At 54.9% G+C, this 42,075-nt stretch carries 41 protein-coding genes (1 of these 41 cut by a window edge); 12 read left to right on the top strand and 29 right to left on the bottom strand.

Going from position 1 to position 42,075, the window contains the following annotated elements; genetic code table 11:
• Window positions 1-310: 310 nt before the first annotated feature.
• The 4 genes from JE47_RS0100895 to JE47_RS0100880 all read left to right on the top strand — a co-directional run bounded on the left by JE47_RS0100895 (window position 311) and on the right by JE47_RS0100880 (window position 5,178).
• The gene (locus JE47_RS0100895) at window positions 311-1,390 is read left to right on the top strand and encodes a rod shape-determining protein (RefSeq protein WP_031457957.1); all 1,080 of its coding nucleotides are present in this window, start codon (window positions 311-313) and stop codon (window positions 1,388-1,390) included.
• A 3-nt stretch (window positions 1,391-1,393) separates the two neighbouring features.
• Complete coding sequence (gene mreC / locus JE47_RS0100890; RefSeq protein ID WP_031457956.1) at window positions 1,394-2,302, top strand: rod shape-determining protein MreC; 909 nt, start codon at window positions 1,394-1,396, stop codon at window positions 2,300-2,302.
• Window positions 2,275-2,811, top strand: coding sequence for a rod shape-determining protein MreD (locus tag JE47_RS0100885; protein ID WP_031457955.1), 537 nt, complete (start codon window positions 2,275-2,277; stop codon window positions 2,809-2,811). Before mreC ends, JE47_RS0100885 begins: the two co-directional genes overlap by 28 nt.
• Window positions 2,812-2,880: 69 nt before the next feature.
• Window positions 2,881-5,178, top strand: a complete 2,298-nt coding sequence (locus tag JE47_RS0100880) for a penicillin-binding transpeptidase domain-containing protein (RefSeq protein WP_031457954.1) — start codon at window positions 2,881-2,883, stop codon at window positions 5,176-5,178.
• A 146-nt stretch (window positions 5,179-5,324) separates the two neighbouring features.
• Here the strand turns inward: JE47_RS0100880 and JE47_RS0100875 are convergent, their stop codons facing one another.
• The 11 genes from JE47_RS0100875 to JE47_RS0100820 all read right to left on the bottom strand — a co-directional run bounded on the left by JE47_RS0100875 (window position 5,325) and on the right by JE47_RS0100820 (window position 17,615).
• Complete coding sequence (locus JE47_RS0100875; protein ID WP_236631092.1) at window positions 5,325-5,843, bottom strand: hypothetical protein; 519 nt, start codon at window positions 5,841-5,843, stop codon at window positions 5,325-5,327.
• A 285-nt stretch (window positions 5,844-6,128) separates the two neighbouring features.
• Window positions 6,129-7,181, bottom strand: a complete 1,053-nt coding sequence (locus tag JE47_RS0100870; RefSeq protein WP_031457952.1) for a sensor histidine kinase — start codon at window positions 7,179-7,181, stop codon at window positions 6,129-6,131.
• Between the two features lie 162 nt (window positions 7,182-7,343).
• Window positions 7,344-8,048, bottom strand: a complete 705-nt coding sequence (locus tag JE47_RS0100865) for a response regulator transcription factor (RefSeq protein WP_031457951.1) — start codon at window positions 8,046-8,048, stop codon at window positions 7,344-7,346.
• A 95-nt stretch (window positions 8,049-8,143) separates the two neighbouring features.
• Window positions 8,144-8,788, bottom strand: a complete 645-nt coding sequence (locus JE47_RS0100860; protein ID WP_031457950.1) for a CpsD/CapB family tyrosine-protein kinase — start codon at window positions 8,786-8,788, stop codon at window positions 8,144-8,146.
• A gap of 46 nt (window positions 8,789-8,834) precedes the next feature.
• Entirely contained in the window at window positions 8,835-9,488 is a 654-nt protein-coding gene (locus JE47_RS0100855; protein ID WP_031457949.1) for a YveK family protein, read from the bottom strand.
• Window positions 9,467-10,099 (bottom strand): hypothetical protein, encoded by a 633-nt coding sequence (locus JE47_RS0100850; RefSeq protein WP_031457948.1) that lies wholly within the window; start codon window positions 10,097-10,099, stop codon window positions 9,467-9,469. Before JE47_RS0100850 ends, JE47_RS0100855 begins: the two co-directional genes overlap by 22 nt.
• A 93-nt stretch (window positions 10,100-10,192) precedes the next feature.
• Entirely contained in the window at window positions 10,193-11,338 is a 1,146-nt protein-coding gene (locus JE47_RS0100845) for a glycosyltransferase (RefSeq protein WP_031457947.1), read from the bottom strand.
• A 75-nt stretch (window positions 11,339-11,413) separates the two neighbouring features.
• The gene (locus JE47_RS0100840; protein WP_031457946.1) at window positions 11,414-12,778 is read right to left on the bottom strand and encodes an MFS transporter; all 1,365 of its coding nucleotides are present in this window, start codon (window positions 12,776-12,778) and stop codon (window positions 11,414-11,416) included.
• A gap of 45 nt (window positions 12,779-12,823) precedes the next feature.
• Complete coding sequence (locus JE47_RS0100835; RefSeq protein WP_031457945.1) at window positions 12,824-14,074, bottom strand: M24 family metallopeptidase; 1,251 nt, start codon at window positions 14,072-14,074, stop codon at window positions 12,824-12,826.
• Window positions 14,075-14,116: 42 nt separating this feature from the next.
• Window positions 14,117-16,585 carry a PAS domain-containing hybrid sensor histidine kinase/response regulator gene (locus JE47_RS0100830; RefSeq protein WP_031457944.1) on the bottom strand — a complete coding sequence of 823 codons (2,469 nt, stop codon included), beginning with the start codon at window positions 16,583-16,585 and terminating at the stop codon, window positions 14,117-14,119.
• A gap of 253 nt (window positions 16,586-16,838) precedes the next feature.
• Complete coding sequence (locus tag JE47_RS0100820) at window positions 16,839-17,615, bottom strand: enoyl-CoA hydratase-related protein (RefSeq protein WP_031457943.1); 777 nt, start codon at window positions 17,613-17,615, stop codon at window positions 16,839-16,841.
• Window positions 17,616-17,819: 204 nt separating this feature from the next.
• Here JE47_RS0100820 and JE47_RS0100815 point away from each other — a divergent pair, with 204 nt between their 5' ends.
• Entirely contained in the window at window positions 17,820-18,524 is a 705-nt protein-coding gene (locus JE47_RS0100815) for a metal-dependent transcriptional regulator (RefSeq protein ID WP_031457942.1), read from the top strand.
• A 212-nt stretch (window positions 18,525-18,736) separates the two neighbouring features.
• Here JE47_RS0100815 and JE47_RS0100810 read toward each other — a convergent pair whose 3' ends face one another.
• On the bottom strand, window positions 18,737-19,504 hold the full coding sequence (locus tag JE47_RS0100810; protein ID WP_031457941.1) for an IclR family transcriptional regulator: 768 nt from the start codon (window positions 19,502-19,504) through the stop codon (window positions 18,737-18,739).
• Between the two features lie 99 nt (window positions 19,505-19,603).
• Between JE47_RS0100810 and JE47_RS0100805 the strand changes: the two genes are divergently transcribed.
• Entirely contained in the window at window positions 19,604-20,143 is a 540-nt protein-coding gene (locus tag JE47_RS0100805; RefSeq protein WP_031457940.1) for an acyltransferase, read from the top strand.
• A 94-nt stretch (window positions 20,144-20,237) separates the two neighbouring features.
• Window positions 20,238-20,876: a DUF1405 domain-containing protein gene (locus JE47_RS0100800; RefSeq protein ID WP_031457939.1), complete on the top strand. Its 639-nt coding sequence runs from the start codon at window positions 20,238-20,240 to the stop codon at window positions 20,874-20,876.
• 94 nt (window positions 20,877-20,970) lie between these two features.
• Here the strand turns inward: JE47_RS0100800 and JE47_RS0100795 are convergent, their stop codons facing one another.
• The 6 genes from JE47_RS0100795 to scpB all read right to left on the bottom strand — a co-directional run bounded on the left by JE47_RS0100795 (window position 20,971) and on the right by scpB (window position 27,324).
• Window positions 20,971-22,455: an o-succinylbenzoate--CoA ligase gene (locus JE47_RS0100795; RefSeq protein WP_031457938.1), complete on the bottom strand. Its 1,485-nt coding sequence runs from the start codon at window positions 22,453-22,455 to the stop codon at window positions 20,971-20,973.
• Complete coding sequence (locus tag JE47_RS0100790) at window positions 22,455-23,363, bottom strand: 1,4-dihydroxy-2-naphthoate polyprenyltransferase (RefSeq protein WP_031457937.1); 909 nt, start codon at window positions 23,361-23,363, stop codon at window positions 22,455-22,457. The genes JE47_RS0100795 and JE47_RS0100790 overlap by 1 nt, the downstream gene beginning before the upstream one ends.
• A gap of 21 nt (window positions 23,364-23,384) precedes the next feature.
• Window positions 23,385-24,212 carry a 1,4-dihydroxy-2-naphthoyl-CoA synthase gene (gene menB, locus JE47_RS0100785; RefSeq protein ID WP_031457936.1) on the bottom strand — a complete coding sequence of 276 codons (828 nt, stop codon included), beginning with the start codon at window positions 24,210-24,212 and terminating at the stop codon, window positions 23,385-23,387.
• A gap of 142 nt (window positions 24,213-24,354) precedes the next feature.
• Complete coding sequence (locus JE47_RS21745; RefSeq protein ID WP_160173268.1) at window positions 24,355-24,522, bottom strand: hypothetical protein; 168 nt, start codon at window positions 24,520-24,522, stop codon at window positions 24,355-24,357.
• A gap of 304 nt (window positions 24,523-24,826) precedes the next feature.
• On the bottom strand, window positions 24,827-26,260 hold the full coding sequence (gene dnaA / locus JE47_RS0100775; RefSeq protein WP_031457934.1) for a chromosomal replication initiator protein DnaA: 1,434 nt from the start codon (window positions 26,258-26,260) through the stop codon (window positions 24,827-24,829).
• 458 nt (window positions 26,261-26,718) lie between these two features.
• Window positions 26,719-27,324: an SMC-Scp complex subunit ScpB gene (gene scpB / locus JE47_RS0100770; RefSeq protein WP_035418770.1), complete on the bottom strand. Its 606-nt coding sequence runs from the start codon at window positions 27,322-27,324 to the stop codon at window positions 26,719-26,721.
• Between the two features lie 349 nt (window positions 27,325-27,673).
• Between scpB and JE47_RS0100765 the strand changes: the two genes are divergently transcribed.
• Window positions 27,674-28,948, top strand: a complete 1,275-nt coding sequence (locus JE47_RS0100765) for an ABC transporter permease (protein ID WP_031457932.1) — start codon at window positions 27,674-27,676, stop codon at window positions 28,946-28,948.
• A 78-nt stretch (window positions 28,949-29,026) separates the two neighbouring features.
• Here JE47_RS0100765 and JE47_RS0100760 read toward each other — a convergent pair whose 3' ends face one another.
• The gene (locus JE47_RS0100760) at window positions 29,027-29,281 is read right to left on the bottom strand and encodes a hypothetical protein (protein ID WP_028460346.1); all 255 of its coding nucleotides are present in this window, start codon (window positions 29,279-29,281) and stop codon (window positions 29,027-29,029) included.
• A 153-nt stretch (window positions 29,282-29,434) separates the two neighbouring features.
• Here JE47_RS0100760 and JE47_RS0100755 point away from each other — a divergent pair, with 153 nt between their 5' ends.
• Genes JE47_RS0100755 through JE47_RS0100745 form a run of 3 tightly spaced genes read left to right on the top strand, consistent with a single transcriptional unit; the run spans window position 29,435 to window position 31,387 of the window.
• Window positions 29,435-30,016, top strand: coding sequence for an RNA polymerase sigma factor (locus JE47_RS0100755; protein WP_035418768.1), 582 nt, complete (start codon window positions 29,435-29,437; stop codon window positions 30,014-30,016).
• Window positions 29,989-30,432, top strand: a complete 444-nt coding sequence (locus tag JE47_RS0100750) for a hypothetical protein (RefSeq protein WP_031457930.1) — start codon at window positions 29,989-29,991, stop codon at window positions 30,430-30,432. Before JE47_RS0100755 ends, JE47_RS0100750 begins: the two co-directional genes overlap by 28 nt.
• Window position 30,433: 1 nt before the next feature.
• Window positions 30,434-31,387, top strand: a complete 954-nt coding sequence (locus JE47_RS0100745; RefSeq protein ID WP_031457929.1) for a bactofilin family protein — start codon at window positions 30,434-30,436, stop codon at window positions 31,385-31,387.
• 382 nt (window positions 31,388-31,769) lie between these two features.
• Here the strand turns inward: JE47_RS0100745 and JE47_RS0100740 are convergent, their stop codons facing one another.
• The 10 genes from JE47_RS0100740 to puhE form a co-directional block, all read right to left on the bottom strand.
• Window positions 31,770-32,513, bottom strand: coding sequence for a Yip1 family protein (locus JE47_RS0100740; protein ID WP_031457928.1), 744 nt, complete (start codon window positions 32,511-32,513; stop codon window positions 31,770-31,772).
• Between the two features lies 1 nt (window position 32,514).
• A complete protein-coding gene (locus tag JE47_RS0100735) occupies window positions 32,515-33,213 on the bottom strand; it encodes a YIP1 family protein (protein ID WP_031457927.1) in 699 nt (232 codons plus the stop codon).
• 170 nt (window positions 33,214-33,383) lie between these two features.
• Complete coding sequence (locus JE47_RS0100730) at window positions 33,384-34,022, bottom strand: phosphoribosyltransferase family protein (protein WP_031457926.1); 639 nt, start codon at window positions 34,020-34,022, stop codon at window positions 33,384-33,386.
• A complete protein-coding gene (gene pyrF / locus JE47_RS0100725; protein WP_031457925.1) occupies window positions 34,019-34,759 on the bottom strand; it encodes an orotidine-5'-phosphate decarboxylase in 741 nt (246 codons plus the stop codon). Before pyrF ends, JE47_RS0100730 begins: the two co-directional genes overlap by 4 nt.
• A 100-nt stretch (window positions 34,760-34,859) precedes the next feature.
• Complete coding sequence (locus JE47_RS0100720) at window positions 34,860-35,297, bottom strand: hypothetical protein (RefSeq protein ID WP_031457924.1); 438 nt, start codon at window positions 35,295-35,297, stop codon at window positions 34,860-34,862.
• Entirely contained in the window at window positions 35,297-36,385 is a 1,089-nt protein-coding gene (locus JE47_RS0100715) for a quinone-dependent dihydroorotate dehydrogenase (protein WP_035418766.1), read from the bottom strand. The genes JE47_RS0100720 and JE47_RS0100715 overlap by 1 nt, the downstream gene beginning before the upstream one ends.
• Window positions 36,372-36,722, bottom strand: a complete 351-nt coding sequence (locus JE47_RS0100710) for a hypothetical protein (RefSeq protein WP_031457922.1) — start codon at window positions 36,720-36,722, stop codon at window positions 36,372-36,374. The genes JE47_RS0100715 and JE47_RS0100710 overlap by 14 nt, the downstream gene beginning before the upstream one ends.
• 8 nt (window positions 36,723-36,730) lie before the next feature.
• A complete protein-coding gene (locus JE47_RS0100705; RefSeq protein ID WP_031457921.1) occupies window positions 36,731-37,801 on the bottom strand; it encodes a phosphotransacetylase family protein in 1,071 nt (356 codons plus the stop codon).
• 11 nt (window positions 37,802-37,812) lie between these two features.
• On the bottom strand, window positions 37,813-39,903 hold the full coding sequence (gene acs, locus JE47_RS0100700; RefSeq protein ID WP_031457920.1) for an acetate--CoA ligase alpha subunit: 2,091 nt from the start codon (window positions 39,901-39,903) through the stop codon (window positions 37,813-37,815).
• A 350-nt stretch (window positions 39,904-40,253) separates the two neighbouring features.
• A complete protein-coding gene (gene puhE, locus JE47_RS0100695; protein ID WP_031457919.1) occupies window positions 40,254-41,018 on the bottom strand; it encodes a putative photosynthetic complex assembly protein PuhE in 765 nt (254 codons plus the stop codon).
• 644 nt (window positions 41,019-41,662) lie between these two features.
• Between puhE and JE47_RS0100690 the strand changes: the two genes are divergently transcribed.
• Window positions 41,663-42,075 carry the 5' portion of a sigma-54-dependent Fis family transcriptional regulator gene (locus JE47_RS0100690; protein WP_031457918.1) on the top strand. 1,465 nt of this gene lie beyond the right edge of the window, so the window shows 413 of its 1,878 coding nt (coding positions 1-413); its start codon is at window positions 41,663-41,665; the stop codon falls past the right edge of the window.

Below are 42,075 nucleotides of genomic sequence, written 5' to 3'. Positions count from 1 at the left end.
CAAGCCGTTGACCGTACCTGCGGGCCGGAGGCCCGCGCACCCAGGTGATGCTGTGGGTTGGGAGACATTGTCAGCGATGTTCTTCGGTGTCGCTCCGTCGTTACACCGTTCAGTTCAGTTATCGAATGTACCTAATGCTGACGACGCTGAAACGTTCTGGCATCCAACACGTCGCGAGAGCATTGCTCAGCGGTATGCTATAATATAGCGATCCAATCCGGCGGCTTATCGGATTGGATCGAATAAAGAAGCGTTTTCGGCCTGAAGCGTATCAGGCCTCCTCTAGATAACAGTGACATGGAGTGTTGCCGTGGGTTTCAACCCCTTTAATACAATTTTTGGCGCCTTTAGTCGTGATCTGGGTATTGATCTCGGTACGGCTAATACCCTGGTTCACGTGCGTGGTAAAGGGATCGTCATCAGTGAACCATCGGTCGTCGCGATTGATACACGCACAAAAAAGGTGCATGCAGTTGGGGCAGAAGCCAAGGCGATGGTGGGCAAGACACCGGCCAACATTGTTGCAGTGCGACCACTGAAAGATGGGGTTATCGCCGATTTTGATGTGGTCGAGCAAATGCTGGCCTATTTTATTAAAAAGGCGCATGCCTATGCTGCACTGCCGCTGGTCGATCCGCGACCGCGGGTTGTGGTCGGTGTACCTTCGGGGGTCACAGAGGTAGAAAAGCGCGCAGCACGTGAAGCTGCTTTGAACGCGAAAGCGCGTGAGGCCTACGTGGTCGAGGAGCCAATGGCGGCGGCTATCGGCGCCGGTCTGCCGGTGGAGGAGCCGATTGGTTCGATGATCGTTGACATCGGTGGTGGTACGACAGAGATTGCCGTCATTGCCCTGGGTGGAATTGTCATAAATCATTCGATCCGAATCGCCGGTGATGAAATTGACGAAGCGATTATTCAGTTTGCGCGTCGGGAATACAACTTGCTGATCGGTGAGCGGATGGCCGAGAAAGCGAAGATTGCCGCCGGTTCGGCTTACCCCCTCGATGAAGAGATCAAAGTTGTTTTGCGGGGCCGTGATCTCCTCACCGGTTTGCCGAAGGCAATAGAGGTCAGCTCGGTTGAGCTACGCGAGGGTATTGCTGGGCCGGTGAATGCGATTGTTGCTGAAGTGCGGGCGGCGCTTGAAGAGACACCACCCGAGCTAGTTGCGGACATTATGGAACACGGCATTATGCTGGCCGGTGGTGGTTCGTTGCTGCACGGCCTTGACAAGCGGATCGCCGCTGAGACTCGTATGCCGGTGCATATCGCCCAAGACCCGCTGTCGTGTGTGGCGCGTGGCGCCGGTAAAATGGTTGAACACTTTGATAACGGTGTCTACCAGGATATTTTGATGCGTGCCCAGTCTTCTCGTCGGGTGCGGAGATAGCTCATGCGCGATTTTCTCGATGAACGACCGTTACAATTACGTCGTGAGCCGGCCAGTGATCGAGGATACTGGCGCGTGATTGCACTGGCAGGGGTGTTATTGCTCGTTGGTGTGCTGATGTTGGTACTTGATCGACAAGGCATTATTACGCCAGCGCACCTCCGCCTTCGCGAGGTCGTGCAACCACTGGCTTCTTGGTTGACGGAACGACGAGCCAATCTGGTGTCGTGGTGGTCAACTCCGCGTGATGTGACGACAATGCAGGCCAGAATCGCCGAACTGGAAGCCGAGAACGCTCGTCTGGCTACTGAAGTGCTTCGGCTTGAACAGGCCAGAGTTGAGAATAGCTTCTTACGCCAGCAGCTTGCGATTACTCGTTCGTATCCGTGGAACATTCTCGGCGCTGAGGTGATGGTGCTCGCACCTGATGCAGCCCGTCGCGTATTGACCATTGCCCGCGGGGCCGAGGATGGAGTGCGCGTGGGGATGGCAGTAATAGGGCAGCAGCCAGGTGGGCCACCAGCGTTGATTGGCGTAATCGAGGCAGTGGGACCGCGCACTGCTGATGTGCTAATGATCACCGATATTAGCAGTCAGCTCAGTGTGCGTTTGTTACAAGCTGATTCGGCACCACTTGGTTTGATGCAGGGGCAGTGGCAGCTTGGTTCACGTTTGCGTGTCGAGCTGATTGATCGCAGCCTGGCGATGCACGAGGGTGACCATGTTGTAACGGCTGGAATTAGCGGAGCGCTCAATCTACCTCTTGATCTGGCTGCTATGCCGCAAGCGGTACCGATTGGCGTGATCGAAGCGGTACGACAGGAAGGGCAACGCCAGATCGGTGAGATCCGGCCGTTCGTTGATCCGGATCAGGTACATTACGTGTGGGTAATAATCAGCCAAGACGGATAGAAGAACGACTGGCACGAGAATCGGGGCTGATTCTCATTTTGTTGCTCCTTGCGCTGATCCAGGTGACGTTATTAACGGCTCCTACCGGCTTTTGCATTCCGCTCCTGCTGGTTCTGGCAATTGGGCGATCACTGGTCGGGGCAGGAACAGCGGAACCGGTTCGAGGGTTAATGCGTGGTTTGTGGTGGGCCTTTTACGGTGGAATCGCGTTGGATTTGCTGGGATCGATGCCGTTCGGCAGTCATACGATTGCTCATCTAGTAGCTGTGTTCGTTGTTGGCCTGGTTGCTCGCCGATTTGTCGTTGAACGCCCGCTGGTGTCGTTGCTGTCAGTCGCATGTGGTACCCTGATTTACGAGGCTGTGCTCTGGCTTTTGGTGTTGCCGCCAGATAGTGACTGGCAGGTGTATGTGCGGGTGGTGATGTTGCCCTCGCTCCTGCTGGCCCTGATACCAACATTACCGACCGTCGCTCTCCTCCACCGCTTGTTGCGAATGGTGAAAGATTGAGGTAATCATTCTTCTGCTCAGTGTTGCTATTGGAATACCGACCGGGTACAGGAAGGCTAAAGAACAGCCATGAATCGACTCATCGCATTGCGAGCAATTCTGTTGCTGGTGGTGGTTGTGTTGGTGGCACGGCTGGCACAATTACAACTGATTACAACGGACGCGCAGCGGTTTGGTCCCAACATTGACGTCACGACAAGGCGGTATTTGACGAACCAGCCGCGCCGGGGTGAAATCCTGGATGCTCGTGGTCGTATCCTGGCCGAAAGTGTTCCGATCTATAACCTGGCCGCTGTGCCCGGGCAGCTTCCCTCAGCTACGACTGCACCCGAACAGCGCGCGTTAACCCTGGCTCGCCTGGCGCAGATTGCCGATCTGCCAGCGACACTTATTATCGATCCGGCCAGTGCTGTTGAAACGATGCCTGATCTACGGGCCGATGTGATGGCGTTGACCGGCGCGCCTTTGCCTGCCACAACTGATAGCGTGACGATCACGATTGCCCCAGCAGATAGCATTGGTGCGCTCACGCTGAGCCGAAAGTATCGGGAGGTGGTAACACTGGTCAATCCGATTGAACAGCTTCTAGCGCAGGCAAATGTACGGAGTTACCAACCGGTCATTATCAAAGAAGATATTGCGCCAGAACTTGTTTTGGCGTTGCGCGAGAATACTAATTATCTCCCCGGTGCGCGAGTGGTAGAGGGGTTTCGTCGCCGTTATCCGCTGAGTAGCGAGATACCTTCACTTTCCCACCTGTTGGGGTATGTCGGACGGATCAATGCCTGCGAGCTGACGGCGGTGAACCCGGCCAGTTCATGGTTACGAGCGTTAACTGATGTCACGGCGAATGCGCCCGTGTGTGGCTTGATGACGAAGGAGATTGAACCAACCAGCATCGGCTTGCCACCGTATTTGCCGAGTGATCTAATCGGTAAAGACGGTCTAGAGGCAGCTTACGAGAAGGTGCTGCGTGGTCAGATGGGGATCGACTCGCTGCTGGTTGATGCGCTGCAACGTCCGGTGAGTGGTGTAACCACGCTGCGACCGGTTGCGAATGGTCACAATCTGATCCTGACCATTGACGCACAATTCCAGGCCGAGGTTGAGCGCATCCTACAGCGCTGGATTCGTGTCGGTGAAGAGCGACGATTAGCTGCGAAAGAAGCGCACAAGCGGGCCTATGCGCCGATTGTGGCCGGGGTTGCCGTGGCGCTTGACCCGCGTGATGGCCGTATCCTGGCGATGGTGAGCATCCCCGACTACGACAATAATATCTGGGTTGATCCAAAGCGGATCGCTGAATTACAGGCATTGCTCGCGCCACCGAGCGTCGAAGCGCAACGCGAGTTGCAGCGGCTGGCGCCTTTTACCAATCGTGCGATCTCTGGACAGTATCCACCAGGTTCGACAATCAAACAATTTGTTGGTGCAGTGGCGTTACAACAGGGCGTGATCACGGCTGATACAAAACTGCGTGACCCTGGTTTGTTGCGTCTGATCGAACGCAGCGGTGCAGAATTCATTTTGCCCAACTCGGTACGCAACCGTGACAATGGCCTGATCGATGTTCGCGATGCGCTGCGATTGTCGTCAAACGTCTTCTTTGCCAGTGTTGCCGGTGGCAACGACCAGGCGGTCAATCTTGATCAACGTGCGCTCCGTATTCCTGGGTTGGGGATCGATCAGCTCGTGGAGGGGTTATCGTGGTTCAATTTTGGTCGTGCGACAGGGGTTGATCTGGTTGGGGAAGCCAGCGGTCGGGTACCAACGCGCGCATGGAAGGCTCAAGTTTTGCGTGAAGCCTGGACTACCGGCGATACCTACAATACGGCCATTGGTCAGGGCTATCTGGAAGTGACTCCGCTACAACTAGCAGTTGCTGCCGGAGCAATTGCAACCGATGGCACCCTGTATCGTCCACACGTGGTTGATCGGATCGTCGATGAGAACGGTCAGGTCGTTCAGCAGATACCCGCCGAGCCAATTGGGCGCATTCCGGTTGAACAACGTCATCTGGCAACAATCCGCGAAGGGTTGTTTGCCTCGATTACCAATGGCTTGGGTGTCGCAGCCCGTGAAGTCTGTTCGGGGTTGCGGATTGCCGGTAAAACCGGTACTGCAGAGTTTGGCCCGATCTTGACAACTGCTGATGGTCGGCTGGTGCGGCAAAGCCATGCCTGGTTTGTCGGGTTTGCTCCATACGAGCGCCCGGAGATTGTGGTTGCAGTGCTGGTCGAGGGAGTGGGTGATCTCAACGATGGTTCGTCAACCATTGCTGTCCCGGCCGTGACTCAGATCATGCAAGCGTATTTTGGGGTTACTCCACCGACCAATCCGCCGTCAATTTGCCCGGTACTGCCGTAGATTGGCTAATGTTCCATATATCGCTGACTAGAGGAGAGGGCGCTGGTGCAGATTCCCGCGAACTTGTGCTGAGATGGAGATGACGTGAAGCCCTGTCGCTCAATTAGATGAGCATGAAACGGTGTCAGGATTGTGAAGCAACCTGATTATCTAGTACCGAACTCCAGATCGGTCAGTACAACCAGTGCATCGAAATCATCAAGGAGATCAGGAGCATAGGTAGCCACGACCGTGCGTGCAGTAGATCGTTCTGTCTGATTCGCTTGACGTAGCAAACGGGTAATATCAGCGATATCTTGGGCTCGACCTGCCTGTAATTTCATCAAGATCAGAAATTGTCGCGGTAATACCGGAAAGCCGGCGAGATCATACTCCAGATGTGATAGAGCTTCGTTGAGCCAGGGTTCTTTCAATGCCAGGACATCGATGCTATAACCCGTATCATCTGGCGCATGTGCGGTAAATCCGCCAATGAGCAACGGATGACCAATCCGGTAGCCAGCGGCGGTGAAGGCAAGCCGTGCAGCCTGTTCTTCGTGAGCCTGGATAACAATATCGATGTCTTGGGTCAAACGCTCTGGAGCATAGGCGCGCAGTGCCATTGCGCCAACCAGCGCCCAGTGGATATTTTCCAGTATTCGCCACAAGTCTGGCAATTGTTGCACGGTGGTTCTCCGGTTTAAGAATTCGTCCGCTGAGCCGGTACCTCTGGCCGCACGACGTAGTGCTATACGAATGTATGGATTTTTTGGTTGTAGCGTCTGCACGACGTACCCCACTCTTTTGGAAATGGTACTCTTGCGATGAAGCAGGCAGGTGCTATTCACATCTGGTTATCAAGAACTACCAATATCTTAGCACATACCTGCTACTGGGTGCGCGGGTCTCTGGCCCGCGTTGGGTGGTCATTTTAGAAAGGACACTGCAACGAGCGGGTTTGGCACCCGCCTCTACCCGGCGCGTGGTAAAGAGAGCGTAAAGGTACTGCCTTTGCCAGGGCCAGCGCTGGCAGCGCGGATGTCACCGCCCATTGCCCAGGCCAGATGGCGAGCGATGGTCAGCCCGATACCACTTCCACCGCTGGTACGAGCGCGCGAGGGGTCGGCCCGGTAGAAACGTTCAAAGATGAAAGGGAGATGTTCGGCGGCGATACCAATACCAGTGTCTTCGACGATGACCTGCACTTCGTCGTTGGTATGGACTGAACGAATAGTAATGCAACCGCCTTCAGGAGTATAGCGTACTGCATTACCGAGAAGATTGAGCAAAATCTGGGCTACACGGTCGGGGTCGGCGTGAACCAGCAGTGGGTGTTCGTGAGACGCAAATTGCATCTGTAAACAGCCATCGAGCACCTGAGGCTGGATTTGCGCGACGACACGGTGGATGACGTCGTTGATATCGAAGGTCGTGAAGTGGAGTGAGATCTGACCGGCTTCGACCCGCGAGAGGGTCTGAAGATCATCGACGAGACGCCGTAGGCGGCGCACTTCTTGCTTCATATCGAGAAAGGTGTCAGCGGTGTTGGGCAGTACGCCATCGATCAAACCCTCCAGGTAGCCTTCAATTCCGGCGAGTGGTGTGCGCAGTTCGTGGGCTATATTGCCGATCATGGTGATGCGGCGCTGCTCGATCTGTTCCAGCGCCTCGGCCATCTGGTTGAAGCTCTCAGCAACGGCGCGTAACTCATCACTTGCCGGTACCTCAACGCGCTCGTCGTAGCGTCCGGCGGCAATGCGTTGACTACTGCCAGCGATATTGCGAAGTGAGCGTAAGATGATCTGAACCAGCAGGAGACTGGTGGTTAGACCGGCAATGGTGGCTGCCAGCGCAGCTACAGCCAGTGCCTGAATGACGGTGGTGCGTACAGGTGTTACCTGTGCAGTTGGGATGGTTTGTTCGATCAGGAGGTTGGCAGTGAAGCTGAGTGTCACGACGCCAACGATGACCACCAGCATTTGCGCACCGATGATTTGCCAGCGAAGTTGTCGCCAAAAGCGCATAGTTCACCGTGTGTTACTGTCTGTTCGCAGCACGTGGCTGAAACATACTCCTGCTAAGGAAACACGGACCGAAAGCTCGTCTGGTCATGACCAGTCCGGCACTCGCTTCTATCGTGTGATGCGTAAGAGTGGAGCGGACAGTTATGCGCCGGAGCAGTTGCATTAAAGTGGTGGATCGACAAATCGGTAGCCGACACCACGAACAGTACGAATGACATTTGCGCCGGTCATTGTTTCAATCTTGCGTCGCAGTTGACTAATGTATACGTCAACTACGCGATCGGTGCCGTAGAAATCGGCGCCCCACACCTTATCGATCAAGTCCTCGCGGCTGAGCACGCGATTGTGGTTACGAGCCAGGACCAGCAACAGATCGAATTCCGTAGGAGTCAGGTCGAGGAGCTGACCGGCGGCGCGTGCTTCACGTGCATCGGGATCGATGTCGAGGTGGGCAAAACGCATCAGTGAACTTTTGGTCGTTTTACCCCGTTGCCGACGTAAAATGGCTTCTACCCGTGCAACCAGTTCGCGCGGGCTGAACGGTTTGGTAAGGTAATCATCGGCACCAACGCGCAGTCCCGCCACTCGATCCATCTCTTCACTGCGGGCCGTCAACATCAGGATAAACACGTCTGAGTGTGCGCGCAGCCGGGCCGTGATCTCCATACCGTCCATACCGGGCAGCATGAGGTCAAGGACAATCAGATCGGGTTGATGATCGAGTGCCATCTGTAAGCCTTCCGGGCCGGTAGTGGCACACAAGACGCGATAACCGGCGTGTTCGAGATAGGCTTTCGCGACATTCCGAATACTGGCTTCGTCATCGATTACCAGGATCGTCGGTTGATTTGTGAGTGCGTCTTGCATAAGGACGATAGCGTTTAATCTCTCTTGCCCCGCTGAAGCGGGGAAACTGCTTTAGCGCGAAGCACTTTCTCCTTTTTCCCAATCTGCGCGATCAATCAGATACGGGCGCCGCTGAGGACAACGCCGAGCAGATTCGCTTTGACCTTTTCGAGTTTTTGGCGTGCCTCGCGGACCCGATCACGGCGTGAGCGACCGGCCTGAATAACGAGCAATACCCCGTCGACACGAGTTGCCAACACAAGCGCATCGGTAAAGGGTTGAACGGGTGGCGTGTCGAAGATCACAATATCGGCGATCTGGCGCAGACGGTTGAGTAATCCTTCCATGCGACGAGAACCAAGCAGGTCGGCGGGGCGGGGAGGGAGCGGTCCACTCGGGAGCAGGCTTAGCCCTGGCACCTCGGTTGGTTGAATCGCCAGTGGCGCCTCTTGATCGAGAATTGCGCTGGTAAGACCTTGTTCGTTTGAGAGGCCGAAGATGGTATGGAGCGTCGGCTGGCGCAGATCACAATCGACCAGGAGAACACGCTGTTCGGCCTGGGCCATGGTGACCGCAAGGTTTGCTGCGGTCAGGCTCTTGTCGGGTGTTTGTTCAGCGGAAGTCAGTAAAAGGGTGTGAATAGGTTTATCAAGGCTTGAAAACAGGATATTGGTGCGCAGAGTACGATACGCTTCCGCAGCGGCAGAAGCCGGTTCGCGTAAGGTGATTAGTACCTGCTCAGGCGACGAAGTCACTATCATTTACTCCCAACCTTTTATATCAACTGACAGGACGAGCGGTAACTAACTATCGCTCGGTCAGCGGAATGGCACCTAACGTTGGCAAACCGACAAAGCGTTCAACATCTTCAGACGTTTTCAAGGTATCGTCAAGATATTCGAGCACAAAAGCCAGGACAAGACCGACGATCAGGCCCAGAATCGCACCGGCCAGCATATTGATGCGCGTATTGGGACGAATTTCAACCAGGCGGGCCGGCTGAATCCGGGTCACGTTGATCCGGGCCGTACCTTCGAGAGTGGCGTTAATCCGGTTCACTTCGGCGACTATGCGTTCACCCACTGCATCGGCTAGCGCCTGCGACTGGTCGAGTCGCGGCAAATCGACCTCGATCACAATCTTTTGCTCATCAGGGCGCGGCTGAATGTTAACGTCTTCCATCAATCGCTCGCCGCTTATATCAAGGCCGATCTGTTGGCTGATCTGATCGAGCACGCTCGGTTGCATCACCAGCTCGCGGTAGCTATTCATCGAGTTGCGTAACACGATATTGAGGCCGTTGTCGGCCTGGTTTGCCAGTACGAGGTAGACTGCCTGCGTGCGAAACGTTTGCGGCAGCAGTTTGCTGATCACGTATGCGCCAGCAACGGCTGCAATGGCGGTGAGGATAATAACCCACCAGCGTTTAACCAGGATCCTTACATAGTCGCGGATTTCCATAAACCCTCCTCGCCTGTTGGGCGTAATCTGGCGGCAAGGACTGCCAGTGCGAAGCCGACAATCAAACCAAGTGCCGCACGAAGTGTAGCGTCAAAGAGCAGAGCACGGAATGACGTAGTTGGATGGGCTGCGCCAACTCCATCGAGCACAACGACATGCAACTGGCCGTCGGTTCTCCCCCAGAATGATAAACCATGGGTTTGCAACACCGTGATAGCAGCTTCGACCAGGGCCTGGGCTGCTGCGGGTGATGAAGCCTCGCCAGAAAGATCGACAGCGCGGTGAAGTGGATTCATCCGTAAACCCTGTTGAATCTCAGGCAGAGAAAGGGTAATTCCGCGCTCGGCCAGAAGTGGTACAACCTGCGCCGCGAAGCTGGCACTGCTGATAACTTGCGGCATGTCGTCGATAATGAATTCGGTAATTTGCCAGCTTTCTATCGAGTCAGCGGTCACGGCTGATGAATAGGTGACTAACAACCTTGCCGAGGCCTGGTAGCGCAGGGGTCGTTGGCTATCAAGCCAGAGACTCAGACCACCGGCAATCAGGGCCGGCAAGAGAATGATAAGCCAGAAGCGACGGCTAATGCGAATAAACGTTGTCAATCCCATAATTCTTCCTGCCGTCATTACTCGCCAACATCTTACTACACTTTACCCGGTTAGATGATACCAAAAGTAGACATAATGTGTCACGATGTATTGCTACGCTGGCAAGAATTGTTGGCCGAGCAGACTCTGTTCAAACTCAAAGAGGCGACCTTCGCGGTGAGCAGTTAAAGCGTCATCGACGAAGGAGCGGAATGCCTTGAGGAAACGTGCGCGGCTAAAGCGTTCGGCGTGGCGACGGAGTGTAAGCGGATCGATCTGATCGGTACGCGAGAGGGCGACGGCAGCGGCCAGGGCGGCAGCAGTCGGCTGGTAGAAGAAGCGTCCGGTCACGCCATCGATCAGCGTTTCGAGTGCGCCACCGGCAGCGTAAGCGATGACCGGTCGGCCCACTGCCAGCACTTCGAGCGGGGTGATACCGAAATCTTCTTCGCCGGGAAAGATGAAGGCACGGCAGCGAGCAAACAGATCGAGGCGCGTAGCTTCATCAACCCAGCCCAAAAATTCGATATTGGGGCCGGCCAGACGTTCAAGACGGGCGCGGTCGCGACCATCACCGAAGATTTTTAAGGGGAGACGGAGATGGTTAAACGCCTCAATCGCCAGTTCCAATCGCTTGTACGGGATCAGACGGCCACCGGCCAGATAAAACTCTTCGGGTGGTTGCGGTTCGTAGGGTGGCAGATCGACCGGTGGCGGAATCACTACTGATGGTCGCCGGTAATAACGGGCGATCCGTCCGGCAACTTCGTGGGAGTTCGCGACAAAGAGATCGACTCGATTCGCACTGACGGTATCCCAGATCCGCAGGTAGTTGAGGATGAACGGTAAGAGCTTGGCTTGGATCCCGTTGATCTGCTCACGGGCTACGTAGTCGTCGGTGCGCCAGGCAAAACGCATCGGCGTATGACAATAACAGATGTGGAGTGCTCGGGGACGCGGAATGACACCCTTGGCAAAAGCGCTCGAACTACTGATAATGAGATCGTAGCCGCTCAGGTCGAATCGCTCGAAAGCGGTGGGGTAGAGCGCGACATAACGCCGAAACTGAGAACGCCATGCCGGCAGGTGTTGCATAAATGAGGTGCGAATATCCCAGTTCTGGTATGGAGCCGGCATTGAAGTGGGATCGAAGATCGACGTGTACACCGGTGCAGCCGGAAAAAGTTCGTGCAGCGCCTCGAGCACCCGCTCAGCACCGCCGTACTGATTAAGATAATCGTGAACGAGAGCGACCCGCATGGTCAGATACCTATCCTACCCGGCCAACTGCCGTTGCCGGATAGGATAGCACAACTTGATACCGACAATGATCGGTCAGGGAGTGGGTGGTAAACTAAACTGACGGCGGAGGGCGAGACTGATGATCGTCATCAACCCCATCGCACCGGTGCAGGCCAGATAGGCAGTGGCGAGGTCAAAAGCATCGGCGATGCTGGCCATAACGGCCACTGCAATTAACGTCCCGATACTAATGGAAATGTTAATCACACTTTGCGCTACACCCCGATCGCCAGCGGCTACCTCTTCAAGTACCAATGCACGCAGCGTACCACCGACGACGATTCCCAGGCCGCTACCCATAATCAATGTCGCCAGCACGAAGAGCCAAAAGGGTGCTGCTGGCAGGCCGAGAAGACCGGTTCCGATCGTTAGTTGACTATAACCACTCAGCATCGCCAGCCGACCACCGATTCGCGGGAGCAAACGACCGGCAATGATGGAGGTGATCGAGGCCAGAAAGACCAGAGGTAACAGGAAGAAACCAGCCTGACTGATCGGTACACCGAAATTGACCGCTACCGAAGTAATGAAAATGATGCTTCCCATGGCAATCCCAGAACCGGCGGCCAGGATATAGACAATCTGTAATTGGCGATTCGTGAAGAGTCGTGGTGGTAACAGCGGGTTTGCGGTACGTTGCTCACGCCACGCTAAGAGTGGTGTCAGCAGCGCCACCAGTAGAAAGAGCCATGGCCAGATGGTGATGCCGAGTAAGCGATCAAGCAGTTGATTGATACCTAACGTTGTACTAACCAGGATTAGCACCAGCAGCAGCAATCCTTGCCAGTCAAAGACCGTATCGGGAGCCGTTTGATGAGCGGTTGTGCGTGGTAACGCACGCCAGCCGAGGAAGATCACCATTGCCGCAACCGGCAAGTTCAGCAGGAAAATCCACTGCCAGTCGGCGACGGCCAGGATCAGCGAAGCCAGAACCGGCCCAACCAGGAACGCCATACCTGAAGTGGCCCCGATCAGACCCAATGCCTTAGCCCGTTCGGCAGATGGGAGGACATCGCCGATCACCGCACTGGCAGTAGGAGTAATACCGCCTGCGCAGATACCTTGAAGCGCTCTTCCGACCAGAACCATCAACAGGTCGTAGGAAAGGGCAATGACCAGCGAGCCGATGGCAAAGCCAAACACATTCAACAGATAGATACTCCGTCGTCCGTAGCGGTCACTCAGACTGGCCATCAACGTTGTGCTGCTCAGCGAGCAGAGGGTGAAGATGATATTCACCAGCACAACCTGGGTGTTATCAATCGCAAAGGCAGCCCGCAATGCCGGAATGATGGGGCCGATAATTGCCGAGTCGAGGGCCGACATAAACACACCGACAAACAGGACAGTCATAATTGCGCGACGGGTATCGGTTTCAGGCACAGCCACTGAAGCCATGAGACCTCCTCCATACAAATGTGCCGCCTATGCTACTCATCGAAATCACTTGATGATATGCAATTGGGTTTGCCGACCGTTCAGCCACTCGATGTTGCCACCAGTCAACACCGCATCTTCTTCTAGCGCAATACGGACTGGTTGATCATCCCATTCTGGTACCGTAGCAACGTTATTCAGTTCAATTGCATAAACCGTGTCATCGGCAAGGGGATAGTCACCGGCGCCGGGGACGCCTTTCTGCATATCCCATAACCCGATTGTAGGGCCGGCTGCATGACCGTGATAGCCAAGTGGATGTGAGTAAATGGACGGCTGTAGACCAACCTGAAGTGCCCGTGCACGGGCCAGGGCCAGCACCTGATTTCCAGTGCGTCCGACCTGCATTTCAGCCAGCAACAGGTCCTGCACCTGGTTGGCCCTGGCCAAGGCCGAGACGAGTCCATCCGGTGGGGATGTTTCACCACGGGCTAATACGTAGGCGTGCTGTTGTTGATCGGTACACAGACCAAGATGACAAAAGCCGACATCGCAATGAAGCAAATCTCCGGGCAAGATACGGTTGCGCGTGGGAGGTTCGGTAAACGGCATACCTCGCGCCTGAATGCTCACTGTCGGCTGGAACCATGCCCGTAAGCCAGCTTCGTGCATCGTCTGACGCAGCCACCAGACAACATCGTCGGTTGTGGTAACGCCGGGAGTGATGACAGTGCGGGAAAAAGCGGTAGCGATCAGGCGATGACCAAGCGCTACCAGTTTGGGGTAGACTGCCAGTTCAGCCGGAATGCGTCGTTCAAGCCAGCCAATGACCAGCGACTCGGCGTGCACACAACGTTCGGCGTAGGTAGGACCGAGCGCTATCAGTAAGCGTTCGTATTCAGCATGTGATAGACCATCGGCAAGCGCAAACGTTGGCGAGACGTTGATACCAATTCGTTGTGGATGATACTCACCGACAATGCGTGTCAGACAGTCATCTTGCGCTTCATGGTCGGGATTCCAGGCCTGGATATAGAGATCACCGTAGCCATACCGGTCGAGTGTCAGTCGGTCAACGGTACCGTCGGCCCTGCGGGCAAAGATCAGGATAGTCCGTCGTCGTGCATTCATTGTCGGGGCGGGGAGCAGGGTCATGATGACCGGGTCTTCGTTGTATTCGCGGGCGACCACGATCCAGAAGTCTATTCCGCTCTGGGCCATGATGGCGGGTAACAGTGTCGTGAGACGTTCGGCAAGCCATTCATTTTGTAATGCGGCCTGAGCGCGCAGCGAGGCTACAACTGGGCTGATTGTCATATGAATCAAAATCTGGATATGTCAGAAAATAACCTGTGAGTATTATAACGCATGTGATGACAAAGCGATATTGATTGCTTGCGAGAGGGTATTCATGGTAAATGGTTTGGCCAGGAACGAGACCTTGCCGGTGGCACGTAAATGGGCCGGCACTTCTTGCTGTGAAAATCCACTGGTGAGGATAATGCGGAGCGTTGGATACTGGGCCAGCAAGGTATCGGCCAATTCATCACCGGTCATGCCAGGCATCGTAAGATCAATCAGGGTCAGCGTAATCTGCTCGCCATACTGACGCATCATAAAAAGGGCTTCATCGCTACTACCGGCCTCATACACGGTGAAGCCGAGGCGGTGAAGCATCCGCTGTGCAACATGGCGCACGGCTGGTTCATCATCAACCACCAACACCGTACTATTGATACCAGCGTTCGTATGCGTTGCCTGAACCGGCGGCACCGATTGCGCTGAAGGCGATGGTTCCTCTGAGGGAGACGCTGAAGGTGCAAGTGGCCAGTAGATGGTGAACGTCGTGCCCTGACTGGGAGCAGTGACAAGCTGGAGGGCACCATGATGAGCACGCACAATGCCATTGACGGTTGCCAAACCAAGCCCTCGTCCGGTGAATTTTGTACTAAAAAATGGATCAAAAATTCGTGCTTTTGTCATCTCATCCATGCCGTGACCGGTATCCTGCACAACCAGAGCTGCGTACTGACCGGGTGGCCGATCAGCGCCGATCACCATGGTGCTTAGCTCATCGGCGCACAGTTCGCGTAGGCTAGTGGTTATCGTCACTACTCCCGAACCATCAATCGCTTCCGCAGCATTGATGACAAGGTTCATCAGCACCTGACGTACCTGAGCAATATTTGCCTCGATTGGTAAAGGTGTGTTTGCCGGAACGAACACAAGTTCGATGCGATGTGGGATCATACTCCGCAGGAGGTGTTCCGTCTCTTCAACCGTTTGTTTCAGGTCGATACGCTGCATCTCAGGCTGGTGGCGACCGGTGTACGTCAGGAGATGGTTGGTCAGTTCAGTTGCCCGCAGTGCGGCCTGTTCAATTTGCACCAGCAGGTTGTACATGGGATGGTCGGCAGTAGTTTCACTGAGGGCCAGCGAGACATTGCCCAGGACACTGACCAACAGGTTGTTGAAGTCGTGGGCGATGCCACCGGCCATAGCTCCCAAACTCTCAAGACGTTGGGCTTCCCGCAACTGTTGTTCAATCCGTTGTCGTTCTAATTCGAGCTGACGTCGTTCGGTAACATCAAGCGCAACACCGGCCACCCCGTAGATATTGCCGGCGTGGTCGAAGAGAGGGAACTTAATCGTGGTAAATGCCGTTAGGCTATCCCCTGTCCAGCGATCATCGTCACGCTGAATCGAACGCCGATGTTCAATGACTTCCCGATCAAAAGCCCGGTAATACTCGGCAAGTGCTGGCGGGAACAGGTCTTCGTCAACCTTTCCGATCATATCTTGTGGACGGTAGCCTGCAAAACGGGCCAGCCGTTCATTTACGATCAAGTAGCGTCCGGTCACATCTTTCACAAAGATCAGAGCCGGTATCTGATCGATGATGTCTTGTAACAGTCGGTGCCCGGCTTCGGCTTCTGCTTCGGCAGCACGTTGTGCCGAAAGATCTTCAATCAGGCGCGCCAGAAACGTAATCTGACCATTCGCGTCACGCATTGCGATGCAGGTCATCCGTCCATAAACAATATGACCATCTTTATGCAGGTAACGCTTCTCGATGGTGTAGCTATCACGAGTGCCGTTTAGCAGCTCTTGCCACAATACCTGGTCACGTTCACGATCATCGGGGTGGGTACGGTGCAATATCTGCTTGCCAATCAGCTCTTCGCGTTCAAAACCGAGGAAGATGCTAATTGCCCGATTACAATCGATAATCCGCCCGCTCTCGTTGACAATGACGATGCCAAAATGAATCTGATTGAACACCGCAGCAAAGCGCTGCTCGCGTTCGCGTAATGTAGCTGCCAGACGTTGCTCTTCTTCGCGCATGCGCACCCAATCGGTAACGTCGCGATTGAGTTCGCCGATCAGTACCAGGCGTTGCAGTGCATCGTAAATTGGGAAATAGGTCGTCTCTGACCAGAACTGTTGATCAATGACTCGCCCGGCAATGTTGGCTTCGGCAGTGTTGTAGAGCGTCGGTGGTATAGTTGTCACCCGACCACGACGTGCTGATTCAAAGGCGGCTACAAAGCCCTGTTTTTGGGCTACCGGATCGTTAAAGATGTTGTACCGCCCTACAATCTCATCAATCGGAGTTGCGACCAGTTGCGCATTCGCCTGATTCATTGCTACAGCCAGCCCATCTGGTGCAAAGAGAACCATCGGCAACGGTAATTGATGAAAAATGGCATCAAATGGGATGGGATGTGTGGCCAAACTTACGGTGACTTGTGCCCGCAAGATGGAGAGTTGCTGACGTAGGATGGCATTTTCGTGTTCGAGTGATCGCAACCGCTCGTGTATATCCATTTGAGAGCCTCCTTGAGCATTGCGTTGATCGTTTACACCGTAAGATGACCCTCAGTAGGAACAATGACCGTATTGTCAGCCTGATGCTGAGCGAGATCCCTCACCTTACCCCAGCCCCCGACCTCTCTTACCAGGGCAAGGACGAGGGCATGGAGCATGTCCGGTCCTTCACCGTGCGCTTCTCCCTTATGAAGGGAACCGGAAGGTAGCGGAAAAGCCTGTAGCCCTTGGAAAGTGTTTTTTGGACACGTTGCTAACGACCGCTGAACTGCGGCGGACGCTTTTCAATGAAGGCCTGCATCCCCTCTTTCTGGTCGGCACTGGCGAAGAGCAGGTAGAAGTTGCGTAACTCGATAGCCAATCCTTCACGGACAGTCGTCTCGGCAGCGGTACGCACCGCTTCTTTCGCCAACTGAACGGCCAGTGGTGATTTGGCAGCGATAGTCTGGGCAACACGGCGTGCTTCATCAAGGAGGCTTTCTGGTGGACAGACCCGATTCACCAGGCCATGCGCCATTGCTTCCTGGGCGCTGATGGTAGCCCCGGTCAATACCAGTTCCATCGCTCGGTATGGGCCAAGAGCACGTGTCAGGCGTTGGGTGCCGCCGGCACCGGGGATGATGCCTAGATTGATTTCCGGCTGACCAAATTGAGCCGTTTCACTGGCCAGGATGATGTCGCACATCATTGCCAGTTCGCATCCACCACCGAGGGCATAGCCGTTCACTGCGGCAATTACCGGTTTGCGGACTGCGGCAATGCGTGCCCAGCGGGCAATCATACCACTGGTGAGCATATCAATCGGGGTAGCGTTGGCCATTGCTTTGATGTCAGCTCCGGCAGCAAAGGCACGTCCGGCGCCGGTGATAATGATGACGCGAATGTTCTCATCAGCATCACAGGCTTCTAAATGGCGAATGAGATCGTCGATCAGAGCCGGACTAAGGGCATTGAGCGCTTGCGGACGGTTGAGCGTGAGGATCGCAATTGGGCCTTCAATTGAGCTGATAACGAGAGGTGCTTCGTTCACGCCGTTTCTCCTTCTGTCTCATTAAACCACATGCGGATGGTGTCGATAGATTATTCACAAACACGGCGGCTACACCAATGGCACGTTTGTGAAACAAAGGCTCTGACCACGATTGTACCATGCCTGTTGCAGGAAGTAACTGCTTTATGGTACATTGAGGCCATGAAACGCCGAGTTTCTCGCGCCGCCAGAAGGAGACGCGCCTTGACCCCAATTGAAGACCCTAACTTGCCTGGTCGCATTACACCGGCAATTGAAGATTATCTGAAGGCGATCTATCTGCTGCAACAGCAAGTAGGTGCTGTCACCACCACATTGCTCGGTGAGCAGCGCGGTTCGCGTCCGGCATCGGTGACCGGTATGATTAAAAAGCTGGCCGAAATGAACCTGGTGCAGCATACACCATATCAGGGTGTGGTCTTGACCCCTGCCGGTGAGCGAATTGCGTTAGAGGTGATTCGTCATCATCGCTTGCTCGAACTCTATCTGGTTGAAGCGCTCGGCTATAGTTGGGATGAGGTGCATGAAGAGGCTGAACGGCTTGAACATCATATCAGCGAGAAGCTTGAAGCGCGAATTGCCGAACGATTAGGCTTTCCCGATTTTGATCCGCACGGCGATCCGATCCCAGGGATCGATGGGGCGTTACCGACGACACGTGCGATCCGGCTGGCCGATTTACCGCTGCATCAGACGGCGCGTATTGTACGGGTACGTGACCAGGCAGCTGAACGGTTACGTTACCTGGCCGATTTAGGTCTGATTCCAGGGGCGCGGGTTGTGGTGACGGCCAGTGCGCCTTTTGATGGGCCGCTGACGGTACAGGTCGGTAATGCTGATCCAGTCCCGCTTGATCGCCGGTTGGCTCGTACTATCGAGGTAGAGGCCGAAGGTGATGGTGGTGGGTAAGGTCTTCTCGTTGTCTTGATTCCTGGACGATGTTTCATTTGGCATACGGCAATCTCTTGGCGTGACGCACGAGGATCGGTGCGATCCACTGAGTCGTCCCAACGGATACAGAGGCGAGACATTCAGGCGACACGCCGGGGCACGCAGATGACGATGGTTCTTGCGCCGACGTATCAGTATGCCGTCAGCGCAGATAGTTGGTGAAAAGACCCTTATGCTTTTGGCTGATGAAAACCGAGCTGGCGGCTACAGGCCAATGCTGCTTCGCGCACCCGTGGCCCCAGCTCTTCAGCACGGGTACGGTTGAGACGAGTTGACGGCCCGGACAGGCTGATCGCACCAACCACTTGTCCGCGGCGGTCGAAGATTGGTGCTGCTACGCAGCAAACACCCTCTTCGCGTTCTTCATCATCGAGGGCAAAACCACGTTCACGGGCAGTCATTAGCTCGGCTCGCAGATGATCCGGATTCGTGATCGTCTTCTTCGTCCAGCGCTCAAACCGACCCTGGGCCAGATACTGTTCAATTTCAGGGATGGGTAGCGCCGACAAAATCGCTTTTCCGCCGCCAGTGCAGTAGAGTGGCGCTCGCTGCCCAACTTCGGTAAACATACGTACCATGTGCGGGCTGGGTATCTGTTCTTGGTAAACGGCTGCATCGCCTTGTCGAATGATTAGGTTGCTCGTCTCACCCGTTTCGGCAGTAAGTTTCATCAGCTCGGCACGTGCGATCCGAACGAGATCGAAACGCTTACTGCGGGCAGCCTGGGCAGCAATTTCCAGGAGACGTGGCCCAGGGCCGTAGCGGCGTGTTGTTGGTTCTTGCGTAACATAGCCGCGTGCGGCTAAACTGGCGAGGAGCCGATGAACGGTCGCAATTGGCAGATCGAGCTGTTCACTTAGCTCAGAGACACTCAGATCGTCATCGGCCAGGGCTAACGCTTCTAACACATCGAAGGCGCGGTCAATTGACTGGATCATACGTTTTCCGTTATCCAAAATAGTTTTCCATGGTAGTGTAATAGAAAGTGTGGTTTTTTGCCAGTCATTGGCAAGTTAGGATGAGGCAGCCTGACGATGATGAACACTTCTTCTGATACCGAACTGGTCGATGGCCTTGGTTCAACTGCTACCCGCAAAGCACGTCTCCAAAGTGTTCCTCTCCCTGGGCCACACAATGCGCTCTGGTACTTTCCACAACTGGCCGGAGGCTATCTACGCATTGTACGGAATGCAGCGTTGATCCAACTGGCCCGCTATACACCGTCGCTTTCCCTGAAAAATGTAATCTACCGCTGGCTTGGGGTCAATGTGGCGCCGCACGCCAGTGTTGGGTTGATGGTGATGTTTGACATCTTCTTTCCAGAGGATATTACGCTGGGGGAAAATTGTGTGATTGGGTATAATACGACTATTCTGTGTCACGAAGTGACGCGCCGGGAATGGAAGCGCGGGCCGGTGGTGATCGGCTCTGATGTTACAGTTGGGGCGAACTGTACTATTTTGCCGGGTGTGGTGATTGGGGCCGGTGCGACAGTATCGGCAATGAGTCTGGTCAATCGGGATGTGCCACCAGGGGCGTTCGTTGGCGGGGTACCTATTCGTCGTCTGGATCGCTAATGTGTGATCCGCTGTTCCTCGCTTTCTCCATCGAGGATGGTGTGCAGATCCGCTGCGTTTCTCTGCGTAGTCGGTTATTGTCAGTGAGGTTGTTATGGGTCAGGTTCGTCGCTGGATCGACTGGATATATGTGTTTATTACCGGCAACGCTGTGATCTTTTGGGCCTGTATGGTGATAAATATGATTGGCGTTGTCTGGGGTGGGATCGTCTGGTACGGGCCAATGCTAGTCTCTTCACCTGCCTGGGCCTGGATTTTCATTCCTGATTGCCCGGCGGCTGCGCTTTACGCTACCGTCGCCTTCGTTCTGCTCCGTTATCAACGGCCGGTACCGTGGTTTACCGCATTCGCCGCATTCGCCTGCATAAAGTATGGCTTATGGACACTGGCCTTCTGGACGCGCCACTGGCTCGGTGCGGGTACGGTTGAGCCGCTGGAGGTGATGTTGTTCGTTTCGCATATCGGTCTGACATGCGAGGGGGTCTTGCTGGCAACCCGGCTTGGGTGGCTTGGTATGACAGCACGGGCACTCGTAGCTGCATTTTTCAGCCTGTCGATCCTGGTTGACTACGGGCTTGGCTTCCATCCACCGTTGACTCGGTTTGTGACACCGACATTCGCATTGTGGACGGCGGTGATTTTGACCAGCGTTTTGGGATTTTGGTTGACCCGGCCATCGGTCGTGGTGGCGCAGCGTGCCGAGGCGTTGGGGGTACAAGGGTCGCGTGAGTGAGGGGCGGGTGAATCTACCGCAGTGAGTGGCGATGGTTTCACCTATGCATGACCGAATGCAGCCAGAGGTCCGTACTTTTGGGAAACTGAAGTTTTCAGACCCATGCTGAAGGTGATTCGTTGCCTGATCGTTGTGCTCTCGCCTGTAACCACGCTCGTAATTCGTAACGGCGCAGTTTTCCTGCTGCGGTTCGCGGTAGTTCGTCTACAAAAACGATGGTACGCGGTACTTTATAACTGGCTAACTGAGTACGACAGTAGGCGATGAGATCATCGGTCGTGATCGGCTGTCGGCATACCACGGCTGCCACCGGACGTTGACCCCATTCTGGGTCGGGCAAACCAACCACACCGGCTTCGCTCACCGCCGGATGACTAAGGAGAACTGCTTCAATCTCGGCGGGGTAGACATTTTCACCGCCAGTAATGATCAGGTCGCTACGCCGGTCCACTACGTAGAGATACCCTTCGCTGTCGAGATAGCCTAGATCGCCGGTATGAAACCACTCATCAGGGCGGCGCAGCGGCGAGCCAAGATAGCCCGGCGAAATGGTTGGGCCGCGGAGACAGATTTCACCAATCTCGCCGGGTGCTGCTATTTGACCAGATGGTGTGATAATCCGCAATTCAACCGGTAAAAGCGGTTTCCCTGCCGAACCGAGCCGCTGCAGCGCCTCATGCGGTGCGAGGGTCGCGGCTTGAGAGGCGGCTTCGCTCATCCCGTAGGTCTGGGTGACCGGAATACCCCGTTCGGCGCACTGCTTGAGGAGGGTCTGTGGTATCGGGCCGCCACCGAGCAAGACGCAACGCAGATGAGGCGGGAAAGGCGCCTGGTCGATAGCGAGTAAACGTTGTAGCATCACCGCAACGAGTGAGACAATCGTGATCCGCTGTTCGCTCAGCTCACGACGCACCAATGCCGGATCGAAGCGCTCGTGGAGCACGACCGGCATCCCATATATGGCGCCGCGCAGCAGAATGCTCAGCCCGCCAACGTGAAAGAGCGGAAGAACTGCTAGCCAGCGATCATCGTCGTGCAGACCGAGGTTGATGAGCGAACCAATCGCGTTCCACCAGTGATTACCGGCGGTCAAGATAGCTCCTTTTGGTCGGCCGGTTGTACCTGAAGTGTAGATGATGGTATGGGGAGCATCGAGGTCAACTGGCGGCGCCGGCAATGGCTGAGTCGTGGTCGATGTTGTTAGTTCTTCCAGCGTAACGATCGGGCATGTGTATGCAGCATCACGGGCCAGCGGTAGCAGATCATGGTCAACGACCAGCAGTGCCGGGGTGCTATCGCGGATCTGAAACGCCAGTTCTGCTGCGGTCAACCGCGTATTGAGCGGAATCAGCGTAATTCGCGCCCGGGGCGCAGCGTGGACGATAGCCGCAAATGCGGCCTGGTTCCGCGCCAGTAAAGCAACTCGTGCACCGGGCGACACGATCTGTTGCAAGTGAGCGGCCACCGTACCGGTCCAACGGTTGAGTTCGGCAAAGGTAAAGATCGTACCGGCGCATATCAGCGCCGGCCGGTGGGGATGGCGCGCTGCTTGTTGAGCCAGCCAGTCTGGAATCTGCATCAGCCGAACAACAATCCAATCGCGAAGAGGACACCAAACAACAGATGCAAGCGACCGGCGCCGACCAGGGCCTTGTTAAGTGCCCGTCCACGTTCACGGTTAACTAAGTCGATCAGGTTCAGCGCCATCGGTGCTGTCAACCAGGCCAGCAGGGTGAAGGGCGAAGCGCCACCCCACATCCAGGCAAGTGGTAGTAAGACAAAGGCACCAATCACTAGGGCTGCAAACTCACTGCGGGCAAAGCGTTCACCAAAGATAACCGCCAGTGTCCGTTTGCCCGCCTTCCGGTCGGTAGGGGCATCGCGCAGATTGTTAACGACCAGGATCGGCGTTACCAGCATCGCAATCGGTAGAGCAGCCCACACTGCGACCCAGCGGAACTGACCGGTGTGGGCATAATCGGTACCGATCACGGCAACCAGCCCGAAGAAGATAAAGGTGAACAGATCACCCAACCCGTTATAGCCGAGCGGAAACGGGCCAGCGGTGTAGAGCAATCCGGCTGCAATTGAGAGTAAACCAATCACCAGGATTGGCCAGCCGGCTACCACGATCAAGTAGATACCGCACAACGCGGCCAGTGCAAAAGAGGCCAACGCCGCATTCAGGACAGTACGAGCGGGAAGCAACCCACTCTGAGTGACCCGTGTTGGCCCCAGGCGCTCACTTGTATCGGCTCCTTTTTTGGCGTCAAAATAGTCGTTCGCCAGATTAGTACCAATCTGAATGAATAGTGCACCGAACAGAGCAGCCAGCATCACCAGTGGCTGAAAGGCATCGGCGCTGTAAGCCAGGGCCGAGCCGACCAGCACCGGTACAACGGCGGCCGGTAGCGTTGCCGGACGGCTGGCCATCAACCAGATTTTGAACGGAGACGACGGCGGCGCCTCACTCGCTTTGGTTGTCATACCGTGATTGTCCTGTTACCACTACGGATAGCGGCGGAACCGACGGAAATTAGGTTTGCGCTTTTCAAGGAAAGCCTGCTTACCCTCTTGCGCTTCTTCAGTCAGGTAGTAAAGCAGAGTAGCATCACCGGCCAACTGCTGCAAACCGGCATGGCCGTCGGCAGCAGCATTAATACTCGCCTTGAGCAGACGAATCGCCAGCGGACTCTTTTCCAGAATCTCACGCGCCCACTGCACACCCTCGTCTTCTAGTCGTTCAAGCGGAACTACTGCGTTTACCAGTCCCATCTCAAGGGCCTGCTGCGCATTGTACTGCCGACACAGGTACCAGATTTCGCGCGCCTTCTTATCACCAACTATGCGTGCGAGCAGATTGGAGCCATAGCCACCATCGAAGCTCCCCACTTTCGGCCCGGTCTGACCAAAGATCGCGTTGTCGGCAGCAATGGTCAGATCGCAAACGACGTGTAGGACGTGCCCACCCCCGATGGCGTAGCCAGCGACCAGCGCGATCACCGGCTTGGGAATAATCCGAATCAGACGCTGAAGATCAAGGACGTTCAAGCGTGGGATTTGATCCTTACCAACGTAGCCACCGATCCCGCGCACGCTCTGATCGCCGCCAGAGCAGAAGGCTTTATCACCAGCGCCGGTAAACAAGATAACACCGATCCGCTCATCATCACGGGCACGCGAGAAGGCATCTATCAATTCGTTCACCGTTTCTGGGCGAAACGCATTCCGCTTTTCAGGGCGGTTGATCGTAATTTTAGCGATCCCTTCACCGGCCGCATCGTGTTCATAAATAATGTCGGTATAGTCACGAACTTTCACCCACTCGATTGGCATAGTTGTCCTCACTACAGTTTCATATCCTCTTATAATGTACCACAACTACTTGCCTTGCTCTACCACACCGCAAGCGGGGATAAGAAGATTCGCTCCTATCGTGCGCTAACAGGCTGGATGAGGAAAGAGGAAATGGCTCCCATCAAGCAAGAAGGGCAAAGAGATGCAAGGCTGGGTCGCTTATGAACGCTGTCACGCGGATCTGAGCGATAAGTGTCTCACCGGGTGTCTGATGACCATCGTCGCCGTGTCCGGTGCTTCCCTGCTGCCAGAGTCGATCACAACGGCTGTGCCGCGTTTCTAGTACCATCAGCGGGTGATCCCGGACGCGACCGCGATCAGCTGGCGCAGGATGAAATCGCCATTTACCGCCGACAATACGCACTGCTGACATCACGGTAGGGCTGATCGACCGGCAGATTGTGGACACGCCTTGAAGGAGCCTGGCTACCGACCACAGTCAGCACGGGAAGCCGTGCGCATCCTTGCAACCTACAGAGAGAAACGCCAAACGAGCAACGATGAGCAAGCGGAGCAAGGTCAGGTTATCGGTTTGATAAAACACCGTAGGGGCACGGAACCGTGCCCCTTTCCGCCGAACAATAATGAGCGTACTAGCCACGCATCATCTGAATGCGCTCTCGGATCGCCATGATTTCACTACGCAGGCGGCTATCACTGTTAATCTCCTCGGCAATCTTCTCGCAACCGTACATCACCGTCGTGTGGTCACGTCCACCAAGCAGATTGCCAATATCGACCAGCGAACTCTCGGTCTCTTCACGAAGCAGATACATCGCGACCTGACGGGGCACTACAACATGCCGTGAGCGATTCCGTGCCCGCAGTTGTTCAACTTCAATCCCGTAATGTTCGCTTACGAGCTGCAAAATGGCTTCCGCACTGATACGGCGACGACGCTGATTACCGAGCAGATCGGCGAGGGCGGTAGTTGCCGTCTCGATAGTGATTGGCACACGGTTCAGTTCTGCATACGCCGCAACCCGATTGAGGCTACCTTCCAGTTCACGAATATTGCTCTGAATCTTATGAGCAAGAAAATCGATCACCTCGTCGGGGATGTGCACACTCATTTGTTCGGCTTTCGCTCGTAAGATTGCGGTACGTGTTTCAAGATCTGGGGGTTGTACATCAACAATCAGCCCCCATTCAAACCGTGAACGTAAGCGTTCTTCGAGCGTTACAATCGCCTTCGGCGGACGGTCAGAACTAATCACAATATGCTTTGAGGCCGAGTGAAGTGAATTAAAGGTATGAAAAAACTCTTCCTGTGTTGCATCTTTCCCAGCAATAAACTGAATATCGTCAATAAGTAGCACATCAATGTTGCGATAGCGCATCCGAAACTCTTCGGTCTGCTGCCGCCGAATCGCGTTAATCAAATCATTGGTGAACTTTTCTGACGAGACATAGAGCACATTGATCTCAGGATCGCGATCGAGCACACGGTTCCCGATAGCGTGCAACAGGTGGGTCTTCCCTAGTCCGACACCACCGTACAGGAAAAGTGGGTTGTACGCCTGACCGGGATTGTCGGCGACGGCCAAACAGGCAGCGTGCGCGAGACGATTGCTTGATCCCACAATAAAGCTCGAAAACGTATAGCGAGGGTTCAGCATTCCCGATCGCATCGCGCTGGCCAGGTCGAGTTGCACCGCACGCTCACCGTTGCCGTTACTGGACATAAACGTAGAAGATGGCGTCTCGGCAATAATGGGTTCTGGTTCTAGATGGGTACGCGAACCGTTGACTATAGGAACAGCCACTTCAGGACGCGGTGAGGGGGTAGCTATCAGCACCTGTACCTGCACCGGGTAGCCTACCACGCGGGCAAGCGCATTCCGTAGTGGCATCAGCAGACGGTTCTCTAGCCCTTCCTTTTGCCCAGGTGATGAGACACCGATTAACGCGATGCCGTTATCAAGTGACAAGAGCGTTGCTGGCCGCAACAACGCCTCGTAGTCGTGACGAGAAGTTTGCGGTTGAAGGGTCGTTAGTGTTGTTCTCCAGATTTGTGTCAGATTCACCCTGCGCCTCCTTGCGAGCCGCGCCTCTCCACTGCACACATAACGAATCACCCGCGCCGAAACGCGGGATTCACAACACCGTTGTTGTCATCAGCAGTGCGCTCGTGGTGAGAGCGGGCAGCAAGTCTTCTGTTGACGTGATGTCATCATACTCGAACTACGCTCTTATTTCAAGCAACATAATATGAGAAATCTATAACGGTTTCTTATAATGACAGGCAATGATAATAGATTGTTTCTTGTGATCTTGGTCAATAGAGTGACGTATTATGTTGAGATTGTCTTGTGGATAATTGTGGATAACTTTTGTTGGGATCGGTGATCTGTAAAGCCACAGTTCGCATTCTGATGCACTCGGTGGCAATCAGAACATGCCAGTCGCCGGTGATGGTCTCATGTGGATAATGAGTGGACATACGGGGAGAAACACGTGGATAGCATCTCGCTTCGCTCATCCCTTATTCCTCACTTTCTGCAAGGGGTGGCAAGTCACTCAAACTGGTCAGACCAAAGGCTTGTAAAAAGGTTGGGGTGGTAGCATAAAGAATTGGTCGGCCAAGCGTCTCCATCCGACCGGCTTCACAGATGAGATCACGGCTGAGCAGTGCCCGTAGTGCCGCGCTACTATCGACCCCACGAATGGCATCGATCTGGGCGCGGGTAATGGGTTGGCGGTACGCGATGATCGCCAGCGTCTCAAGCGCAGCGGGGGAAAGACGCTGACTTTGCTGCGTTCCTAGAAAGCGTCTGACAATAGGAGCGGCCTCTGGGGCGCTAACGAACATATATTGATCGTTGTACCGTTGCAACCGAATTCCACGTTGTGCGTAGATACTGACTAATTCATCGATAACAGATGTGATCTCGGTGGGTGTGACGGCGAGGACTTTTGTCAGTTGTTCAAGGGTGACCGGCTCACCGGCAACAAAGAGAATTGCTTCCACCTGTTGTATCAGGCTGAGCTGGGAAGAGTCCGGCAAGAGGATCGGTTGTGCCGGTTGGTCATGGTGGTTTGGTGTCGTGGTCATTGCCGTTTCGTTCAGTGGTGCTGTGTCGTCTTTCATACGGGTTTCGTTTTGATGACAAAGATAGTCACGGTGCTCTCTGACCCATGCGGTCACATAGGTGCGCGGGCCTCTGGCCCGCATCCTGCGGTGAGCAGCTGGTACGCCTCACCTTTTCCTCAAGCTACCTTCCTTTCCCATCCTGAGCGAGGAAGGGGGAGTTTGAGACTGCTTTAGAACTCACCCCTACCAATTACTTCGACTTATTTTCTCTCTTCTATTTTCTTGGCTACTGCCAGGAAGGGGAAGAGCTTCTAAAACCCTCTAGCGTACCATCAGACAGACATCCGGTGGCTATCGCTTATGGTATCATATCGAATGCAATGACGAGAAGGAAAGGACATTCCCAATGAGCGAGCGCCGTAAAGGTATAGGCCGTCGGCAAGTAATTGCTGGATTCTTTGCCTTGCTTGGACTACTACTCATCTTCAACTATGCACCACAGGCATTAGCCGGTGATACGGTCGTCACGCGGATTGCACTTGCCGTACCACAGCCGGTGATTGCTTTTCCTTCCGCCTGGAGCCTGACAATCATTGGCTTTGTCATGCTGATAGCCGGTAGTCTAGGATTGACCAATCGTGTGCAACGCTGGGCTGATATCTCCCTTTGGACGAGTGCAGTATTGCTGTTTCCCGCGATCCTAATCTGGGCGGCGGCAGGGAAGCAGACCAACGCTACGGTGATGCTGAGCGAGTCGTTGCGTCTGGGAACACCACTGGCCCTTGGCGCATTGGCCGGTATATGGGCTGAACGCTCTGGTGTGATCAACATCGCTATCGAAGGCATGATGTTGATGGGAGCAGCGTTTGGGTTCGCTATCTTCATTCTTACCGGCCAGCTCTGGTGGGGTGTCATCGGTGCGGTCATCGTCGGTGGCATCATAGCCTTGTTGCATGGTCTGCTCTCGATTTCGTTCCGCACCGATCAGATCATTAGCGGTACTGTCGTGAATATTCTGGCAATTGGCATAACCGGCTATTTGCGTCGTCAATACATCGTGACCGAGGGCGGTGGGCGAGTAACCTTGCCGTCGCTTTCAGCGATCATCGCAAACGCAGGATTCCCCGATCTGGCGCGTTCGCTTGAGGCAATTCCCATTGCGGGCACGTTGCTCTTCGGCGGGAAGCCGATTTTCTTTGCAATGCTCTTGCTGGTTGTTCTTACGCAGGTAGTGTTGTTTATGACCCGTTGGGGCCTACGCACGCGGGCAGTCGGCGAGAATCCCAAGGCTGCCGATACGGTAGGCATTGCGGTGAATCGCATGCGCTATATCAATCTCTTCATTAGTGGCTGTATTGCCGGTCTGGGTGGAGCATGGTTCTCGCTTGAGACGGTAGGGAACTTCGATGATGGCATGACAGCCGGTAAGGGGTTTATTGCGCTGGCGGCGATGATCTTTGGGAAGTGGATGCCATTTGGAGCCTTTGGGGGAGCAATGTTGTTTGGGTTTGCCGAGGCGCTTGGTACCCGCTTCCAAATCTTGCAAGTGCAGGTATTTGGGGGGCCGGTGCCGGTACAGTTCTTGCAGGTGATCCCTTACGTGGTCACGATGATTGTGCTGGCCGGTTTGATCGGGCGAGCAGTTGGTCCAGCGGCAGTGGGGAAACCCTACGAAAAGTAGGCAGCCAATAGCCAGAAGGTATCGGCAAGGCAAGAGAGATACCTCTGCCTTGCCTTACCGGCCTCGAAACCCGAAGCATCAGGCTAGACCTTCGGCTTCAAGCCATGCCTGAACATCGCTATCGGTCGGGTTGGCTTTGCCACCAGGAATGTAGCGATAGCGATCACCGTACCCCTCCATGACCTGATTACGGAGCGCTTCGGCCTCAGCGCTAGGATCGGTGTCGGGTACACGCAACACCTCACCGGAGTGCAGGTCGAGGTAAAAGCTAACGGCCGGGTCGGTTTCGCCTAAAGCGGCACGAATTTGATCTCGATTAATATTAGCGGCCACGGCTTCCTCCAGTGGATTGACGACGGAATACGGATCACCGTCGCATCACCAAAGATGGTACACGAACCTGCCCGCTCTTGCAAGTTGGTCGATAGCTGGATTAAATTGTAACATTTTTCTTAACGAGACGTATACTATTTGTGAGGAGTATTTGTGAGTGAGTCGCAGTCGGATGAAGTTGACCTGGTAGCCAGAGCCTGTAATGGCGATCAATCGGCCTGCGCGACGATTGTGCAGCGCTATACCGGTGTTCTATACAATCAGGCGTACCGCATGCTGGGCGACACGTTCGAGGCTGAAGATGCGGTGCAAGAGGTGTTTCTGCGGGCCTTTCGCAGTCTTCAAAGCTATGATCCGTCGCGACGGCTCGTCACATGGTTGCTCACCATTTGCTCGAACTACTGCATCGATCGCCTGCGACGCCGTCGGTTTAAGTGGCTAACTCTTGAAGATGTGGCCTTTTGGTTGCCAGGCGTACAACCAGGTCCCGAACGGAGTGTATTGCAACGTGCTGAACAGGAGATCGTGCAACGCGCACTTCAGCGCCTGCCAGAGAACTATCGCGGCGTGGCGATTCTACGTTTCTGGCACGATTTATCATACGAAGAAATCGGGAGTGTTTTGGGGTTGACGGAAGCGACGGTCAAGACCAGGTTACATCGGGCGCGCAAGTTGTTGCAAGAGGCGCTTGCCGCCGAGGAGGATTTATGGAACACGGAAGGGATGACGAGCTGACCGATGCGGAGCTGGCGGTAGCCGAGGCCGAACTGCGGATGTTGCTGGCCCGTTGGGGTGAGCCACAGATGGTATCGCCTCCTGCTGATCTGTCAGCACGGATTGTAAGACGGCTGAGTAATCCTCCACCTAAACGCTGGCGCTGGTATCGTCTGTGGCCTGTGGTGCCCTTCCTGTTGGTGCTTTTGGGAATGTGGGGCTTGCTGATCGACAGTGATGCACCGGCGGCGCTCTTCGGCGATCCGGAAACCGGTGTCGGTCGCCTGGTCTTGACCTTAATCTTGATAGCTAAGCCGTTGTGGTATCTTTGGCTAGCAGCGGCGTGGTGGTTACTGCCAGGGTTGTTACTCTTGCTGAGCGTTGGATGGATGTGGTGGCGTCTCATCGCAGATGCACCGTTGGCTGAGGTTAGCTAGGATGTGGCAGCGTTGGTTGTGGATTGGCTTGGTGTGCGTGATGGTTTTATGGCTACCGGCGCCGGTTGCCGCTCAGGCACCGCTACCACCGGTTGTTATTTCCGCCGGTGAGCGCTATCAGGGTCATCTGGCAACGTTTGATCAGTCAATTGTGGTACTTGGTGAAGTTGACGGTGATGTTACAAGCTGGGCTGGTTCGATCACGGTACACGGCATTGTGCGCGGCGATGTAGTCAGTTACACCGGTACCGTTGAACTGAAAGCCGGTGCTGTTGTTGAGGGAAATGTCCTTTCCATTGCCGGGGGGGTGGTTGTCAATCCTGCGGTTCAAGTACGGGGAGCACTGATCGGGATAGAACCGCTGGCCGGATCAAACCTCGTATCGGCGCTGGTAGGGGTAGCTGGCGGGCAGCGAGCTATACGTCACTGGCTACCACCGGTGGTCAGTCATTTCGTCAGCGGGCTGGTGATCCTGTTTTTTAGTGTTGCGGTTGCCTTCATCTGGCCGCGACGTACTGCCGGTATTGGACGTACACTGCGAGCTGCACCGTTACGTAGTGCTCTGGTCGGAGTCCTCTCGACGGTGTTGATCCTGCTGATGTTGCCGTTTTTGGTCGGTCTACTGACCGTCAGTCTGGTCGGTTTGGTGCTCTTCATTCCGCTTATCATCTTGCTGCACATACCCTACATCATCGGCTTTACCGGTGTTGCTCGTGCGATTGCGGTCATGTGGGCGCCAGGGTGGGCACTCAGACCACCGCTGGCTGCTGCTTTCGGTGCCTGTGTTGTTCTGCTGCCCCTCATCCTGTTGAGCTTTGTAGCTCCTGTGTTCGCAGTGCTGTTGGGATATGCGATTGCCAGTTGGGGGTTAGGCGCGGTGTTTATCAGTCGTGGCGGTGCGCTACCGATCTGGCGTGATGGGTGGCAGTTAGTGGGTAGTGCTAACCGATACTGAGAACGTGATTGGAAACTCGTGGTTTTGATCAGCTTCCCGGCAAGGGCGTCGGCTGAGGTGGCGAGCAAATCAGCGCCTCATCAACAACCTGGGCTTTTGATGAGGCGCAACTATGGCATCTCCAGAATGGTGCGGGGAACGGTGGCGGGAAACGCCAGTGGCTCCTCGACGCGATGGAACCAGGTGGCACCGGGTTTAGCGCCGGTGCGGTGGAGCACGCCTGGTGTCCCTCACCTTTCCCCTTCCTCCCTTCCTCTCCTACAAGAGGAGAGGAAGGGGAACGTGAGGTTGCCGGCGCGAACGCATGTTGGCATCCTCTCACGCAATGGTTGCGCAGGTATGGTACGTTCCAGATAAGAAATTCAGGTTTTTGATCAGGCTCTCACGCCCTAGCTCCGGCAAGACCCACCAGCACCACAATCAGGAAACAGCTCAACAAGATGCCTAAAATAATCAACAGACTTGGATAGAGCAAGACAGCGAGCGTAGCTTTGCCGCTATCGAGGCGATGCACGACTGCTGTACCGCTAATCAGAATGATCAGCCCCCAGCCCCACGCAATCAGGCTGATCGGCAGGCTCAATACCGGAATAAAAGTGAGTGCGTCGAGGGCATGCGGTGCAACCGACAGTGAACCGACTGCTACCATCGAGCGGATTCCGCCTTGTCCACCTAATTGTCGGGCGGCAATGTGGGTAAGAACCACTGCCAGCAGCATATTACTCAGATAAGTGAACGGCATCGATACCGTCTGACCAAGGGCTTGTAAGAATAGACTGATCGGTCGTGGTAAGGGGGTGGGCATGGTGAACAGCTCGCGCAGCATATTGCCAATCTCTTCTTCACTCTCCGCGAGTACATCGATCACCTCGCGCTGTGCGGGTGTGGTGGCTGCTTCCTTTTGTTGTTCAAGCGCCTGCCGGTAGGCGGCAAGGATTGCATCAACAGTCTGGTCAGGATTAGTAACGCTAATCAGATTACTGGCGCTCTGGATGGCGCCGACCAGCAATCCGACCAGAAGAATAAGCAGAAAGCCACGTCGCACACCATCGGCTGAGTCACGCATCTCGGCAAAGACGCGCTGGTTGAGGGTTAATGCGCCGTTGAACGTATCCATGATCGACATATCAGCTCCCCTGGGCAGCAGCAACCAGTACTGCTATTCCCCCACAACTGATGACCAGAAGCAGAAGGCCAAGCAAGATTGGACCTAACAGTGCAGCCCAAAAGGCGCGCCACGCCGATAATTGATGGGCTGTGCGCAGACCAATATAACAACCGATCAGGCCCAGCAATGTAGTTCCGGCAATCTCGACAAATGGAAGAACCTGCGCGATAGCAAGCAGGTTCGCGCCGCTCGCCAGGGCGGTGCACCCCAGGGTTTGGGACAACGTCCCTTCGCCGCCAAGGGCGCGTGCTACCAGATGTGCGATAATGCCGTATATCAGCCAGCCCAGCAGATAGACGAAAGGCGTAATCAGGGCACCAATGATGCCGCTCCATTGCAAGATACTGAGGTTTGTTGCGAGCTGACTGAAAATCGGATTAAGGTCAACATCAGGGTTGATCCGCTGTAGTTCAGTGATAAGTGCCATGCGTTCCAGTGAGCGTTGCACGATGGCAAGTGCAGCTAACGGATCGGGACTGGCCAGTCTGCTCAACAGATTTCCGATCACTCCGGCGGTCCCAACCAGGATGCCCACTATCAGCACAACTAAAAAGCCTTCACGTAGCGCATACGGGTTATCACGTTGGGCACGGAACGTATTCACATCGAGCAGAAGACCAGCAGTACTAAGCCGAACAAGGTAAGCGAGTGACTCCATGGTGTTCCCTGTTTGTATGCGACGATCAATCAAGAGAACGTATCCACACAGCGTTACCGGGTCTAGCCCGTAGGTGAGTAAAGGTCATACCTTCACTACGCCTGGGTTCATTGTCCTCGACCCATGATTGTGGCGGCAATCCGCAATCTAAGCAAATTGGAAAACGGCAATTATACCGACTGTTTGCGGAGATACGCTGCCCCCTTACCCAGCCGGGTATTAATGGGCACACCGGCAGCGCAGAGGGGGCATGTCTCAGCCGGGTAACTCTCCAACGGCAACTCGGTGAGTGCGATTAGCTGCGAGACACCGAGATCGCTCGCTGTCACACCTCCCCGATTGCAGAGTGCGCCAATACCAACCACATGACCACCGTTTGCATTGACTGCATCCACAACCAGCCGTACCGATCCTCCGGTCGTGATCACGTCTTCAACCACCAATACCCGTTTCCCGTTAATATGGGTGTCGTATCCACGCCGAAAGACCCGTCGCTTTCCGGTTTCATCGTGCTCTTCTTCCGCGTACACGGCCAATACCTCATGACCGTACAGTTGGCTCAGATGGTAGGCCGTCCACTGTGCCATAATGACGCCACCTATTGTCGGCCCGGCAACGGTCTCGATGTTGGCATCGGCGAAGCGACGTGCGATTGCCGCACCCACCAGACTGGCTGCGGTGGTGTGAGGGTAGAGTGCGTCTTTGTTGACATAACTGCTTCCGTGGCGACCAGAGGTATACACAATGTGGTCATTCGTGACAATTGCTCCTAATTGTTCGAGGATGGTCAGAAGTTTGTGCTCGTTCATAGGTTGTGACTGTACTGTTCAAGTTCAGAGACAATACGAGCGGCTGCGGTTGCCGGATCACCGATCGCCGGTGGCGGATTCGTTATTGGTCGTCCGATCACCAGGTAATCGGCGCCAGACCGCAGTGCGTCTAGCGGTGTCATTACCCGCCGCTGATCGCCCTCGGTGGCCCACGACGGGCGAATACCGGGCGTTATAATCCGTACATGTGGACAGGCCGCGCGAATCGCGGCGACTTCGTGTGGTGAGGCCACGACACCATCGAGGCCACAATCCTGCGCCATACGGGCTAGATGGACAACATAGTCGGTCAGTGACGGTTTTACCTGTAGTTCATTTGCCAGCGCCGTTGCATCAAGACTGGTTAGAACCGTGACTCCCAGAAGGAGCGGACGGTATGACATACTATGCGCTGCCGCAACAGCGGCGCGCAGCATATCACGACCACCAAGACAATGTAAAGTCAACATCTGCACTGCTGGCCCTAGCTGACAGGCGGCTCGCACCGCACCGGCGACCGTGTTTGGAATATCGTGCAGCTTGAGATCGAGAAAGAGATTTCCGCCAACCCCGGCAATGGCGCTGACAATCTGGGGTACCCCGACCGCTGTACAAACCTCTAGTCCGACCTTGTAGCCACCGACCAGTCCACGCAGTTGTGTGGCTAGGGCTACTGCCGTATCGAGATCAGGCGTGTCGAGGGCAACCAGTATTCGTTTTTGTGGAGATAAGCTCATACGCAATCCGGTGTACGCTCGCTGTCGTACTGTGAAATACTTGCGAACAAATTTCTGCCAGCGGCTGGCGTACTCGATGACAATCGCAGACTAGCTCTTGCTACGTGTGTATCAGAACATACACGGCAACGCCAACTATTGTTGCTATCAGGTACAGTGCGAAGGCAATCCGCATAAACAATTTATAATTTTTGAAGCGCCAGCGCAATGGTAACCATTCATTACCGACCAGTACAACATATATGCCGAATAGCATGGCAACGGTACCAATCACTTCATGGGCTGGCATTGCCACAAATGCCGCTGTCGGCAAAGTAAGATTCTCATCGGGCGACACTGCAAACAGGGAAGGTATCATCACTCCAAATACCAGTACCAGGTTCAGAGCAGCGGCGCCGGTTTGCACCCAGCGATGGGCTGTGTAGTATCCTTTTACAGCCAGGTATGCACCAACGGTAAACGCAAGGGCGACCAGGATACTACCAACCAGCGAAACATCTTGGGCGAAGGTAGCTTTTGTACCGAGAAAGCCGCTCATCACGATACCTTCCTGCTCTGGAGAATTGTACGATTGATCCGCCTGGGTAAGAACGGCCCGTGGTACACCAGACCGGTATAAAGCTGGATCAGGCTGGCACCGGCCTCCAACATCCGAAGTGCATCAGCGGGTGAGTGAATCCCGCCCACGCCAATAATCGGCAGTTGACCGTTGGTCAGACGAGCAATCAAGCGCACCACCTGCCGGGCACGTTCGGCCAGAGGATGTCCGCTCAGGCCACCGGTTTCGGCGGCCAAGGCCGGTTCAACGCCGGTTAATCCGCTACGGCTGAGAGTAGTATTGGTGGCAATAATACCGGCCACTCCATGATCGGTACAAACTTCGATCAACTCTGCGATAGCATTATCGCTGAGATCAGGGGCAATTTTGACCAGCAGTGGTCGTGGGCCACGCTGATCACTGCGGCCTAACGCTGCGTTATCGTGTTGTAGTGCGGCTAACAATCCTCTGAGCTGGTCGGCATCTTGCAACTGACGTAAACCCGGTGTATTGGGAGAGCTGACATTAATCGCTATATATGCTGCGTATGGAAAGAGTAAGCGGAACGACTCGCGGTAGTCATCGATAGCATGTTCGAGCGGCGTGATTTTCGATTTGCCAATCGAGACGCCAATCGGCAATGGAGGCGGTTGCAGGTGGGCCAGACGTTCGGCCAGCGCAGCAGCGCCGGCGTTGTTGAACCCCATGCGATTGATCAGAGCTTCGTGGGTAGGAAGACGAAACAAGCGCGGTCGAGGATTCCCTGGCTGTGGGTGACGGGTCACTGTGCCAACTTCGACAAAACCGAAGCCGAGCGCCGCCCATGCCCTCAACGCTATGCCATCCTTATCCATACCCGCGGCCAGTCCTACCGGATTAGGAAATGACACCCCGAAGACAGTACGCTGCAACCGGGGATCGCGGATTGTCGTAAACTGTTCAAGAACCTGGCACAGGAAGCGCGAACGGCTGATCAGCGCCAGCATGTGAAGAGTACGTTCGTGCGCCGTCTCGGCATCACCGCCGCCGATCCGAAATAACATTGGGCGCAGAACATAACGGTACAGCATTGATTCAGAACGGTTCAACCCCCACCTCGGATAACTCGTCAGCAAATCGTTCAATATCGCGCGTTGTGCGCAGCCGATCAATACGACTGAGCAAACGCTTCCGATCGGCACTGTCGTCAATAACTGCTCGTTCGAGATATTGTTTCAAATAAAGTTTAATGATGGCCAATTGATCATCGGTTAGTGGTTCACCCTGTAGATATTGCTCAACTGCAACCGCCAGCTTTCCGGTAATTTCCTCCATCCAGAAACGAGGTGGACGGGCAACCGGAAACGGGTACGGATATTCAGGGTTGGGCACAAAGATCAGCGGGCCAATCACTTCTGCGTTATCAGGCAACGGATTGGTTGTCATAGCGCTTCCTAGTGAATTTGTAAGCCTAGTAAGCGATACAAACGATCAAAATCGAAATGGGTATCGAGCAACTCGGTGAAGCGACGCAGTTTTGCCTCCTGGTGAAAACGCACGCGCCCGAAGAGACGTTCAGCGCGATCAACCGTACTCAGGGTATCGTCGGCGACCAGAATGATCGGCACCTCTAATTCAGCAGCACGATCCATTACTTGCATTGATGGTCGGATATTACCGGTTAATACCAAGGCGTTCGTACTGGTTTGCAGAGCGATCAACTGCAAATCGCTGCGGTCGCCACCGGTAATAACCGCTTTATTCGCCCGTCGACGGAAAAACGAAAGGCTGGCTTCCGCGCCCATCGCCCCGATCATCAGTGAGTCGAGCATCTTCTCACCCCATTCTGGGCGGCCAATAATTTGCCCACCCAGATGTTGGGCCAGCTCGTTGACCGTCACCCCCGATAATAAGCGATCACGAGGTAAAATGCCCAGCACCGGAATCCCCCGGCTCTCGAGGAACGGTGTCACCCGATTACGCACGAACTCGCGGTGTGGTTCTTCTACCTGATTGATCAAGACCCCCAGCAAACGATCGCCGACGTAACGTTGTACCGACAGGATCGTATCGACTGACAATGTTGAGGTATAGCGGCACACCAGGAGACCGGGGGCCTGCAACATATCAGTTACCTGATCGGCAGTGAGATCAACCAGCGCGCCTTCAGCCCACGTGTTTGTTCCTTCCAAAACGACAATGTCTTTCTGGCGCGAGATAGCCAGATACGCCTCGCGGAGTGTCTTGACGAACGAATGCGGTTGCCCGCGCAGAATCGACTCGATCACCCCTGGCGTAATGAGCACTGGGGCGATTTGTTCCATCGGCGCATCAAGCCCGATGGTTTGACGGATGAACAGCGCATCTTCATCGAGCACTGCGTCGGGCGTGTGGGTTACCGAGACACTTACCGGTTTCATATAACCAACACGGAAGCCGTCTTGCTGCATCCGACGGAGCAGACCGACACAGACCGCACTTTTACCGACATAGGTTTCGGTCGAGGCGACATATAGTGTTGCCATCATTGCCTCCACTAGTTGAGGATGATCCGGGCATCGAGGACGATTGCGCCCTCGCCTTCGTGATGAACGACGAGTGGATTAATATCCATCTCGACAATTTCCGGGAAATCGGTAACCATTTGACTGACTCGCAGGATCGTCTCTTCGATGGCAGCGATGTCAGCCGGTGGTTCACCGCGTACACCGCGTAAGAGCGGATAAGCGCGAATTGAACGTATCTGCTCTTGCACCTCTTCGACGCTTAGGGGGGCAAGGCGGAAGGCAACATCCTTTAACACTTCAACATAGATGCCTCCCATTCCTACTGCGATCAGTGGCCCGAACTGGGGATCGCGTGTCATACCGACTAAGATTTCGCGGCCTTTGCGCACCATCTCTTGCACCAGTATGCCCCAAATGCGGGCGGAGGGCAAATACTTGCGTGCTCGATATTCAATTAGTTCAAAGGCGTCGCGTACCGCCGTTGCGTCATGTAAGCCGACTCGTACCCCACCAATGTCGCTTTTATGCAGAATATCTGGGCTAGAGATTTTTAGCACTACTGGATAACCAAATTCATTGGCAATGGCGACGGCTTCATCGGGGGTCTGGGCCAACCGACTCCGCGGTAATCGCATCCCATAGGCTTCAATCACTTCCCGCGCTTCAATCTCACCCAATTCGACCCGACCGGCTGCGCGTACTTTGGCGAACAGATCGGCCACGCGCTGACGATCAACCGGAAAGGTGCGGTAGGTCGGCGCCGGACGTTGCTGCCAGAGCGACTGACGGTACATTGCGGCCAGTGATTGCACAGCTCGTTCGGGAAAGAGATAGTTAGGAATACATGCTGTATTCAGAGCCTCTACCGCACTCGTGATGCTAGCGCCACCCATAAAACTAGTGACAATTGGCTTGGTCGTCTGTTTACTCAGATCAATGATGAGCCGTGCCGTCACAAGCGGATCGGAGACAGCCTGCGGGGTAAAGAGGATAATCAGGCCATCAACGTTTGGATCGGCCAGCGCAGCCTCGATGGCCCAGGCATAACGGTCTGGAGTCGCATCACCGATGACGTCAATTGGGTTGAAAAAGTTGGCGTTGGGAGGTAGTTTCGCTTGCAGACGACGAATCGTTTCAGGGGTGAATTCGGCCATTGCCAGCCCACTTCGTTCTACGGTATCGGTAGCAATAATCCCTGGCCCACCGGCATTCGTAACAATCGCCACTCGGTTACCGCGAATCATTGGCTGATAGGCAAAGACCAGCGCCAGATCAAACAGCTCATTCATGGTGCGGGCACGCAGAATACCACTCTGCGCAAACGCCGTTTCGTAAGCGGTTTCAGAACCGGCCAGTGAACCGGTGTGCGAAGAAGCTGCCCGAGTACCGGCAGCCGTTGTCCCACTTTTGATGGCAACTACCGGTGTGACTTTCGTCACTTCACGCGCTACCCGAATGAAATTAGGACCGTCGTCAATTGCCTCTAGATAGGCAAGAATCACTTTGGAATGCTCATCGCGATTCCAGGCCTCTAGCAGCGTGACCTCATCGACATCAGCCTTGTTGCCGAGACTGACAAAACGCGAGAAGCCGATCCGTTGCTGATGACTCCAATCGAGAATCGCAGCACAGATAGCGCCTGATTGTGACATCAGAGCGATGTTTCCAGGGAGCGGCATGGCATTGGCAAATGAGGCATTCAACTTACTGATAGTGTCAATGATGCCCAGCGAATTGGGGCCAATCATGCGCATTCCGTAACGCCGCACCGTAGCCAGTAACTCTCGTTCGAGGTCACGTCCGGCGCCGCCAACCTCTTTGAAGCCAGCAGTGATCACAACCAGGCCACGTACCCCCTTTTGTCCACATTCGTTCACCGCAGCCAGAACATGTTGGGGTGGAATAACGATCACTGCCAAATCGACCGGGTCGGGAACGGCCATCACCGAAGGGTAAGCAGGGAAGCCGAGAACTTCGGTTGCGCGCGGATGGATTGGGTAGATGCGCCCTTGATAGCCGTGATCGATAATATTTTTTAGCACTCGGTGGCCGAGGCGTGCCGGATTGGGCGAGGCGCCAAACACGGCTACCGATTGCGGATTGAAGATTGCTTCTAACATGGTTTGGGTGCTCCTTTTTGCACACCTTGTCCCTTCATCATAACCGATACCTCGCCTGGCGACAAGCTGCACGTATCAGGTGTCAGGTCAGGGGATAGTGGTTTTCAGCTCATCATAAGTAGCGTGGAACATCCTCAAGTCGATGGGTGGTTTGTGAATTGTTCTTCCCGATTCGATCCGAATCATCACGTTTGGCAGGCGCAGCAGGGCATACCTGTTCTGTACCATCAGGGAGAACGGGTACAATCACTTGCCAGCTTCCGAGAGCGTGATCAGTAACCCAGGTTTCTGATCCCCCTCATGGATGCAGGGTACTGCAGGCGGTTACAAAATGCGGAATGTGGTTATCATCAATCGGTTGCCGGTGCAGGTGCGGTAGCCGGAGCAGGCAGTAGAAGAAGCCAGTGTTCGAGAGCACCCAACGTCAGCAGACTGGCTAAGAGGGCCAGCCGCAGCGCTGCTGAATCGCCGACGTGCGCGCCGACACTTAACCAGAGCATCACTGCCAGGAGCGTACTCACCGACACGCTGGGGCGAAAAAAGGCGCTCGGTGGTCCAGGACGCCAGTAGCTGGCTAGAAAGGACAGATGGGCTGGGAAGAGTTCAACCTGAAGGGCACGTACCCCGTACAAGACGTTCAGTTTTGCACTTTGCTGTAAGGCCCAACTCAATCCAAACGTCAATGGGCCGAGCCAATGACTTGCATCTTGCAACAGCCAGATCAACAAACCCAATTCGAGTAAACAGCTCAGTTGATGATACAGATGAGTACCAAGTGCGTAGAAGAAGCGCTGGATGCCACGGGCATACGGGGGACAGGGTTGGCGACGAGGGCCGGCAAGAATGCCACTGTAGAAGGCCAACTCGTGCCAGGCCCAGATTAACAGACCGGCGGTAAAGGCACGATAAGCGCCGAGGTTGCTCAGGTCATGGCGTGTGCTTAGGAGTTCACTGTGGGCAAAGAATAGCACCGGTAAACTCAAAAACACGGCCCATCCGCCTACCCATGGCCCGCGTCGGTTAAGCCAGATTAAACCTAATGTCAGCCCTATCCATAGTGTGACAGTGGTGAGCAGTGGTAGAAGGTAATAGAAAGCAATATCAGACCAGTTCATAGCCTGCACTTTCTGACAGTTTTTGCACTAATGTCATAATTGTACATGAAATAGCAGGGGTCGTAAAGGGTATGTTCTGTTTTTAGAGCTTTTTAACGTTTTCATCGTACCAGGAGCGCGGCAAGCAAAATGAGTACCGCAGTAGCAGCTCCTGTTCCGGCAGTGGTCTGCTGCCAGGTCTCCTTGTTGGTGCGCCGATCATGCCCGTCAGCGCACGGTAGGTAGGGTCCACCATCTCATGCCCTCCATCAGCAGGGAGGCATTCGCTGACCACGTCTTCCCGTCGCGCACTTGGCAGACCGTGTGGCAAGCCCCCTCATCTTCTCCCTTGTCTCCTTTCAACTCTTCCACGAGTGGAGAGGCAGGGGAGTGACTCGAGTGTACAGGGAGACAACCCTGGTGCTGCTGTCACCGATGATCAAAACACGTCCGCACGCATGGGGGGATCATACGCACATACCGTCATCGGAATGGCGATGGTCAACGGGCATTCGGAACCTATGGGTAGGGTGCGATGCTCCGCACACACCAATGTCAGGTATGAGAAGGTGTATGCACTGCGCAGCGCACGGATTGGTACGAATATAAACGAGGAGCCAAATTAGCTATAATATTAATAGCCGGATGATATGATGAGGTAGAACATGGTAACACTTGCGCTTCCACCGATTCAGCGATCTTGGGCACGTTGTCAGGCGCGCGGTCTCGAACCAACGCAAGCACCGCAAGCCGGAACGGTCAATCTCGTTGGATGGAGTCATCTGCGCACGCTGGTTCAGTCGTCAATTGAAGATTTGTACCAGATGAGTGAACATCCTGGCTTTGTAGTTGTCGTTTGTGACGATCAAGGGACTATCATCGATCTCGCCGGTGATAGTGCTGTGATGACGCAGGCGCAGCGGTACGGCATTGGTTATGGGATTAGCTTGGCCGAAGAGGTTGCTGGCACGAATGCGGTTGATCTTGCCTTACGCGAGGCTTTCCCCTTTCAGACCACCGGTGATGAACACTATTGTTATTGGTTGCAGCCATTTGCGCTGTCTGCTGCTCCTGTCTA

The sequence above is a fragment of the Chloroflexus sp. MS-G genome (assembly GCF_000735195.1).
In the GTDB taxonomy this organism is placed as follows: Bacteria; Chloroflexota; Chloroflexia; order Chloroflexales; family Chloroflexaceae; genus Chloroflexus.
This window is presented reverse-complemented; position numbering and strand designations above follow the sequence as displayed.

Bases quoted from the DNA above. Each gene is read 5' to 3' on its own strand.
- mreC (WP_031457956.1), top strand. From the start codon at position 1,394: ATGCGCGATTTTCTCGATGAACGACCGTTACAATTACGTCGTGAGCCG.
- JE47_RS0100880 (WP_031457954.1), top strand. From the start codon at position 2,881: ATGAATCGACTCATCGCATTGCGAGCAATTCTGTTGCTGGTGGTGGTT.
- JE47_RS0100870 (WP_031457952.1), bottom strand. From the start codon at position 7,181: ATGCGCTTTTGGCGACAACTTCGCTGGCAAATCATCGGTGCGCAAATG.
- JE47_RS0100865 (WP_031457951.1), bottom strand. From the start codon at position 8,048: ATGCAAGACGCACTCACAAATCAACCGACGATCCTGGTAATCGATGAC.
- JE47_RS0100860 (WP_031457950.1), bottom strand. From the start codon at position 8,788: ATGATAGTGACTTCGTCGCCTGAGCAGGTACTAATCACCTTACGCGAA.
- JE47_RS0100855 (WP_031457949.1), bottom strand. From the start codon at position 9,488: ATGGAAATCCGCGACTATGTAAGGATCCTGGTTAAACGCTGGTGGGTT.
- JE47_RS0100850 (WP_031457948.1), bottom strand. From the start codon at position 10,099: ATGGGATTGACAACGTTTATTCGCATTAGCCGTCGCTTCTGGCTTATC.
- JE47_RS0100845 (WP_031457947.1), bottom strand. From the start codon at position 11,338: ATGCGGGTCGCTCTCGTTCACGATTATCTTAATCAGTACGGCGGTGCT.
- JE47_RS0100840 (WP_031457946.1), bottom strand. From the start codon at position 12,778: ATGGCTTCAGTGGCTGTGCCTGAAACCGATACCCGTCGCGCAATTATG.
- JE47_RS0100835 (WP_031457945.1), bottom strand. From the start codon at position 14,074: ATGACAATCAGCCCAGTTGTAGCCTCGCTGCGCGCTCAGGCCGCATTA.
- JE47_RS0100830 (WP_031457944.1), bottom strand. From the start codon at position 16,585: ATGGATATACACGAGCGGTTGCGATCACTCGAACACGAAAATGCCATC.
- JE47_RS0100810 (WP_031457941.1), bottom strand. From the start codon at position 19,504: ATGATCCAGTCAATTGACCGCGCCTTCGATGTGTTAGAAGCGTTAGCC.
- JE47_RS0100805 (WP_031457940.1), top strand. From the start codon at position 19,604: ATGAACACTTCTTCTGATACCGAACTGGTCGATGGCCTTGGTTCAACT.
- JE47_RS0100800 (WP_031457939.1), top strand. From the start codon at position 20,238: ATGGGTCAGGTTCGTCGCTGGATCGACTGGATATATGTGTTTATTACC.
- JE47_RS0100795 (WP_031457938.1), bottom strand. From the start codon at position 22,455: ATGCAGATTCCAGACTGGCTGGCTCAACAAGCAGCGCGCCATCCCCAC.
- JE47_RS0100790 (WP_031457937.1), bottom strand. From the start codon at position 23,363: ATGACAACCAAAGCGAGTGAGGCGCCGCCGTCGTCTCCGTTCAAAATC.
- menB (WP_031457936.1), bottom strand. From the start codon at position 24,212: ATGCCAATCGAGTGGGTGAAAGTTCGTGACTATACCGACATTATTTAT.
- JE47_RS21745 (WP_160173268.1), bottom strand. From the start codon at position 24,522: ATGGTACTAGAAACGCGGCACAGCCGTTGTGATCGACTCTGGCAGCAG.
- scpB (WP_035418770.1), bottom strand. From the start codon at position 27,324: ATGAAAGACGACACAGCACCACTGAACGAAACGGCAATGACCACGACA.
- JE47_RS0100765 (WP_031457932.1), top strand. From the start codon at position 27,674: ATGAGCGAGCGCCGTAAAGGTATAGGCCGTCGGCAAGTAATTGCTGGA.
- JE47_RS0100750 (WP_031457930.1), top strand. From the start codon at position 29,989: ATGGAACACGGAAGGGATGACGAGCTGACCGATGCGGAGCTGGCGGTA.
- JE47_RS0100745 (WP_031457929.1), top strand. From the start codon at position 30,434: ATGTGGCAGCGTTGGTTGTGGATTGGCTTGGTGTGCGTGATGGTTTTA.
- JE47_RS0100740 (WP_031457928.1), bottom strand. From the start codon at position 32,513: ATGTCGATCATGGATACGTTCAACGGCGCATTAACCCTCAACCAGCGC.
- JE47_RS0100735 (WP_031457927.1), bottom strand. From the start codon at position 33,213: ATGGAGTCACTCGCTTACCTTGTTCGGCTTAGTACTGCTGGTCTTCTG.
- JE47_RS0100730 (WP_031457926.1), bottom strand. From the start codon at position 34,022: ATGAACGAGCACAAACTTCTGACCATCCTCGAACAATTAGGAGCAATT.
- pyrF (WP_031457925.1), bottom strand. From the start codon at position 34,759: ATGAGCTTATCTCCACAAAAACGAATACTGGTTGCCCTCGACACGCCT.
- JE47_RS0100720 (WP_031457924.1), bottom strand. From the start codon at position 35,297: ATGAGCGGCTTTCTCGGTACAAAAGCTACCTTCGCCCAAGATGTTTCG.
- JE47_RS0100710 (WP_031457922.1), bottom strand. From the start codon at position 36,722: ATGACAACCAATCCGTTGCCTGATAACGCAGAAGTGATTGGCCCGCTG.
- JE47_RS0100705 (WP_031457921.1), bottom strand. From the start codon at position 37,801: ATGGCAACACTATATGTCGCCTCGACCGAAACCTATGTCGGTAAAAGT.
- acs (WP_031457920.1), bottom strand. From the start codon at position 39,903: ATGTTAGAAGCAATCTTCAATCCGCAATCGGTAGCCGTGTTTGGCGCC.
- puhE (WP_031457919.1), bottom strand. From the start codon at position 41,018: ATGAACTGGTCTGATATTGCTTTCTATTACCTTCTACCACTGCTCACC.